General features: G+C 73.5%; 50 protein-coding genes (1 of these 50 cut by a window edge). 18 read left to right on the forward strand and 32 right to left on the reverse strand.

The genetic code is table 11. The features are described from left to right. The first annotated feature begins 76 nt into the window (after positions 1-76). A complete protein-coding gene (locus tag ACFVGS_RS08940) occupies positions 77-964 on the forward strand; it encodes a glucose 1-dehydrogenase (RefSeq protein WP_385691783.1) in 888 nt (295 codons plus the stop codon). An 83-nt stretch (positions 965-1047) separates the two neighbouring features. On the opposite strand, the gene ACFVGS_RS08945 is transcribed toward ACFVGS_RS08940, so the two are convergent. The 10 genes from ACFVGS_RS08945 to ACFVGS_RS08990 form a co-directional block, all read right to left on the reverse strand. Further along, positions 1048-1542 (reverse strand): gas vesicle protein K, encoded by a 495-nt coding sequence (locus tag ACFVGS_RS08945; protein WP_385691786.1) that lies wholly within the window; start codon positions 1540-1542, stop codon positions 1048-1050. After that, entirely contained in the window at positions 1526-1807 is a 282-nt protein-coding gene (locus ACFVGS_RS08950) for a gas vesicle protein (RefSeq protein ID WP_384408161.1), read from the reverse strand. Before ACFVGS_RS08950 ends, ACFVGS_RS08945 begins: the two co-directional genes overlap by 17 nt. Next, entirely contained in the window at positions 1804-2610 is an 807-nt protein-coding gene (locus ACFVGS_RS08955; protein WP_385691790.1) for a GvpL/GvpF family gas vesicle protein, read from the reverse strand. Before ACFVGS_RS08955 ends, ACFVGS_RS08950 begins: the two co-directional genes overlap by 4 nt. 3 nt (positions 2611-2613) lie before the next feature. Next, complete coding sequence (locus ACFVGS_RS08960) at positions 2614-3171, reverse strand: gas vesicle protein (RefSeq protein ID WP_385691793.1); 558 nt, start codon at positions 3169-3171, stop codon at positions 2614-2616. 33 nt (positions 3172-3204) lie between these two features. Further along, positions 3205-4401, reverse strand: a complete 1197-nt coding sequence (locus tag ACFVGS_RS08965) for an SRPBCC family protein (RefSeq protein ID WP_384408167.1) — start codon at positions 4399-4401, stop codon at positions 3205-3207. Between the two features lie 58 nt (positions 4402-4459). Beyond that, positions 4460-5062: a hypothetical protein gene (locus ACFVGS_RS08970; protein WP_384408169.1), complete on the reverse strand. Its 603-nt coding sequence runs from the start codon at positions 5060-5062 to the stop codon at positions 4460-4462. 68 nt (positions 5063-5130) lie between these two features. Continuing rightward, entirely contained in the window at positions 5131-5394 is a 264-nt protein-coding gene (locus tag ACFVGS_RS08975) for a gas vesicle protein GvpG (RefSeq protein ID WP_384408171.1), read from the reverse strand. 29 nt (positions 5395-5423) lie between these two features. After that, complete coding sequence (locus ACFVGS_RS08980; RefSeq protein WP_384408173.1) at positions 5424-6137, reverse strand: GvpL/GvpF family gas vesicle protein; 714 nt, start codon at positions 6135-6137, stop codon at positions 5424-5426. Beyond that, complete coding sequence (gene gvpJ, locus ACFVGS_RS08985) at positions 6137-6595, reverse strand: gas vesicle protein GvpJ (RefSeq protein WP_385691798.1); 459 nt, start codon at positions 6593-6595, stop codon at positions 6137-6139. The genes ACFVGS_RS08980 and gvpJ overlap by 1 nt, the downstream gene beginning before the upstream one ends. Positions 6596-6631: 36 nt before the next feature. Next, on the reverse strand, positions 6632-6874 hold the full coding sequence (locus ACFVGS_RS08990) for a gas vesicle protein (RefSeq protein ID WP_384408449.1): 243 nt from the start codon (positions 6872-6874) through the stop codon (positions 6632-6634). A gap of 431 nt (positions 6875-7305) precedes the next feature. Between ACFVGS_RS08990 and ACFVGS_RS08995 the strand changes: the two genes are divergently transcribed. The 4 genes from ACFVGS_RS08995 (at position 7306) to ACFVGS_RS09010 (ending at position 9163) form a co-directional block, all read left to right on the forward strand. Beyond that, positions 7306-7569 (forward strand): GlsB/YeaQ/YmgE family stress response membrane protein, encoded by a 264-nt coding sequence (locus ACFVGS_RS08995; protein ID WP_384408177.1) that lies wholly within the window; start codon positions 7306-7308, stop codon positions 7567-7569. An 80-nt stretch (positions 7570-7649) separates the two neighbouring features. Next, positions 7650-7862 carry a CsbD family protein gene (locus tag ACFVGS_RS09000; RefSeq protein ID WP_384408179.1) on the forward strand — a complete coding sequence of 71 codons (213 nt, stop codon included), beginning with the start codon at positions 7650-7652 and terminating at the stop codon, positions 7860-7862. A gap of 149 nt (positions 7863-8011) precedes the next feature. After that, on the forward strand, positions 8012-8341 hold the full coding sequence (locus ACFVGS_RS09005; RefSeq protein ID WP_384408181.1) for a plasmid stabilization protein: 330 nt from the start codon (positions 8012-8014) through the stop codon (positions 8339-8341). Positions 8342-8458: 117 nt separating this feature from the next. After that, positions 8459-9163, forward strand: a complete 705-nt coding sequence (locus ACFVGS_RS09010; RefSeq protein WP_384408183.1) for a sugar transferase — start codon at positions 8459-8461, stop codon at positions 9161-9163. An 81-nt stretch (positions 9164-9244) separates the two neighbouring features. On the opposite strand, the gene ACFVGS_RS09015 is transcribed toward ACFVGS_RS09010, so the two are convergent. From ACFVGS_RS09015 to ACFVGS_RS09025, 3 genes are all read right to left on the reverse strand, one after another. Then, positions 9245-10462 (reverse strand): hypothetical protein, encoded by a 1218-nt coding sequence (locus ACFVGS_RS09015; RefSeq protein ID WP_385691802.1) that lies wholly within the window; start codon positions 10460-10462, stop codon positions 9245-9247. Continuing rightward, positions 10459-11598 carry a non-hydrolyzing UDP-N-acetylglucosamine 2-epimerase gene (wecB, locus tag ACFVGS_RS09020; protein ID WP_385691805.1) on the reverse strand — a complete coding sequence of 380 codons (1140 nt, stop codon included), beginning with the start codon at positions 11596-11598 and terminating at the stop codon, positions 10459-10461. Before wecB ends, ACFVGS_RS09015 begins: the two co-directional genes overlap by 4 nt. 132 nt (positions 11599-11730) lie before the next feature. After that, positions 11731-14352 (reverse strand): AAA family ATPase, encoded by a 2622-nt coding sequence (locus ACFVGS_RS09025; protein ID WP_384408189.1) that lies wholly within the window; start codon positions 14350-14352, stop codon positions 11731-11733. Between the two features lie 219 nt (positions 14353-14571). On the opposite strand from ACFVGS_RS09025, the gene ACFVGS_RS09030 reads away from it, so the two are divergent. The 11 genes from ACFVGS_RS09030 to ACFVGS_RS09080 all read left to right on the forward strand — a co-directional run bounded on the left by ACFVGS_RS09030 (position 14572) and on the right by ACFVGS_RS09080 (position 29372). After that, positions 14572-15672, forward strand: coding sequence for a glycosyltransferase (locus ACFVGS_RS09030; RefSeq protein ID WP_384408191.1), 1101 nt, complete (start codon positions 14572-14574; stop codon positions 15670-15672). Between the two features lie 131 nt (positions 15673-15803). After that, positions 15804-16541 carry a hypothetical protein gene (locus ACFVGS_RS09035; RefSeq protein WP_384408193.1) on the forward strand — a complete coding sequence of 246 codons (738 nt, stop codon included), beginning with the start codon at positions 15804-15806 and terminating at the stop codon, positions 16539-16541. A 64-nt stretch (positions 16542-16605) separates the two neighbouring features. Continuing rightward, entirely contained in the window at positions 16606-17382 is a 777-nt protein-coding gene (locus ACFVGS_RS09040) for a WecB/TagA/CpsF family glycosyltransferase (protein WP_384408195.1), read from the forward strand. Next, complete coding sequence (locus tag ACFVGS_RS09045; RefSeq protein WP_384408197.1) at positions 17379-18836, forward strand: oligosaccharide flippase family protein; 1458 nt, start codon at positions 17379-17381, stop codon at positions 18834-18836. The genes ACFVGS_RS09040 and ACFVGS_RS09045 overlap by 4 nt, the downstream gene beginning before the upstream one ends. Continuing rightward, complete coding sequence (locus ACFVGS_RS09050) at positions 18833-20332, forward strand: O-antigen ligase family protein (RefSeq protein ID WP_385691808.1); 1500 nt, start codon at positions 18833-18835, stop codon at positions 20330-20332. The genes ACFVGS_RS09045 and ACFVGS_RS09050 overlap by 4 nt, the downstream gene beginning before the upstream one ends. A 15-nt stretch (positions 20333-20347) precedes the next feature. Continuing rightward, positions 20348-21439 (forward strand): glycoside hydrolase family 113, encoded by a 1092-nt coding sequence (locus ACFVGS_RS09055; protein ID WP_384408201.1) that lies wholly within the window; start codon positions 20348-20350, stop codon positions 21437-21439. Between the two features lie 37 nt (positions 21440-21476). After that, positions 21477-22481, forward strand: coding sequence for a glycosyltransferase family 2 protein (locus ACFVGS_RS09060; RefSeq protein ID WP_384408203.1), 1005 nt, complete (start codon positions 21477-21479; stop codon positions 22479-22481). 274 nt (positions 22482-22755) lie between these two features. Beyond that, a complete protein-coding gene (locus ACFVGS_RS09065) occupies positions 22756-24399 on the forward strand; it encodes a hypothetical protein (protein ID WP_385691811.1) in 1644 nt (547 codons plus the stop codon). Positions 24400-24404: 5 nt separating this feature from the next. Further along, complete coding sequence (locus ACFVGS_RS09070) at positions 24405-26174, forward strand: FHA domain-containing protein (RefSeq protein WP_385691814.1); 1770 nt, start codon at positions 24405-24407, stop codon at positions 26172-26174. Between the two features lie 5 nt (positions 26175-26179). Further along, on the forward strand, positions 26180-27814 hold the full coding sequence (locus ACFVGS_RS09075) for a serine/threonine-protein kinase (protein ID WP_385691817.1): 1635 nt from the start codon (positions 26180-26182) through the stop codon (positions 27812-27814). A 43-nt stretch (positions 27815-27857) separates the two neighbouring features. Then, entirely contained in the window at positions 27858-29372 is a 1515-nt protein-coding gene (locus ACFVGS_RS09080; protein ID WP_385691820.1) for a hypothetical protein, read from the forward strand. A 26-nt stretch (positions 29373-29398) separates the two neighbouring features. On the opposite strand, the gene recQ is transcribed toward ACFVGS_RS09080, so the two are convergent. From recQ to ACFVGS_RS09115, 7 genes are all read right to left on the reverse strand, one after another. After that, positions 29399-31492: a DNA helicase RecQ gene (gene recQ / locus ACFVGS_RS09085; RefSeq protein ID WP_385691822.1), complete on the reverse strand. Its 2094-nt coding sequence runs from the start codon at positions 31490-31492 to the stop codon at positions 29399-29401. 65 nt (positions 31493-31557) lie between these two features. Continuing rightward, positions 31558-32211 carry a hypothetical protein gene (locus tag ACFVGS_RS09090; RefSeq protein ID WP_384408216.1) on the reverse strand — a complete coding sequence of 218 codons (654 nt, stop codon included), beginning with the start codon at positions 32209-32211 and terminating at the stop codon, positions 31558-31560. Next, a complete protein-coding gene (locus tag ACFVGS_RS09095) occupies positions 32208-33536 on the reverse strand; it encodes a lysine N(6)-hydroxylase/L-ornithine N(5)-oxygenase family protein (RefSeq protein ID WP_385691825.1) in 1329 nt (442 codons plus the stop codon). Before ACFVGS_RS09095 ends, ACFVGS_RS09090 begins: the two co-directional genes overlap by 4 nt. Continuing rightward, positions 33533-34135, reverse strand: a complete 603-nt coding sequence (locus tag ACFVGS_RS09100) for a GNAT family N-acetyltransferase (RefSeq protein ID WP_384408220.1) — start codon at positions 34133-34135, stop codon at positions 33533-33535. The genes ACFVGS_RS09095 and ACFVGS_RS09100 overlap by 4 nt, the downstream gene beginning before the upstream one ends. Beyond that, positions 34132-35916, reverse strand: a complete 1785-nt coding sequence (locus ACFVGS_RS09105) for an IucA/IucC family protein (RefSeq protein WP_385691828.1) — start codon at positions 35914-35916, stop codon at positions 34132-34134. The genes ACFVGS_RS09100 and ACFVGS_RS09105 overlap by 4 nt, the downstream gene beginning before the upstream one ends. Further along, positions 35913-37451 (reverse strand): pyridoxal phosphate-dependent decarboxylase family protein, encoded by a 1539-nt coding sequence (locus tag ACFVGS_RS09110; RefSeq protein ID WP_385691830.1) that lies wholly within the window; start codon positions 37449-37451, stop codon positions 35913-35915. The genes ACFVGS_RS09105 and ACFVGS_RS09110 overlap by 4 nt, the downstream gene beginning before the upstream one ends. A 12-nt stretch (positions 37452-37463) precedes the next feature. After that, positions 37464-39284, reverse strand: coding sequence for an IucA/IucC family protein (locus ACFVGS_RS09115; RefSeq protein WP_384408226.1), 1821 nt, complete (start codon positions 39282-39284; stop codon positions 37464-37466). A gap of 232 nt (positions 39285-39516) precedes the next feature. On the opposite strand from ACFVGS_RS09115, the gene ACFVGS_RS09120 reads away from it, so the two are divergent. Then, positions 39517-40989: an MFS transporter gene (locus ACFVGS_RS09120; protein ID WP_384408228.1), complete on the forward strand. Its 1473-nt coding sequence runs from the start codon at positions 39517-39519 to the stop codon at positions 40987-40989. 46 nt (positions 40990-41035) lie between these two features. Here the strand turns inward: ACFVGS_RS09120 and ACFVGS_RS09125 are convergent, their stop codons facing one another. The 3 genes from ACFVGS_RS09125 to ACFVGS_RS09135 form a co-directional block, all read right to left on the reverse strand. Beyond that, entirely contained in the window at positions 41036-43117 is a 2082-nt protein-coding gene (locus ACFVGS_RS09125) for an iron ABC transporter permease (RefSeq protein ID WP_384408230.1), read from the reverse strand. Beyond that, positions 43117-44112, reverse strand: a complete 996-nt coding sequence (locus ACFVGS_RS09130) for an ABC transporter substrate-binding protein (RefSeq protein WP_384408232.1) — start codon at positions 44110-44112, stop codon at positions 43117-43119. The genes ACFVGS_RS09125 and ACFVGS_RS09130 overlap by 1 nt, the downstream gene beginning before the upstream one ends. A 143-nt stretch (positions 44113-44255) precedes the next feature. Next, complete coding sequence (locus ACFVGS_RS09135) at positions 44256-45059, reverse strand: ABC transporter ATP-binding protein (RefSeq protein ID WP_384408234.1); 804 nt, start codon at positions 45057-45059, stop codon at positions 44256-44258. A gap of 371 nt (positions 45060-45430) precedes the next feature. Between ACFVGS_RS09135 and ACFVGS_RS09140 the strand changes: the two genes are divergently transcribed. Next, the gene (locus ACFVGS_RS09140; RefSeq protein ID WP_385691835.1) at positions 45431-47881 is read left to right on the forward strand and encodes a polysaccharide lyase 8 family protein; all 2451 of its coding nucleotides are present in this window, start codon (positions 45431-45433) and stop codon (positions 47879-47881) included. Positions 47882-48078: 197 nt separating this feature from the next. On the opposite strand, the gene ACFVGS_RS09145 is transcribed toward ACFVGS_RS09140, so the two are convergent. The 9 genes from ACFVGS_RS09145 to ACFVGS_RS09185 all read right to left on the reverse strand — a co-directional run. Continuing rightward, positions 48079-48990 carry a hypothetical protein gene (locus tag ACFVGS_RS09145; RefSeq protein ID WP_385691838.1) on the reverse strand — a complete coding sequence of 304 codons (912 nt, stop codon included), beginning with the start codon at positions 48988-48990 and terminating at the stop codon, positions 48079-48081. An 85-nt stretch (positions 48991-49075) separates the two neighbouring features. Next, a complete protein-coding gene (locus tag ACFVGS_RS09150) occupies positions 49076-49873 on the reverse strand; it encodes an ABC transporter permease (RefSeq protein ID WP_384408451.1) in 798 nt (265 codons plus the stop codon). A 128-nt stretch (positions 49874-50001) separates the two neighbouring features. Next, the gene (locus tag ACFVGS_RS09155; protein WP_385691841.1) at positions 50002-51135 is read right to left on the reverse strand and encodes an ATP-binding cassette domain-containing protein; all 1134 of its coding nucleotides are present in this window, start codon (positions 51133-51135) and stop codon (positions 50002-50004) included. A gap of 81 nt (positions 51136-51216) precedes the next feature. Next, positions 51217-51372 (reverse strand): VenA family class IV lanthipeptide, encoded by a 156-nt coding sequence (locus tag ACFVGS_RS09160; protein WP_384408242.1) that lies wholly within the window; start codon positions 51370-51372, stop codon positions 51217-51219. Between the two features lie 59 nt (positions 51373-51431). After that, on the reverse strand, positions 51432-54269 hold the full coding sequence (lanL, locus tag ACFVGS_RS09165) for a class IV lanthionine synthetase LanL (RefSeq protein WP_385691844.1): 2838 nt from the start codon (positions 54267-54269) through the stop codon (positions 51432-51434). 262 nt (positions 54270-54531) lie between these two features. Beyond that, complete coding sequence (locus ACFVGS_RS09170; protein ID WP_385691847.1) at positions 54532-55161, reverse strand: LysE family translocator; 630 nt, start codon at positions 55159-55161, stop codon at positions 54532-54534. Next, positions 55155-55925 carry a thioesterase II family protein gene (locus tag ACFVGS_RS09175; protein ID WP_385691850.1) on the reverse strand — a complete coding sequence of 257 codons (771 nt, stop codon included), beginning with the start codon at positions 55923-55925 and terminating at the stop codon, positions 55155-55157. The genes ACFVGS_RS09170 and ACFVGS_RS09175 overlap by 7 nt, the downstream gene beginning before the upstream one ends. A gap of 7 nt (positions 55926-55932) precedes the next feature. After that, positions 55933-56247: an acyl carrier protein gene (locus ACFVGS_RS09180; RefSeq protein WP_385691852.1), complete on the reverse strand. Its 315-nt coding sequence runs from the start codon at positions 56245-56247 to the stop codon at positions 55933-55935. Further along, a protein-coding gene (locus ACFVGS_RS09185) for an amino acid adenylation domain-containing protein (protein ID WP_385691855.1) crosses the window boundary here: on the reverse strand, positions 56247-56542 show its final stretch. Its footprint extends 4111 nt past the window's final position; 296 of the gene's 4407 nt are visible here — the last part of the coding sequence; its start codon lies off the right edge, out of view; the stop codon is at positions 56247-56249. The genes ACFVGS_RS09180 and ACFVGS_RS09185 overlap by 1 nt, the downstream gene beginning before the upstream one ends.

The following is a 56542-nucleotide window of genomic DNA, read 5'->3' on the forward strand; positions in this document are numbered from 1 at the left end:
CCGTGGTCCGGGGGCCCCCCCGGCCCGCCGGACCACTTCCGACCGATGGCAGAGCGCAGAGAGGTGGCGAGCCGGCATGGCGGAACAGCGGCAAGGACGCGACCCGGTGACGGCCCATCCCCGACCGGACTTCCCCGCGCAGCACCAGGAACATCCCGGATGGACCCCTCCGATGGACCCGGCCCCGGACCACGGCGAGACGACCTACGAGGGGCACCGCTTCCTGGAGGGCCGGGTCGCGCTGGTGACGGGCGGAGACTCCGGCATCGGCAGGGCCGTGGCGCTCGCGTACGCCCGCGAGGGCGCGGACGTCGTGTTCACCCACCTTCCGGAAGAGGAAGAGGAGGCGCGCGAGACGTCGCGCCTCGTCACGGAGGCCGGACGCAGGGCGGTGGCCGTGCCGTGCGACATCCGGGACGAGACGCAGTGCGAGGCGCTCGTCGACCGCACCGTGCGGGAGTTCGGCCGGATCGACGTCCTCGTGAACAACGCGGCCTACCAGATGGCTCAGCCCGACGGCATCGCCGCCATCGAGACGGAGCAGTTCGACCGGGTGATGAAGACCAATCTGTACGGCATGTTCTGGCTGACGAAGCGGGCGCTTCCGCACATCCCGAAGGGCGGCAGCATCATCAACACGACCTCGGTGCAGGCGTACAAGCCGAGCCCGCCGCTTCTCGACTACGCCATGACCAAGGCGGCCATCGTGAACTTCACCCAGGGGCTGGCGCAGATGCTCGCCCCGGAGGGCATCCGCGTCAACGCGGTGGCGCCGGGCCCGGTCTGGACCCCGCTCATTCCCGCGACCATGCCCGAGACGGCGGAGTTCGGGAAGCAGTCCCCCCTCGGCCGCCCGGCACAGCCGGCCGAGATGGCGCCCGTCTACGTCTTCCTCGCCGGCGACCAGGCCGGTTACGTCACCGGCGAAGTCGTCAACGCCACCGGCGGCACACCTCTGCCGTGAGCGGGGACGTGACGCCGGGAGCGGGGACGTGACACGTCCGGGAGCGGGGACGTGAGCGGGGACGTGAGCGGGGACGTGACGCGTCAGGGCGGCAGGAGGGTGCCGAGGGGGCCGAGATCGAGGTTCAGGTCCTCGAGCGTGAGGCCGTAGCTGTCGCAGAGTTCGATCATCCGGTCATGGAGGAGCATGAGGGTCAGGCCGAGCCTCTCCTCCTGCTCCTCGGTCAGGTCGCCCTGGTCCACGCGGTGCAGCGCCTGACGCTCCATCAACTGCCGGAGCAGCTCCACGATGGTCAGGACGAGCGTGACCAGGTCCCGCTCCACCGTGTCGGGATCACTGTGGAGGCGGCGGGCCGCGTGCCCGGCCGCCGCCCCGCTGTCCACCGCCGACAGGTCGTCCGTGCGCGCCGGCAGCAGGGAGAAGGCGCGTTGCGCGGCCGCGGCGACCTCGCGACGGCGGTCGGCCGCGGCCGGGCCGGTACGGTCGGCGGAACCGGCCGTTCGGTCAGAGGCGCCGGCACGGTCGGCGGAACCGGCCGTTCGGTCAGAGGCGCCGGCACGGTCAGAGGGGCCCGTCATGGCGCGGTCCCTCCGGTTCTCGCACGGCGGCCTCCTCCTGCGACGGAATTTCCCGCACGCCCGGCAGGATCGACGTCAGGGCCCACTGGTCGTCTCCCTGTGCCGCGACGATGACGGCGCGGAGGGAGACCTTCACCAGGTCGACGTCCGCGATCGACAGGATCAGGTCGCCGGTCAGCACCACTCCCCCGCTCAGCAGCCGGTCCAGCAGGTCGATGAGTGCCACCTGGCGGTCCGCGAGCCTGTCGTCGTCGCGTGCCGTCACGGCCGGCGCACCTCTTCCGGCGCCTCCGGGCCCGGGAGCACCGCGAACGAGTACGGGGCCCACGGCCCGGTGATCTCGACCCGGATGCCGTTCAGGTCCCGCGCCGAGCGCAGGACGAGCTCACGGAACTCGTCGGAACGCGTGCGCGGCACCAGGTAGGAGTCGTTGGCCACGTTCTCCCCCGTTCCGACGGCGAGCCGGCCCTGCTGGGGCCGGTGGCGCGCCCGTTCCACGGCCACCTCGCGCACCTCGGCCTCGATCCTGCGGACCGCCTCGGCCGCGGCGGTCCAGGCGGCTCCCCTGTCCTCGCGCTGCTGTCTGCGGCGACGCAGATAGGCCCGGCCCGGGTCGGGGACGTCCTCCTGCGCGTCGGCCGGCGGGGCGGACGCCCGCGGGGCTTCGGCATACACCTTGACCCCCCATTCCACGTGCTCGGCGAACCGGTCCAGCATGCGCTCGAAGGTCTTCTCCCCGCGGCGCAGGACGTCGCGCACCCGCTCGTCGTCCAGGTAGACCGTCGCCAGCCGCAAGGGAAGAACGGCGGTGCGGGACGCGAGAACGTCCACGACGCCGTTGTGCGCCCGTGCCACGCGCTCGAGCCAGTCGAGGTCCTCCAGGTGGACCTTGAGCGCGGCTTCGGAGAAGTCGCTCTCCGGTACGGAACCGACGACGGCCGCCGTACCTCCCACGCGGACGATCCTCACCGGACCCGGCCCCACGCCTTCGACGCCCTCCTGCACCGCCTCTTCCAGGGCAGCCGTCGGGCGCACGACGGCATACGCGTAGCTCAGCTCTCCGTCCATGAGTCAGTCCCGCCGCTCCTCGTCCTCGGTCTCGTCCTCGGCCTCGGTCTCGTCCTCGTCCTCGGCCCGGGTGTCCGAGTCGCGGCGGGACCGGGCCTTCCTGCCCTCCGGCTCCCGTCGTCTGCTCCGGCGCTCGGGAGCGGCCCGTGGCTCGTCCGCCTCGGCCGCTCCTTCGGGCGTACGGCGCCGGCGGCTCCGCGTTCCTTCCGGCAGCTCCGACCGGGATGCGGGGCGGGCGCGGAGTGCCTTGACCTCGGCGCGCAGGCGCTCGTTCTCGGCCTCCAGCTCCCTGTCCTTGCCGGCTCGTGAGGACAGTGCGGGATCGTGCTCCCACCAGTCGATCCCGATCTCCCTGGCCTTGTCGACCGAGGCGACGAGGAGCCGGAGCCTGATGGTCAGCAGCTCGATGTCGAGCAGGTTGATCCGGATGTCCCCGACGATGACGATGCCCTTGTCGAGCACACGCTCCAGGATGTCGGCGAGGTTCGCGCTCTGCTGCTGCTGACCGTAAGGAGACAGCGAGCGCGCGGCCGAGTTGCCTGCGGAGTCCGATGCGTCCACGACGGATTCGACCTCGCTCTCGCTCCCTGGGCGTCAGCTCTTGCGGCCTCGACGGCTGCGGGGGCGTTCGTCCGCTTCTTCGGCCCTGGTCTCGCCGGCGTCCTCGTCCTCTTCCTCGCCTTCGTCCTCGTCGTCGTACTCGTCCTCGTACGCGTCCTCCGGGCCCTCCTCGTCCTGCTCCTCGTCCTCGTACTCCTCCTCCGGAGCCTCGTCCTCCGGGGCCTCGTCGTCCTCCTCGTCCTGCCCCTGCTCCTCGTACTCGTCCTCGTACTCGTCCTCATCCGATCCGTCGCCGCCGCCCTCGGCTTCGGCCTCGTCCGCGTCGCCCTGCTCAGGAGCCTCGTCCCGTGCTTCGCCGTCCTCGTCCTCGTCCTCGTCGGGGCCGGCGACGACCTTGCCGTCCTGGATCTTGCCGCGCCAGCCGCCCGTCGCCTCGCCCTTCATCATGACGAACGTGCGGAAAGCCTTGAGATCGAGCCGAGCACGCCGGCCCTGCGCCCGGACGAGGGCGCCCGCCTTCTCGACGATGCCCTTGGGGAAGTACTCCATGACCAGCAGGACCTTGGTCAGGTTCTCGCCGAGCGGGTGGAAGGTGACCACGCCCCTCGTGGTGCCCTTCGCCCCCTCCGAGGTCCAGGCGATCCGCTCGTCAGGGATCTGTTCGGTGATGGTTCCCTTCCACGCCCGGGTCGACTTGGCGACCTTCACCTGCCACTGGGTCGTGGTGTCGTCCTGCTGCTCGACGGACACGACGCCCTTGGCGAAGGTGCCGAACTCCTGGAACTGGGTCCACTGGTCGTACGCCTCGCGCACCGGGACGCCGATGTCGATGTCCTCGATGACGGTCATGCTCTTGTGCCCGGCCGACGACGCGGCGGAGTGGGGCTCGTGCGTCTTGGCGCCCTTCACCTTCTCGGCGAGCGCGTCCTTGGTGTGGGCGGCGGTGTCCTTGACCTGGGAGACCTTGTCCCGCGCGTGAGAGGTCGTGTCGGCGACGCGCGCGGCCGCCGACGTGAGGGCGGCCTTGCCCGGCGCGTGCTCGGCCAGTTTCCTGCCGCCCTTGCCCGCCCCGCGGGCCAGGGCGCGCGGGCCGATGCGGGCCTCGCCCAGCTTGCCGGCCGCGTCGCCTATGCGATGGCCCATGCCGGTCAGCACCTTTTCGAGGCGCGCCTCGAGGTAGGTCTCGAACTCTTCTGCCAGCCGGTTCGCGCCGGGATTGCGATCCAGCATCTTCTGCGCCCCGGAGGATCCCGCGGAGCCTTTCGTCCCCCGCTCCGAAGCCCTGGCGTCAGGCATCGTCCCGCCTCCTGGTAGTCCTCGACCGGGTGCCCTTCGACGTGCCGGACGACTTCTGGGACGACGTCTTCGACGACCCTCCGGTCGTGGCTGCCGAGGAGGTACGGCGAGAGGTCGTCGTACGTCGCGGACGCGGCTCGGGTTCCTCGTCCTCGCCGGACGGCTCGCCCTCGTCCCTGCCCTCGTCCCCGGCTTCCTGCTCGGTGGTGTCCTCGTCCGTCCGCTCGTCGTGCTCGGCGGTGTCGTCGGGGTGCTCGTCCTCGTAGGCCTCGTCGTCCCGCCGGCTTTCCGGTTCCTCCTCGTGCTCCCCTTCGCGGAGCCCCTCGGTTCGCCTGTGCAGGGCGTCGGCCAGGTGCCCGGCCTTGGCGTTGAGCACGGTGGTGGCCGCCGACTTCCCCGCGCTCACGAGTTCGCCGCGGACCTGCTGGTTCACGTTGCTGAGGAGGGGCGACTGCGCGAGGGTCCTGCCCAGCTGTCCGGGCTTGATGCGCGATCCTGCCAGCGCCATGGCCAGCCCGAACGCGAGTTTGGCCTTCTTCGTCCGTCCCAGGACATATCCGCCGACCAGGGCGGTGCCGATCTTGGCGTTGTTCATGACGGTGCTTTCTCCTCACCCGCCCGGGCTCCTGGCGCGGTCCTGGAGGGAGGCACGGCCCAGCCGCTCTACGTACCGAGGGACCCGGCGCTTCGGAGCTGGTAGGCCCTGATCTCCTCCAGTCGTCGCAGGAGCCCTTCTTCCTGTTCGTTGAACTCCTCGTCGGTCACGTGACCCGCCTCCCGCGCTCGTTCGAGTTCGGCGAGCTGCTCCTGAACGGGGCCGGGGTCGTAGTACTCCTGCTCAGCGGCCTGCACGACCTTGCCCAGGACCCATCCGATCCCTCGGAACGGAGCGGCGGGCAGTATGAGGATCTCGGTCACCAATCCCACGGCGCCTCCCTGTGCGTACGCGGCGACGGTCAGGCGAAGCTGTACGGCGGCAGCGGCCCGCGGATCCGGATGTCGACACCCTCGGGCTGCTCCTTGATCACCTCTTCGCCGGCGTTCGTGAATTCCTCGGCCCGTTCCTGGTCGACCAGGAACGAGGCGCTCACGAAGTACTGCTGGGACGGCTCGGACAAGCGCTCGGCGCGGGCGAGCGGCCTCAGCGCCGCGAGCACCGTTTCGGCGAGTGCCGCCTGCCTGGCGGTCATCTCGTCGCTCAGGAGCTTGCCCAGTTCGAGCCGGTCCTCGTACGTTCCGCCACCGTCACGCGTCGCCTCGTTCAACTCACGAACCTGTGCGGAGTCCTCGAGGATCCGCCGCATGGCGGCTTCCTCCTCTTCGATCCCCTTCACGTTGAACTCCACGCGGCCGTCGAGTTCTTCGAGGCGCTGGGTGAACTGCGCGGCGCCGTCTTCCAGTACGGCGCGCACGGCGTCGTCGTTCTCGGCGACGAAGCCGAAGCCCAGGGGCAGCGTGACGCCATCGTTCCACAGCCGGGTCTGGACGTCGTGATGCGCCTCGACGTCCTGGCGCTTCACACCGATCTCTTCCGGAGCCTCGCTCACGACGGCGCACAGGTCCCCCTGGCCGATCGTGCGCAGGGCCGCGTCTTCGCCGCCCACGCCCGTGAGGCCGTCGAGGCGGAGCGGGTGCGAGGACTTGGTGATCGCGTAGACATAGAGAGCCATCACTGTTCGCCGTCCTCCGAAGAACGCCGCGCACGGCGCTCGTGACCGCGGTCGTCGGCGCGTTTCCCGTCGTGACGGGGCTGCTTCTCTCGCTCTTCGTCGCGATTACCGGTGAGGGAATCCGTGAAGGCCTCGACGGCCCCGGTGAGTGCGCCCTTCGCCTTGCCCTTGGCGCCGCCCTCGGTCGTCTTCTCCATGACGTCCGTCAGCTGGGCCGGGGCGTTGCGGCCGCTCTCCAGATCGAGCCGGTTGCACGCCTCGGCGAAGCGGAGATAGGTGTCCACGCTGGCCACGACGACGCGGGCGTCGACCTTCGCGATCTCGATTCCGACGAGGGACACGCGGACGAATGCGTCGATCACCAGGCCGCGGTCGAGCACCAACTCGACCACGTCGTAAAGATTTCCCGTGCCTCCACCCTGTCCGGGCATCCCGCCGCCCTGTTGCACGACAGACACGTCGACCTCCTCACGGTCGAAGGGGCGGGTTGACGCTCAGCTCTCCTCCTTGTCGATCCGAGAGCGCGGGTAGCGTTTTCCGCGCTCGTATCCGAGCAACTGCCCGTCCGGGCCCAGCGCAACCTCATAAGTCGCCATGATGCTCGTCGTCTCCGGAATACGCTCGAGCTCCACGACCTCGATCTCCGCCGCCCAGCCCTGATCGGTCGGCTTCAGAGCGGACACGGACTCGGGGGTCCGGCCCAGGAGTTCCGTGAGCTGCTCGACGGCGTACCGCAGGGCCTTCGCGGCCGGTACGCGCTCCTGCGCTTCGGCGTCATCGGCGGCTTCGGGCTCGGTGTCGGACTCGCTCTCGGGCTCGGCCTCGCCCTCGTATTCGTCCTCGTCCTCGTATTCGTCCTCGTCCTCGTTTTCGGACTCGACCTCGTTTTCGGCCTCGTCCTCGGCCTCGTCCCGGCGCTCGGGCTCGGCTTCGTCGCGATCGTGTTTCCTGCGCTTGCCGACGTCACTCGTGACGGTTCACCACCAAAGTTGGCATTCCCGTTCTTGCCACGATTCGCATTCCACCTTATCCGCGATATTTGGCGTACGCCACGAAGGCGTAACGACCGACCGACCCTGCCAGCACTTACCGGCATGGATACGAACATTCCGGGAAGTTGCACGGTGAACGAGACGAGCACACGAAAGAACAGAGGGAAGGCGCGTCCATGGAAGTCTCCGGAATCATCAGCGCTCTCGTCATCGGCACCATCATCGGTCTGCTCGGCCGACTCGTCCTGCCCGGTCGGCAGCACATACCGATCTGGCTGATGATCCTCATCGGCATCGCGGCCGCGCTGGGCGGTTCCGCCATTGCCCATGCGGCCGACCTCGACGACACCAGCGGAGTCGACTGGATCGAATGGCTCATCCAGATCGGCCTTGCCGCGGTCGGGGTCGCCCTGGTGGACAGGGCCCGCGCAAGAAGGTGATTGCGTCGCCCGGGCGCGGGTAGCCGCCGTGCAGCCTCTCGAGGGCGCCAGGAAGGAATTCGGCTGAGGAGCTGATCTGCGTGGCTCAGGGCAAGAAGATTCGTGGCAAGGCCCAGGAAACGATGGGCAAGGCGAAGGAGAAGGCCGGAGAGGCCACGGGCAAGGAGGATCTGCGCCTCAAGGGCGCCGGCGACCAGATGGAGGGAAAGGCCAAGAAGGCCGCCGGGGAGACCGGAAGGACCGCGAAGGGGACGATGGACGAGGCCAAGGGCAAGACGCGCCGTCGCACGTGACGGTCGCGTCATCGTGGGGGACCGACCCGGACGGCAGTGAGCGCGTCCGGGTCGCCCGTGTGACGGCCCCGCCGTTTCCGGCGCGGCCGAGAGGGCACTGGCGGGCCAAGGGGGCGTAGCCGTACACGACGACGAACCAGGGAGCTGTCATGCCTCGCGGATCGAGCTCCAAGCGGGAGCGGCAGTACGAGCACATCAAGGAAAGCGCGGAGCAGCGCGGCGAAAGCACCAAGCGCGCCAAGGAGATCGCGGCCCGCACGGTGAACAAGGAGCGCGCCAGGTCCGGTGAGGCCGGCAGCTCGAGCAAGAGCTCCACGCAGGGCAAATCCGCCTCGCAGCGCGGCGGCGAGCGGTCCGGCAAGGGCGGCTCGGACGACCGGACGTACGACGAGCTGTACGCCGAGGCGAAGCGCCGCGACATCCACGGGCGGTCGTCCATGAACAAGGCCGAGCTGAAGCGTTCACTGAGCGGCAGCTGACGGCGTGGCGGCGCTCCCCGTAAGGGTGGCGTCGCCGGGCGTATCTGGGTACGCCCCCGCGAAAAGTGGGGTTCGACTGCCGATGAGCCCGCCCCGGCGTCATCGCAGACTGCTGGCATGCGCCGCGAAACGGCCCCGACCGGCAGCACGTACACGGGTACCGCGGACACGGATACCGATGTCCCGGCACGGATCGAGGGCGGTCTGCTCGCGGCGAGCAGGCGTCAACTGCTCGAGAAGCGGCTTCTCGACCTCGCTCTCGGCCTGCTGGCGCTGGTCCTGCTGTCGCCGGTCTTCCTGGTGGCAGCGTGCCTGATCAAGCTGACCTCCCCGGGGCCGGTGCTCTATCCGCAGGAGCGGATCGGGCGCGACGGGGAGCCCTTCCTCATGTTCAAGCTGCGTTCGATGCGCCTGGGCGCGGAGAGCCAGCGGTCGGCCTATCTGCACCTGAACGAATCCACCGGCCCCCTCTTCAAGATCCGCCGGGATCCGCGGGTCACTCCGGTGGGACGGGTTCTCCGCCGTTGGAGCATCGACGAGCTGCCACAGCTGCTGAACGTCATCCACGGCGAGATGAGTCTCGTCGGCCCGCGTCCCCCGCTTCCGGAGGAGTGCGAGCACTACGGTCCGCGGGAGCGGCAGCGGCTGCTGGTGAAGCCCGGCATCACCTGCGTCTGGCAGGTCAGCGGCCGCTCCGACATCCCCTTCGCCGAACAGGTGCGGATGGACCTGGACTACATCGCCACGTGGGACCTCCGGTCGGACATCAGGCTCCTGGCCCGGACGGTGCCCGCGGTGCTCGGCCGCCGAGGCGCCTACTGAGACTGCCTACTCAGCTGAGACTGCCTACTCAACCTCAACGCCTGCCGGGAAGTCCCAGCAGGCGTTGAGTCGCACCACCGCTCACACCAGCAGCTCCGAGACGGCCTCGGTCAGGCCGCCCTGACCGGCGAGCAGGGCCTGATGGGCGAACATCGCGCACCAGGTGTTGACGGCCTCCTGGTCGCGGGAGAAGCGGACCCCTCCGTCCGCTCGCACGAAGCCGAGCAGCGCCCGCGTCAGGTCGCCCAGGCGTCCGGCCCAGCCGTCGCCCTGCAGGCGGCCACGGCCGCGCAGGACGCGGCCGATGCGCAAGGCCTGGGCGAGGACGTCGGAACGTACGAGGCCGCCGCCGGTCGTCTCCGTGAGGGTGCCGTCGGCCGCCTGCAGCCGCATGAGCCGCGCGTACAGCCTCTCGACCGCCTCCAGCGCCTCGTCGTTCGCCGAGGGCGCCCCGATGAGGAGGCCTTCGATCCCATAGAGGAGCGGGTGCACCTCGCGGCACGGCCACGTCTCCCCCAGCACGGCCTCCCAGTGCGCGCAGGTCCGTCGGCAGACCCGTGCGAGGGGTGCCCCGAGCACGCCGTCGGGTATCCGGAGCAGGGCAGCGGCCGCTTTCAGGTGGTGCGGACCCGGCCGGGTCGACCAGCGGTCGGGAAGGGGCGCGCGGGCCACCGCGTCATGGGACCGCAGGACGGCGGATCCCGACGTCATGCCGTCGATGGCGGTGCACAGCCCGGCGGCCGGCTCCTTCCAGGCTTCGTACCCGGTGACCTGCCCGAAGGTCGCCGCTCCCCGCGCCGCCATCGCCAGGTCGAACGTGAACACGCCGGCGTTCCGCCAGTCGGAGGGAGCGCCGGACACGTACAGCCGGGTCGGCGGAACACCCCGCTCCGCCAGGCTGCGGCTGATCCAGTCCAACGCCTGCCGGCCGTGCGCGCGTGCCTCCGCGGCGCGGTCCGGGGAACTCGCCGCTCCCGAGGCCAGCCAGGCCATCGAGGTCAGGTAGTAGCCGGTGATCTCGAGGTAGACGAACTCGGGTCGGCCTTCCGGGTCCAGCCGGCCGGCGACCGCTCCGCGCTGCGCGCCCTCCTCGATCTGGGCACCGCCGGACAGCAGCCACCGCTCGATCCGCCGGGCGGCCTCGGCGGTCTCGCCGGACAGGCCGGCACCGGCAGCCGCGGCACCGGTGATCCCGGTGCCGCCGGTCCCGGTGCCGCCGGTCCCGGTGCCGACGGTCCCGGTGCCGACGGTCCCGGTGCGGGTGATCCTGGTCCCGGTGACCGGGGACGCCGGCCTCATCGCCGGAACTCCGTCGTCGTCCCCTGTGCGATCTCCTCGCCGAGGATCTTCACGATCCGCTCGCCGGCCAGGCCGTCCCCGTAGGGCTCGTGGCGCGTGGCCATGCGCGCGTGGCGGACGGGGTCGTCGAGCAGGGCGGCCACCGCCGCGACGATGCTGTCCTGATCGGTGCCGACGAGATCGGAGGTGCCGACCCTGAGGGGCTCCTCGCGGGCCGTGCGGCGGTTGACCACGAGCAGGGGTTTGCCCAGGACGGGTGCTTCCTCCTGGATGCCGCCCGAATCCGTCACGATCAGGTACGAGTCGGCGAGCATGTGCATGAACGGGACGTAGCTGCACGGTGCCAGCACCTCGACGTTCCGGGGGCGGGCTCCGTCCAGGATCTGCTCCAGCATCCGGGCCACCGGCGGGGACGGGTGCCGCACCAGCTGGAACCGGACGTCGGGGTAGAGGCCCGCCAGCTCCCGGACGGCGCCGAATATGGCGCTGATGCCGTCGGGGATGCTCTCGCGCCGGTGGGTCGTGATCACGACACGGCGTTGCCCGTCGGGGGGCGCGGGCGCGTGGCGCGGCTGCGAGAGCGCCCAGTAGAGCGCGTCGATACCGGTGTTCCCGGTGAGGAACACCCGGTCCGGTGCCACTCCCTCGCGGACGAGGTTGGCCCCGGCCATCTCGCTGGGGGCGAAGTGCAGATCCGCGATCGCGCCGAGGATCCGCCGGTGGCCCTCCTCGGGCCAGGGGGCACTGTTGTCGTAGGTCCGCAGTCCGGCTTCGACGTGAGCCACCCGCGTCGACGAGTGGAAGGCCGCCACGCCGGCGGCCATCGTGGTCGTGGTGTCACCCTGGACCAGGACGACGTCCGGGCGTCGCTCCTCGCAGATGTCGCCGGCCCAGCGGGCCACTTTCCACGCGACCTCGGCGGGACGCTGGTTCCTGCGCATCACGTCCAGCTGGTGGTCGACGCTCATCCCGAAGGTCGTGAGCGCGTCGGACAACAGCTCTGCGTGCTGGCCGCTGGAACACACGATCGTCTCGAAGGTCGAATCCAGGTCGCGCAGTGCCCGGATGGGCGAGTACATCTTGATGACCTCGGGCCGTGTGCCAAGGAACGCGGCCACGCGAATGCGTCGGGCCATGGGGCCACCTCCTCCGTCCGGTGCGCCGCGATTGCAGCCAGTCTGCTGGGGCGCACGGGGAGGTTCATCGGCAGTCGGACCCGATTTTGCGCGGGGCGATGCCCAGATACCGCGGGTGGCCGTGACGGCACCTCAGGTGCCGGAGCGCCACGACGGAGCGTCGTCCAGGGGGACGGCGGCCTCCTGGCGGGTGTGGACGCCGAGCTTGGCGAGCACGGCGGCCACGTGGTGGGCGGCGGTCTTGGGGGTGATGTACAGCCGGGTGGCGATCTCCCGGTTGGTGAGCCCCTGGCAGAGCAGGCGCTGCACCTCCCGCTCGCGCTTGGTCAGGCCGTACGGATTGGCCCATGTCGAGGCGCGCCTGCCGTGCGGGGTGCGCCGCACCCCGGCCGCCCGCAGGCGCTCCCAGGTCCGGTCCGCGGCGGGCCGGGCCCCCAGGGAGCGGAAGGTCTCCAGGGCCCGCCGCATCGCGGGCACGTCGCCGCCGAGGCCGGCCAGCGCCGCGTCGTACGGGCAGCCGAGCTTGTCCCACACCCCCACCGCCTCGGCCCAGTGCCCGGCCAGTTCCAGGGCGTACGGCTCGGCCGCCCGGGTCTGCGAGGGCATGCCGCCGGCCAGCCGGGACCAGCGCAGCAGTCCCCCGACGAGCCAGGGGTCGGTGTCGAGGGTGACGTCCTTGAGAGCGTGTTCCGCCTCCGCCGCGGCGAGGGCGTCGTCCCCTTCGAGCCAGGCCGCTTCGGCGCGGGCCGCCCACACCGGGCCCGCCAGGAAGAGACCGGCCTCCGCTCCGTACGAGAGTGCCTCGTCCAGCAGCGGCCACACGCCCGGTTCGCCTCGGCGGGCCCTGACCAGGGCCGACGTCACCAGGGGCAGCAGTCGGTGCAGCGGCTGGGGGTTGCGGGCGAGCACGTCGTCGGCCTGCTTCTCGGCCCGGGCCCACTGGCCGCGGTGCAGCATGCCGAGGCCGGCCGCTCCGAGGGCCGGCACCAGGAACACCGGGCGTTCGTGTTCTCTGCAGTACGCGCAGGTGCGGACGGTCAGCCGGTCGAGGCGCGGCAGGTCGTGGTGGAGCGCCGCGGTCCAGCAGGCCACCGCTCCGAGCAGGCAGGCGTCGTCCGCGAGGCCGTCCTCGGCCATGGCCGCGTGCCAGGCGTCCTCGAACTGCGGCCAGTCCTGCCCGTGGCAGGTGACGTCGAGCAGGGCCGCGTGGACCCGCGCATGGGTCTGCAGCGCGGGTTCGCCCGGTCCTTGTCCGGCGGCCTTGCGGGTGTAGTCGGCCGTCGTCACCGGGTCGTAGCCGAGGCAGGCCAGCTGGGCGAGGGCGGCGTAGGCCCAGGCGAGCCGCCGGGGCGAGCCGTCGCCCTCCAGCAGGCGCACGGCGTCCAGGCCCGTCCGCCAGGCGTCCGGCGTGCGGACCGCGAGCCAGTGCAGGCGGGAGAGCCGTCGCAGGTCCTCCGCCTCGCCCTGCCGGTCGCCCTGCTCGCGGCGCAGCCGCGCCGCTTCCTCCCGGGCCTCGATCGCCTCCGGAAGCTTTCCCGTCACGTAGCTCTCGTGCGCCTGGGCCTCGAGGAGTCCGACGCGCTGCGCGAGCGGTGTGGCAGCCGGGTTGCGCACGGCGCTCCCGTACAGCGCGGCGGCCTCGCGGTGCGCGCCGAGGGCTGCGGCGTAGGAAGCCGCCCTCGGGGCGTACTCGGCGAGGGCCGCCTCGTCGCCGGCCTGCTCCGCGTGGAAGGCGAGCTGGGCGAGGTCTCCCGGGTCGACCGGGCCGGACCGCATGGCCGACAGGACCCGGCCGTGCAGCCGTGCGCGCCGGTAGCCCGGAAGCGACTCCCAGACCGCGAGGCGCGCCAGCTCGTTGCGGAAGCACAGCACCGGGCCGTCCGTGCACAGCACACCCGATGCCAGGCAGTCGGCGAGACCGGCCGCCGCGTCCGGCGACACGGCGGCGATCAGCGGTTCGGTGGCGCGCGGGCCGATGACCGCCACCGTCTCCGCGGTTTCCCGGGCCCGGTCGGGGAGCCGGGCGATGCGGCCCATCACCGCTTCGCGCACGGTGGTGGGGACGCCGTGGCTGCGGGCCGCCAGGACTTCGGTGACGTAGAACGGGTTGCCGTGGGTGTTGCCGAACAGCTCGTGGGCGTCGACGGGATGCCCGGCGGCGGCGGTCAGCTCGGCGACGGCCCGGCGGCTCAGCGGCCCCAGGGTGCACCGGTGCACGGCCGGGGAGGAGGCGAGGTCGCCGAGTACCACCGCGAGGGGGTGGGCGGGGCCGATCTCGTCGTCGCGATAGGTGGCCAGCAGCAGGAGGGGGATCCGGTCGATCCGCCGGGCGAGGAAGCGCACCAGGTCCAGGGTGGCCTGGTCGGCCCAGTTCAGGTCCTCGATCACCAGCAGCGTCGGCTGCCCTCCCGCCTGGCGTCCCAGGGCGGAGAGCACCCTGCCGAAGATGCCGCTCGGGTCGGTCCGGCGTCGGAGGCCCGCTTCCAGGGCCTGGGTGACCGGCGGGCCGAGCAGCGGGGCGACGTCCATCAAGGGGGCCAGCGGGCTGGGGGCGGAGAGCGGGTCGCAGGCCCCGAGCAGCACCCGGGCCTGGCCCGCGTCGGCCTTCTCCTCAGCGAAGTGCCGTACGACCGCCGTCTTGCCGATGCCTGCCTCACCGCGCAGCAACACCAGCCGGCCGTGGCCCTTTTCGGCCTGTTCCAGACAGTCCGCGAGATCCTGCAGTACGGCGCCGCGTTCGAGAAGGTCGGTCACGGCTGTCCCCAGCGTGCGTGCGTCCCGTATCCGTGCACCTTTCAGTCTAAGGATCTTCGGGCCGGCCCGCCTGCACGCCCGCCCCGTCCCGGCGCCGCCAGGGCAGCGCCACGCCGCCGTGTGACGGGCTCGTCGCATGCTGTATCTGGGTACCCCGGTGCGCAAAATCGGGTCGGAGTGCCGATGAAGCCGCCCGCGGCACCGCCGGAGACTACTGGCATGCGCCCGGAAACCGACCGGATCACCTCCGTGGGCCCCGAGATCCACCTGTTCGAGCCCTCGGGGTACGCAGGGGTCTTCCAGCACGCGTGCCGCCTCGGCGAGCTCCTCGCCCGCTCCGGCCGGCACGTCGTGCTCCACACCGGGCACGAGCACGAAGAGGTGAGCGTCAAGGGCGTCGACCTGTGCCCGTGCTCCTGGTGGCCGCGTGACCGTCCGGGCGGCCTCCGGCGCTCCGCCGCCATCGCCCGCCGCTTCGTCAGCCGTACCCTGCCGCACCTGCACAGCACGGTGCCGCGGGGCGCGGTCCTCCATGTGGAGGGGATCGCCGCGGCCGGGGCGCTCACCCTGCTCACGCTGGGCGTCGCGCGGCTCAGGCACCGGCTGGTGGTCTACTCGCCGCACGACACGTTCTCGCGGCGGGGCCGGGTGGACGGCTGGCTGCTCCGGCTCGCCCTCCGTGTCCCGCACACGCTCGTCGTCTACTCCCAGGCGGACGTCGAGGTGCTGCGCCGCCGCGGTCTCGAGGCGCACTGTTCTCCGCTCGTCCAGCTCGTGCCCGAGGCCTCGGAGGAGGAGCAGCTCGCGTGGCGCAGCGCGTGGCGGGCCGGTGCGGACGTGTCCGTCATCCTCTTCGCGGGGTGCATCCGGCCCGAGAAGCGGCTCGACGTGCTCATCGAGAGCGCTCGCCACTGGCCCGCGGACCGGCGCCTGGCCGTCGTCGGCGAGGACCGGGGCGGGTGGGCGCACTGCGCGGAACTGGCGGAGGCGTACGGCGTCGACGTGGCCGCACGGGTCGAGTTCCTCGAACTCGAGGAGTTCGCGGCGGCGATCTCGGCGGCGGACCTCGTGGTCCTGCCCTATGACAAGGCCAGCCAGAGCGGCGTGCTCGCGGTGGCCCGTCAGCTGGGCACCCCGACCGCCGCGGCGAACGTGGGTGGCCTGCGGGAACTCGCCTCACAGACGTTCGAGGCGGGCGATCCGCACGATCTCAACCGGGCCATCGACGAGCAACTGGCCGACGGCGAGTCCCCCGACCCGGCGTTCGACGAGAACCGGGCCGTCGAAGTGCACCTTCTCGCGTACAGGCGGCAGGCATGACGACGAATCCGTCCCGACGCGACCTCCGGACCTCCACAACGGTGGACGGCACACCGCCCCCGGCGCGGCCCCCGAGGGAGCCCGTCCTGGGCTCCGTCCCCCTCCATGACCTCCTGCGCTGGTGGCCCCTGGTGGTGCTGACCACTCTCGCCGCCCTCGTCGCGAGTGCGGTGGTGGCGTGGGGGCCACGGGACCCCTCCTACCGTGCGACCACGAGGATGCCCGTGACGCCGCTCTCGCAGTCCGACGAGACGTTCATCGGTACCAGCCTCATCCGTGATGCCGGCGACGCCCAGCGGACCTCGTCGACGGTGGCGCGCCTGCTGGACTCCCAGCGTGTGGCGGCCGCGACCGCCCGGTCCCTCGGTGCCCCCTGGACTCCCGCGTCCGTCCGCGCCGCCGTCGACGTCAAGACGGTCGACGAGACGAACATGATCGAGGTCACCGCCCGGGCGGACGAGCCGGGGCAGGCCGTCCGCGTGGCGGAGACGTTCGCGCAGACCGCGCTGAAGGACCGGTGGCAGACGGTCTCGGCGGAGCTGGACCGCCGCATCGCCTTCGCGCAGAAGAACACCGACGCCGACCCGAACGCCGGGGAGGAGTCCCGCAGGCTGCAGCTCCTCACCTTCGTCCGCCAGTCCGGCGTGGACCCGACCCTGAGCATCGACTCGACCGGCCCGGCGGTGCGCGTCGACGAGGTGCCCGCGGCCGTGATCATGGTCATGGCCGGAGCCGGTGGGATGTTCCTCGGCGTCCTCGCGGCCTACGGGATCGAGCGGCACCGGCGCCGCCCGCGGGACGAGGACGTCGCCGCGCCCGCCCGCGAGCTTCCCGTGCACCCTTCGGAAACCCTGAGCCGCAAGCCCTGAGGAGCTGAGTCCGATGCCGCTCCCTGCTCCCGGATCGCCCCTTTCCCGTCCGACCCCCCGTCTCATGGGCATGCCGATCGACGCGGTGACGCTGGACGAGGCCGTCGACCGGGTGTTCGACAGCCTGGCGGAGGGCCGGGGCGGGACGGTGCTGACGCCGAACATCGACATCCTGCGGCAGTACCGGCGGTCGCCGGAGCTGCGGCGGATGTTCGAGCAGAGCGAGCTCGTCGTCACGGACGGAATGCCGTTGGTGGTGGCCCTGCGCATCCAGCGGACCCCCGTGCCCGGGCAGATCACGGGCACGGACATGCTGCGGGCGCTGGCCGCGGGAGCAGGAGCGCGGGGACGCTCGGTCATGCTCGCGGGAGGCCGGCCCGGTGAGGCGGAGCGGGCCGCGGACCGGCTCCGGCAGGTGAGCCCGGGGCTGCGCGCCGAAACCTATCCGTGCTTCGTACGGCCCGAGACCATGGCCGCGGAGCTGGCGGCCCTCTCCCGCAGGCTGGTCGCCGCCGCCCCGGACATCGTCTTCATCGGTCTGCCCTTCGCGAGTCAGACGGCGGTCATGTCCGATCTGCGCCCCGCGCTGCCCGGCACCTGGTTCGTGGGGGTGGGTTCGAGCTTCGACTTCGTCAACGGCGACCGCTCACGGCCCCCGGAGCTCGTCCGGCGGCTCTGCCTCGAGTGGGCCTGGCGGCTGACGAGCCAGCCCTGGCTCTGGCGCCGCTACCTCGTCCAGGGGCTCCCGACCACCGCCCGGCTGGCCGTCGACGCCCTCCGTCTGCGGTGGCGGCGCGACGCGTCGCCGACGACCTCGGCCGGCCGCCCGGCACTGCCATGAACGTCGGCACCGAGGCGGTCTCCGTGTCCCGCGCGCCGACCGGGCGCAGCCTGATCGCCTCGGCCTCGTGGATGACCGGAAGCCATCTGCTCGCCCAGGCCTTCGCCTACGGATCGCTGATCTTCCTCGCCCGCCAGCTGCCGCCCTCCGGCTTCGGCACCGTCGCGGTCGGAACGGCCGTCGTCTACATCGCGACGCTGCTGGTGGACCACGGCACGTACGGCGCGATCATGGTGCACCCGCACCTCACCCGGGCCTACCTCGTACGCGCCTTCTGGCGCTGCTTCCTCGTCGGCGCGGCGCTCGCCGCGGTGATGGCGGCGTCCGCGGGGCCCCTGGTGGGCACCTTCGCGAACGGCGGAGACGCGCCCGCCGTGGCCCTGCTCGCCGTCTGCCTGCCGCTGCACGCGATCTCCCTGATCCCCACGGCCCTGCTGCACAAGTCGATGCAGTTCCGGCGGCTCGCCGGAGCGACGGCGGCCGGCAACGTCGTGTCGGCGGTGGTGGCCGTGGTCGCCGTCCTGGCCGGAGCGGGCATCTGGTCGCTGGTCGCGCGGCAGGTGGCGCTGTTCGGCCTGCTGGCCGTCCTCACGACCGCGCTGTGCCTGCCGGGGCTCCGCCGCCGGAAGGCGCTCCCGCCCGCCTCCCCCGCCCAGACGCGCGAGCGCACCGGCGACCGGTGGTTCTTCCTGTTCGGCGTCACCCTGATGCTGGCCGCCAACATCGACTACCTGGTCGTCGGGCTGTCGAGCGACGCGAGTCTCGTCGGCCTCTACGCGCTGGCCTTCACGATCGCCATGGCGCCCTCGACGCAGTTCTCGGAACAGGTCGGCAAGGTGCTCTTCGCCGCCGCCGCGTCCAGCCCCGAGACCAGCGGGCAGCGGACGGTGCAGTCGGTCCGCCTGATGTCCGCGCTCCTGCTGCCGCTGCTGCCGGTCGGCATCCTGCTCGCACCGGTGGTCCTTCCGGCCGTCCTCGGGCCCGAGTGGACCGGCATGGTGGCCGCCTTCCAGGTGCTCTGGGTGGCCGGCATCGGCTACGCCATCGACAACTGCATCGGCGAGGCGCTCTCGGGTACGGGACAGATCGCCTTCCGCGCGAAGGTCATGGCCGCCCGGTGCGTCGCCACCGCGACCGCCCTGTGGGTCCTCGTGTCGGTCGACGGGATCCGCGGCGCCGCGCTGGCGCACCTCGCGGTCTTCGTGCCGTACGCGGCGCTGTACGCCACCGTCGGGGCGCGGCTCGCCGGAACCTCGGGCCGCGAGCTCTGGCACGCGCTGCGCCCGGTCGTGACCGCGGTGGTGTGGCAGCTCATGGTGACCGCCGCCCTGCTGCTGTGCCTGCGCGCCTCGGGCGCGTCGGACGACGTCGCGGTCTGCGTCGGGGCCTCCGCCGGGCTGGCGGTGTCGGGATGGCTGCTGTTCCGGCGCCTCGGCAGGAGGCGGTCGCCGTGACCTGGGCCGTGGCCGGACGGAACCGGCCGCACCGGCCGGCGCCGTTCGCGTCCCGGCCGGACCGTCGCACGCTGCGCACGGCGTGTGCCGCCGTGCTGGCCGCGCTCGTGTTCGGGGCGCTGCTGCCCGGTGACCCGCTCACGGCCGTCGGCGCCGTCGTGGTGATCCCGCTGGCGCTCGGGGCTCCGGTGGCCGCCCTGTCCGTGCTGATCGCCGTCACGGTGCTGGTGCCCTTCGAGGTGCAGGACCAGTTCTCCCTCGTCGGCGGATCCGGCCGGCCGGGGCTGCTGCTCGTCGACGTCCTCATGCTCCTCGGCATGTGCCGGGTCGCCTGGCTCGTCCTGTCGCGGAGGCTTGAGCTCGACAAGCCGCTCGTCGTCGCCGCGGTCGTCACACTGGTGCTCGCCGTGGCGCTGGCCTGGGGGATCGCCCGCGGAGCCGACGTGAGCGAGGCGGGCCACGAGACCCGCCGGGTGATGCTCGGGGTGGGTGCGTTCGTGCTGGCGTGGCCCGTGGTCCGGGACAAGGCGGCCCGTCGGCGTCTGGAGGGGGCGCTGATCGCCCTCGGCCTGGCCCTGGGCCTGTGGGGGCTCGTCCAGTGGGGGTTCTCCATCGACTACACGAGCTCGGCCGACGTCGGCATCCGCCGGGGTGTGGACCTCACCTCGGCGGGCCGCGGTTCGCTGCAGGGCGGGCTGTACGCGTATCCGGTCGCCGTGACGCTGGCCTGGGCCGCGCTGGTGTCCGGGCGCCTGCGGTCGGTCCCGGTCCGGTGGCTGCTGGCGGCGGTGGTGTGCCTGAACGCGGTCTGTCTCTGGCTGACGTACGAGCGGACCTTCTGGGTGGCGACGGCGGTGTCCTGCGCCTCGGTGGTGGTCATGTCGGGTGCCCAGGCACGGCGGAACGCGGCGAAGTGGGTACCGGTCGGCGCCGTGTCCCTGCTCGTGGGCCTCGCCGTGCTCGCCCCCGGCGAGATCCGTACGGCCCTGGAACGCGTGCTCTCCGTCAACCGGCTCGAGATCGACGAGTCCTACTCGTACCGGGTGATCGAGTCGCAGGTCGTCCTGGAGGAGATCGGGGGCCGGCCGCTGACGGGCTCGGGCTTCGGCGCCACGGTCACCTGGGGCAAGGAGGACACGTTCGCTCCCCTGACCACGCCGTTCATCCACAACGGTTACCTGTGGCTGGCGTGGAAGATCGGGGTGCCGGCGGCGGTCTTCCTGGTGGCCGTGATCGTGGCGGCGGTCCTGCGGCGCGGCGCGCCGGGAGAGGACCCGCGACTCCACGTCCTCCGGGTCGGCAGCCGGGCGTCCCTGCTCTCCCTGCTCCTCACCACCATGACCTTTCCTGCCTTCAACACCCTCGGCGTCACCGCCGTGACGGGGCTGCTGGTCGCCGTCTGCTTCTGCGGCCGTGACGACGTCTCGGCGGGACCGCCGCCGGTGCCGCGCGGCGGTGTGCCGGAGCAGACCGGCCCGCGGGCGGGCCCGGGTTGAGGAGGCGATGCGCTCGTGCCGGTCACCGGCCGTTCCCGTGGCGCGGGCCTCCGTCCGCTCGGTGCTCCGACGCGCCGCGCACGGTGGCTGGCCGGTGTCGTGCTGGGCGTCCTGCTCCTCACCGCCGTGCCGTCCGGATCGTCCACCGGCTCCCTGACCGGCCCGGCGCAGGAGCAGCAGCACGGTTTCGCCCTGCCGACGTACTCGGGGGACGGCTACGACGACGCGGGGGCACTCGACGACCGTCTCCGCCACCTGTCCGACGTCGGCGCGGGATGGGTCCAGATCACTCCCACGTGGTTCCAGGCCGACGCCGGCGCCCACGAGATCACCCGGGCGCCCGCCGGCGCGGTGTGGCAGACGCCGGACGACGCCGGTGTGCGGAAGGTGATCGCCCTGGCCCACGCGCACGGCCTGAAGGTCCTGCTCAAACCGCATGTCGACCTGCCGGACGCCGAGAGCCGGGGCAACATCCGGCCACGCGACCACGCCGCGTGGTTCGCCTCCTACACCGCCTTCATCACCCACTACGCCCGCCTGGCCGCCGGGACCGGCGTGGAGCAGTTCGCCGTGGGGACCGAACTGGAAGGGGTGTCCGGTGACAGGGCGGAGTGGCTGGCCGTCATCCGGGCCGTGCGCGCCGACTATCCGGGGCTCCTGGTGTACGCCGCCAACTACGACGAGTACCCCCGGGTGGCCTTCTGGGACGCCGTGGACCTGATCGGCGTGGACGCCTACTGGCCCCTGAGCGCGCGGCCCACCCACGACGTGCGGGCGCTGGAACGCGCGTGGCAGCCGATCCGGGAGGAGCTGGCGGCGTTCGCGGCCGGACGCGACCGCCGGATCCTGTTCACCGAAGCCGGCTACGTGAGCCAGCGCGGGTCCACCACCGCCCCGTACTCCTGGACCGTCAGCACGACGCCGGACCAGGCGGAGCAGGCGGCCGGCTACGAGGCGCTGCTCGCGGGCTTCCGGGACGAGCCCTGGTGGGCCGGTGTGTTCTGGTGGGTCTGGGACGTCATGCCGCACGGCAGCCCGGACGACGCCCTCGACTACACGCCGCGGGGGAAGGCCGCCGAGGAGGTGGTACGCCGATGGTGGACGTGACCGGCGACCTGGGCGACACGAGGGGAAGGCGGACGTGATGGCGGACACGCGGGCAACGCAACGGAACGCCGAGCTGGACGTCGTCATCGCGACGCGTGACCGCCCGCCCGGCAAGCTGGCGGCCTGTCTCGACGCGCTCGGGCAGCAGACCTTCGGGCGCTTCGGCGTGATCCTGGTCGACGACGGCGGCCGGGACCCGGTGGCGCGCCGCGTCCGGTCCTCCCACCCCGGCCTCCCCGTCCGGGTCGTCCGCAACGAGGAGTCGATCGGCCCCGGCGCGAGCCGCAACCGGGGAGTGGCCCTCTCCGGCGCGCCGTACGTCCTGTTCATCGACGACGACTGCATCTCCCGTCCCGAGCTGGTCGCCCGGCACCACGCCGCACTGGACCGCGCCGCCGGACCCACGGTGTCCCTCGGCCCTATCCTGGCCCCGCCAGGGCGGCGCATGCCGCCCTGGACGCACTGGGACGCGGACCGGCTGGGACGGGAGTACGACCGGCTGGGCCGCGGCGAGAGCACTCCGGCGTGGACCCATTGCTACACGGGCAACCTCGGGGTCCGCCGCGCCGACTTCCGTGCCGTCGGCGGCTTCGACGAGCGTCTGGCCCGGCAGGAGGACGTCGAACTCGGATTCCGGCTCTCCCGGCTCGGCTGCCGCTTCGTGTTCGACCCGGCCGCCGTCGTCTGGCACGACAGCGACCGCAGCCTTCGGACCTGGACCCGTATCCCCGCCCTCAGCGCACGCTTCGACGTGCTCATCGACCAGTTCGTCCCCGACGCACGACGACTGCCGTCGATACGCGAGGACCTGCTGCGGCGTCACTGGCTGCTGCGCCTCGCCCGCCGGGTCTGCGGGCCGCCGGCGGCCCGCCGGTGCGCCGTCGCGGGCGCGATCGGAGCAGGCTGCCTCCTCCACGCCCTGCACGCCGACCGCCCGTCACTGGCGGCTTTCAGCCTGGTCTGGGACCTCGAGTACACCCACGCGCTGGCGGAGGCGACGGCCGCGTCTCCGGGCACGTCCCCGACACTGCAGTTGCGGTGATCATCGGAGGGCCGGCGTGCTCCGGGGCGAAGCGTGAGCGGACGGAGCGTCCCCTGGCTGGGTCCCGGTTCCCGCGGTGCCCCTCGGGGCTTGCGCGAGTCGGGCATCAGCCCCTATAAGGTTCCTGCAGGCATCGGTTGGGATGGCCGGAATGGCACCCATGCCGCCGACCAGGGGGACCCTCCACTTCCCGCCGGGATCAGCTACGTGTGAACGCGGACCGACGGAGAACGTGAGGCAGCCCATGCCCGAGAACGACCCCTATCGCGATGCCATGACCCGACTCGCGGTCGACCCGGCCTTCGCGGCCCAACTCGACGGCGACACGGACGAGGTGGCACGAAGACTCGGCCTGACCTCCGAGCAGGTCACCGAACTGCGCCGACTCCGCGTGGAGTCCGGTACGGCCGACGGTCCCGCCACCCTCGACGCGCGCCTGTCCAAGTCGTCGCTCTTCTTCGGCAACGCGGCGCACGCCCTCGCCGGCATCGACATGCACCTCGACCACGTCGCACCGGACGCCGCGGCGGTGGACGCCACGACGCCGCACGTGGACGCCGCCGACACGGGCGACGCGCGCGAGCTTTCCGCCACGCTGGACGCGGCGGCCGCGGACGTCGGCAGCCTGATCGGCGACGCGCTCGGCGCGCAGGGCCTGGGCGACGGCGGCTCCCTCCTGGACGACCTCGGCGGCGCCGACGGCTTCGGCGGCGCGGGCGGGTTCGGCGGCGCGGGCGGGTTCGGCGGCGCTGGGGAGTTCGGGGAGTTCGGCGACTTCGGCTCTTTCGGCGACCACGGGCCCGGCGGGCCGGGTGCCGACGGGCCGGGTGGCTTCGGCGGTGAGGGACATGGTCCCGGGGGGTTCGGCGAGGGTCCGGGTGACGGGTTCGGCGGTGGCTTCGGCGGCGAGGGCCACGGTCCCGGCGGGTTCGGCGGTGGCTTCGGCGAGGGCCCCGGGGACGGCTTCGGCGGCGGGTTCGGCGAGGGCCCGGGGGACGGGTTCGGCGGTGGATTCGGCGGCGAGGGCCACGGCCCCGGCGGGTTCGGTGACGGCCACGGCGGCGGTGGGTTCGGGGACGGGCCCGGCGGTCTGGGCGGTGACGGTCCCGGCGGGTTCGGCGGTCACGGTGGCGACGGTTCCGGCGGCTTCGGCGGCATCGGCGGCGGGCCGGGCGGGTTCGGCGGCGCGGGTGAAGGCGGGTTCGGCGGCCACGGTGGTGGCTTCGACGGCGGTCCTGGTGACGGTTTCGGCGGTGCCGGTGGCTTCGGGCACGGCGGCGTCTACGAACGCGGCGAAGGCGGCGACTCCGGCGGCGGCCAGGGCGGCGGCAACTCCGGCGGCGGGGACTCCGGCGGCAACAGCGGCGGCGGCGACTCCGGTGGCGGCAACAGCGGCGGCAGCCAGGAGAACGAGCGGCGGCCGGGCCACGGCGGCAGCGGCGGCGGCCAGGGCGGCGACAACGGCGGCCAGGGCGGCGGCAATTCCGGCGGTGGCGGCCAGGGCGGCGGCGGTGGCGACACCGGCGGCAGCGGCGGTACCGGCGGTGGCCAGGGCGGTGGCGACACCGGCGGCGGTGGCGGCAACGGCGGCAGCGGTGGTGACGGAGGCGGAGGTGACTCCGGCGGAGGCGGCGGCACGCCCGGCAACAACAGCGAGGACAACGGCCGCGGCCGCCCCGGCACGCCCGGCGGCGGCGAGGGCGGCGGCGACACCGGGGGCGGCGACGACGGCGAGAACGGTGGCCGCGGCGGCGGCCGCGCCGGCACGCCCGCGCCCGACTCCGGCGGCACGGGTAGTGGCGTGTTCCGCCCCGGCGGCCTCGGCGGCATCGACCGCATCGGCACCCAGCTGGACACCGGCCACCGCACGCCCGGCGGCCTCGACGGCGGAGCGTTCCGCGGCCCCGGAGCGGTCTGATCCGCATGCTGTGCCACGCCTGTCGCGTCCACGTGCGGCGCGACTTCCCGTACTGCCTGCGCTGCGGCACGCTCCGCCGCGGCGCGGCCCCGACCTCGTTCGCCGCGCCCCGGCTGCGCGGCCTCGACGACCCCGGGCTGCTCGTGACGCTGACCGGTCAGGTCACCACACTGGGCCGTGACGAGGGCAACGACGTCGTCCTGCCGGACGGCAGTGTGTCGCGCCGCCATGCCCGGGTCGTCCGTGACGGCTCGGGCTTCAGGATCGAGGACCTCGACTCGTTCAACGGCACCTCGGTCGCCGGCGTGAACCTCCACGGCGGCTCGGCGCGGCTCGCCGACGGGGCCGAACTGTCCGTCGGCGACGTCCGCATGGTGTTCGAGCAGCCGCGCGACGCGCGGATCGGCTCCCGGACGATGGTGGTCGGCACCGAGCTCACGGAGCTGCCGACCGCCGTGCCCGGGCAGGAGGCGCCGGAGGCCGCCGGTCCGCTCACCGCGCGGCCCCGCCGCCGCAGCGGGTGGGCGCTGAAGCAGGTGCCGGCGGACGGCCCACGGGAACCGCACTGGGTGCTGAGCAACACGCGTACCGGCGTGTACCTCCGGCTCGACGAGCGCGAGGTGTTCCTGTGGAACGCCCTCGACGGCGAGAACACCGTGCGGGACCTGCTGTTCGCGTACGCCGACCGGTTCGGCGAGCTGGCGCTGCCGCGGATCGAGGCAGCGCTCGCGACGTTCGCGCGGGCGGAACTGCTGCGCGGGCTGCCGGGCCAGGAGGACGAGCGGGAGGGCACGCGCTGGCGCCGGTTCTGGCGGGCCGTGTACCGGGCGCTGCTGAAGACGGAGGTGTCCGTCCGGGGCCTCGACCGTGCGGTGAGCCGCCTCTACGGCCGTTTCGGCTGGCGGTTCTTCACGCGTACCGGCGTGGCGCTGGTGTGGCTGTCGGTGGTCGGCGGTCTGGTGGCCTTCTTCGGCGCCGCGCGGGGCCGGCAGCACCTGCTGGACTTCGGCGGGGCCGGGGTCTGGGGTCCGGTGGCGCTGGCCGCCGGCTACATATCGGCCCTGGTGGTGCACGAGCTGGCGCACGCGCTGGCGGTGAAGTCGTACGGGCGCACGGTACGGCGCGGCGGCTTCATGCTCATGATGGGAATGCCGTTCGCGTTCGTGGACACGAGCGACATGTGGTTCGGCACCCGCTGGTCGCGGGTCGTGGTGGCGCTGTCGGGGCCGGTGTCGACGGCCGCCCTGGCGGGCTGGTGCGCGGTGGGCGCGGCCTGCCTGCCGGTCGGCCCCGTCTCGGCCGTGCTGTTCCACCTGGCCTTCGGTCTCTATCTGAACACCTTGTACAACTTCAATCCGCTGATGCCGCTGGACGGTTATCAGGCGCTCACGGACGCGCTGCGCGTGCCGCGGCTGCGCGAGGAGGCAAGCGCGTACTTCCGCAAGGGGCTGTGGCGTGATCTGCGGGCGGGCCGCCGGCCCGGGGCGCGGCAGGCCGGGATGGCCGCGTACGGCCTCGCGGTGATCGTCGGGACGTACGGCTTCCTGCTCCTGGCGCTGCTGGCCTGGCACTCGCGGCTGGGTGAGTGGCTGAAGGGGCGGGTGGACCCGCCGTGGGACACGGTGATCGTGGCGGTGGTCGTCGCGCTGGTGGCGTTCCCGGTGTGGGCGGCGCCGGTCCGGTGGCTGGTTCGAGTGGTGAAGCGGCGTCGCGCGGCGGCGGGCACGAGCCCGGCGCGTCCGACGGACGGCGTGGCCGTGGAGGGGGCGGCATGAACGGGATGACGGATGTGACAGGCGGGGACGGCGGCTGGTCCGTACCCGGTTACGCGGCGGTGAAGCCGCTCGGCCGGGGCGCCGGGGGCCGGGTCGTCCTCGCGCGGCACGAGGCGACGGGGGTGCCCGTGGCCATCAAGTACCTGAGCGAACGGCTCCACGGAGACCGGGACTTCCTGGCCCGGTTCCGCGCCGAGGCACGGCTGCTCGGCGACCTGCGGCACCCGTGCGTGGTGCGGCTGTACGAGTACGTGGAGGCCCGGTCGGGCGCGGCGATCGTGATGGAGGCGGTGGACGGGGTCACCCTGCGCGAGATGCTGCGCGCGCACGGGGCGACGGGGCCGGAGGCGGCCCTGGTGCTGCTCAAGGGCTCCCTGCTCGGCCTGGGCGCGGCGCATGCGGCCGGGGTGGTCCACCGCGACTACAAGCCGGAGAACGTGCTGGTCCGCGCGGACGGTTCGAGCGCGCTCGCCGACTTCGGCATCGCCGTGCGCGCCGGCCGCGAGGCGGAGGCCGCGGGCACGCCGGCGTACATGGCGCCCGAGCAGTGGGAGGGCGAGCCGGCGGGTCCGGCGAGCGACGTGTACGCGGCGGCGGCCGTGTTCTACGAGTGCCTGACCGGCCGGCGCCCGTTCCAGGCCGACGAGCTGATCGCGCTGCGGCTCCAGCATCTGCGGGCGCCCGTCGCGGTGGAGGACGTGCCCGAGCCGGTACGGGACCTGCTGCGCAAGGGGCTGGCGAAGGAGGCGGCGGACCGGCCCGGCATCGAGGCCTTCCTCGCCGACCTCGAACGCGCCGCCCTCGCCGGCTACGGCGCCGGCTGGGAGGAGCGCGGGCGGCGCGGGCTCGCCCGGCTGGCCGCCCTGCTGGCCCTGTTGTTCCCGTTCGCGGTGACGGGCGCGGTGTACGAGGTGACCCCGGCGCTGACCGTGCTCGGCCGTCTGAAGCGTCCCCTGTGGCAGGCGGCCGTGGGCGTGGCCGTGCTGGCCGTGGCTGCGGGCGGCCTCACGGTGGCGAGGGCGGGCTCGGACGACACGACGACCACGGTGGCCACGTCCGTGCCGTCGGGCAGGCCCGTCGAGTCCGGCTCCCCGTCCGCGTCCTCGTCGTCCGGCTCGCCCTCGGCCTCGCCGTCGGCGAGCACGACCTCGCCGACGCCGAGCGGTTCGCCGTCCGGCAGCGCCTCGGCCGGCCCGTCGCCGAGCGGCACCACACCGGCCCCCGCCACCGGCGGCACGCCGACCGCGGCCACCACCGCCCCGGGCGGTGGTCCCGGGCCCGCGCCGACGACGCGTCCGGCCCCGACGACCACCACCCCGGCTCCGCCGACGGCCGGCACGGTCACGATCTCGATCGGCTCCCTGCGCCGCGCGCCGGGGTACCGGCTGATCGCCGACGTGACCATCACGACCACCGGTACGGGGCCGGTCACCGTCACCGCGGACTTCTACCGCAACACGCCCGCCAATTCCTACGGTTCCCAGTCCCGCCGGCTGTCGGGCAGCACCCAGTACTCCGTGACCTTCGAGGGCGACTTCTCCGGCAACCCGTGCCGGGGCACCTGGAACGTCACGGTGCGGAGCAGCCCGCAGTCCGCGAACGGATCGCAGACGGCCTCGGCGGACGCGCCGCCGTGCTGAGTGACCTGAGTGAACCGAGTGACCACAGAGAGAACGGAACACGATGACGACACCCGCGACACCCGCCACGGTCGCCGGGCGCGCCCTGTCGGACTGGTCGCGTGACGGGCGGTTCGGCACCTGGCACGCCCTGGTGCCGGGCGACACCGGCGAACCGCCGCACGGCGCGCTGCGCATCGACCGCGCGCTGCTCGCTCCGCAGGGTGCGCGGCAGCGGCTCGCGGCCACGGTGGTCGCGGTGGCGAAACTGCGGCTTCCGGGTCTGCCGGCCACGGTCGACCTGGTGGCGGAGGCCGGGGACGTGTGGCTGCTCGTCTCGCGCCCTCCGATACGTACGGTGGCCGACCTGCTGGAGGAGGGGGCGCCCGGACTGGACGAGGGCAGCGCGGCGAGCGTCCTCAACGAGACCGCCCAGACCCTGCTCGCCCTGCACGCGGCCGGTCTTGCCCACGGTGCGCTCGCGCCCGACCGGGTCGTCCTCGCCCCGGACGGCACCGCCCTGCTCGCGGAGGCCGCCCTCGCCACGGCACTGTCCGCCGACGTTCCGACGGCCGCCGCCCGGCAGGACGACGTCACGGCATGGGCCGCACTCGCCCGTACCCTCACCACCGCCTGGGCGACGCCGGGCTCGCCCGCGGCGGAACTGTTCGCCCGCTGCGCGGCCGCGGCCGACTCCGGCGACCTCACCACGGCCCGCACGACCCTCACCTCCGGCCGCACGGTCCTTCCCCAGGACTTCCTCCGTCGAACCGCCCTGCGTACGGCGGCCGCCGCCACGCCGGCGAAGCCGAACCGCGGCGGCCCGGCGGACGGCGCGGCGGACGGTCAGGCGAGCGGCCCGGCGGTCGGCGCGGCGGAGGGCGCGGCTGAGGCCGCGGCGGGCGGCACCGGGGAAACCGTTCTCGGGCGGCGTGGTCGGGGCTCGGGCCCCGCCTCCGTCACCGGTGACCAGGTCACCGTGCTCGGCAAGCGGAACCGGAGTGCCGCCGCACCCACCACCACTCCCGCCGCATCTGCCGGAGGCAGCGGCGGCGGTGACGACGATGACGACAGTGACGACGAGATCCTGCTGCGTTTCGGGCCGGGAGTCCCCCTCAGCGAGGAGGAGGCCCTGCGGGCCCTGTGGGCCGCCCCGACGGCCGCCCCCGTACGGAAGCGGCGTCGGCGCACCGGGCTGCTCGGCACCGTGGCGGCGCTCGCGGCGGTCGCCGTGGTCCTGTGGCTGCTGCTGCGGCCGACGGCCGGCCCCATGGTGACCGCGGCCGATGTCACGGCGCCCACGCAGGAGTTGGGCTGCGGCCAGACCGCCGAGGTGACCGGCGTCGTGCACACCGACGGCCGCGGCGGGCCCATCACCTACCGCTGGCTGCGCAGCGACGGCCGGCAGTCCGAGGAGCTGACGCGCACGGCCCGCCGCGGGGAGCGCGAGGTGACGGTGCACCTGCAGTGGACGGTCCGCGGCCCCGGCCTCTTCCGCGGCACCGCCCGCCTCCAGGTCCTGCGCCCGGCGGACTCCCCCGTCGAGGCCGAGGGCACCTTCCGCTACTCCTGCGCCTGACGCGGACGAGCTTCCGGCCCGCCCTGCTACTCCCAGTCGTCCCAGGGCGGTTCGGTCTCGTCGAAGTCGAACGGCGGCTCCTCGTCCTGCGGCGCCCGCCGCGCCGGCACCGCGGCCGCCGGGGCCGCCGAGGCCGGTGACACGGGCGCGGCGGCCGAGGCGGGGCGCGAGCCGGAGCCCGCGCCGGCCGCCGCGCCGGATCCGGACGAGGGGCCGGAGTCGGGCGAGGGGCCGGAGTCGGGCGAGGGGCCGGAGTCGCCGGCCGCGTACTCCGCCAGGGCGTCCAGGACGCCCTCGCCGTACTTGGCCAGCTTGGCCTCGCCGACACCGCCGACGGTCCCCAGTTCCTCGACCGTGGTGGGGAGCCGGGTCGCGATCTCCCGCAGCGTCGCGTCGTGGAACACGACGTACGCCGGGACGCCCTGCTCGCGGGCGGTCGCGGCGCGCCAGGCGCGCAGGGCCTCGAACACCGGCACCGCGGCCGCCGGCAGGTCGACCGGCACCCGCGCGCCCTTCCCGGAGCGCGACGCGGACCCGGACTCCTTGCGGGAGGGGCGGGCCGGTGCCGTCTCCTTGCGCATCGGGACCTGGCGGCGGCCGCCGAGGACCTCGCCGCTGCCGTCCGTCAGGACGAGCGTCCCGTAGTCGCCCTCCACGGCGAGCAGCCCCAGTGCGAGCAGCCGGCGCACCACGCCCCGCCACTCCGCCGTGGAGAGGTCGGCCCCGACGCCGAACACCGAGAGCTGGTCGTGGTCGAACTGGATGACCTTGGCCGTCTTCTTGCCCTGGAGGATGTCGATGATCTGTCCGGCGCCGAACTTCTGGCGCCGTTCCCTGGCCAGCCGCCACACCGTGGACAGCAGTTTCTGTGCCGCGACCGTCCCGTCCCAGGACTCGACCGGTGTCAGGCACGTGTCGCAGTTGCCGCACGGCTCGGCGGACTGGCCGAAGTAGGCGAGGAGACGGACGCGCCGGCAGTCGACCGTCTCGCACAGGGCGAGCATCGCGTCCAGGTGGGCGGCCAGCGAGCGGCGGTGCGTCTCGTCGCCCTCGGAGCCGTCGATGAGCTTGCGCTGCTGGACCACGTCCTGCAGGCCGTAGGCGAGCCAGGCCGTGGCCGGTTCGCCGTCGCGCCCGGCGCGGCCGGTCTCCTGGTAGTACCCCTCGACCGACTTCGGCAGGTCCAGGTGGGCCACGAAGCGCACGTCCGGCTTGTCGATGCCCATGCCGAAGGCGATCGTGGCGACCACCACGACCCCGTCCTCGCGCAGGAAGCGCGCCTGGTTCGCCGCGCGGGCCGTGGCGTCCATGCCGGCGTGGTAGGGCACGGCGTCGATGCCCTGCTCCACCAGGAAGGCGGCGGTCTTCTCCACCGACGACCGCGACAGGCAGTAGACGACTCCGGCGTCCCCGTCGTGCTCGGTCCGGATCAGTTCGAGGAGCTGTTTCAGCGGGTTGTTCTTCGGGACGATGCGGTACTGGATGTTCGGCCGGTCGAAGCTGGCGACGAAGTGCCGGGCGTCCGTCAGGCCGAGCCGCCCGGCGATCTCGGCGTGGGTGGCCTCGGTGGCCGTCGCGGTCAGCGCGATCCGCGGCACCTTGGGCCAGCGCTCGTGCAGCATGGACAGCGCCAGGTAGTCCGGCCGGAAGTCGTGGCCCCACTGGGCGACGCAGTGCGCCTCGTCGATCGCGAAGAGCGACACCCGGCCCCGGTCGAGCAGCCGCTGCGTGCCCTCGGTGCGCAGCCGCTCGGGCGCCAGGTAGAGCAGGTCCAGCTCGTCGGCGAGGAAGGCCTGCTCGACCGCCTGGCGCTCGTACGGGTCCTGGGTCGAGTTGAGGAAGCCGGCCCGCACCCCCAGCGCGGTGAGCGCGTCCACCTGGTCCTGCATGAGCGCGATGAGCGGCGAGATCACGATTCCGGTGCCTTCTCTGACGAGCGCCGGGATCTGGTAGCACAGCGACTTGCCGCCGCCGGTGGGCATGAGCACGAGGGCGTCGCCGCCTGCGACGACCTGCTCGATGATCTCCTGCTGCTCGCCGCGGAAGGAGCCGTAACCGAAGACTCGGTGCAGTACCTCCAAGGCGTCCGAGGTGTCCGGGGAAGCGTCGGTGAGGGCCATTCGAAAAGCCTAGCCGCCCCCGCCGACACCCTTCGCCCACCGGCCCGAACCTGTGGATAACTCGGCTATCGGGCGGGATCCGCGTCGGCCTCCATCTGGGGTTCCACCCGGATCAGCCGGTACCTCCCTTCCCACCGCTGCGCCCGCCGGCGCCGTGCGGTCCGCTTCCTCAGCCGGGCCCGGGCGCCCTCCTTGCGCGCCGCGTCCATCCAGTCCGCGAAGGCCGGGTCGCGTCTGCGCCGCGCGTACACGGTGGCGGTGGCGATCCCCACGCGGGCCGAGGCTCCCGTCACGGTGTCGCCCTCGCTCAGGGACTGCAGGAACAGCCGGGTCCGGGCGGGCGTCATCCGGGAGCGCGGCGCCCCGGCGGAGGCGTCGGACAGGGCGCGGACGGCGTCGAGCGCGGCGCGGAACAGGGCGTCCTCGCTCCGCCAGAGGCTGAGGGAGCTCTCGGGCACGTCCACCGCCCGCGCCGAGGCCGCGAGCGTCATGCCGAGGGCGACGCACCGCAGGACCTCGGCCCGCTGCCGTGCGGCCTCCGCCTCGCGGGAGTAGGGGTCGCGCCCGGTGAGGGCGACCGCCAGGGCGCTGTCCGTGGCGGCCGCCGCCTCCAGGGCCCGGGGCGCGAGTCCGTACCGGGCGGCCGCCTCCTCGGGGTCGTGTCCTGCCCGCAGGCATTCGACGACCTGGTCGCGCAGTCGCGAAGGCAGCCGGGTCATCGGCCGTGCGACGTGGTCTGCCCGGGCGCTGCGAAGCGGGTGAAGGCGCTTCTCTCCGGCAGGCGGTAGGTCTCCCTCCCGGTGACGGCGTTCAGGATGGTGGCGTTGCGTACGGCGCCGATGTCGAGGTTCGGGGTCGAGACACCGTAGGCGTGGAGCTCGGCGTTGGCCACGAAGATCCTTCCGGTCACGCCGTCGGCGAGCTCGACGGAGTGGTCGGCGCGGACCACCGGCCGTCCCTTGGCGTCGCGGCGGATCAGCTTCTCTACCGGGGTCAGGAAGGCCGGCGGACGCGCGCGGTAGCCGGTCGCCGCGACCACGAGGTCGGTGACGTGGTCGAAGGCCTGGCCGGTGTCGAGGTGACGGCAGCCGAGCACGGTCCGTCCGGCGGGGTCGACGGCGGCGCTCTCGACGGCGATGCCGAAGCGGAGCTCGACGTCGGCGAGGCCGGTGTCGAGCTGGCGGCGGTAGAGCAGTTCGTGGATCTCCTCGAGGGTGTCCGTGGAGATGCCCTTGTAGAACTGCCACTGTTCCCCGACCAGCCGGTCCCGTACGTGCTCGGGGAGCGAGTGGAAGTACCGCATGTACGCGGGGGTCGTCAGCTCCAGGTTCATCTTGGTGTAGTCGAGCGGCGCCCAGGAGCCGGTGCGGGTGAGCCAGCTGACCGCGGGACCGCCGTCGAGGTTGCGCGTCAGCAGGTCGACGGCGACCTCGGCGCCCGACTGGCCCGATCCGACCACGGTGACCCGTTCCGCCCGTGCCACGTCGCCGGAGCGGTAGAGGTAGTCGGCGGTGTGGAGGACCCGTTCGCCGGGCAGCGCGGCGAGCGCGTCGGGGAGGTGCGGCGCGGTGCCGATGCCGATGACGAGGTGGCGCGCGCGTATCCGGACGGCGGTGCCGTCACCGCGTACCACGCGGACGGTGAACCGCTCCTCGTCGGCGTTCCAGTCGACTTCCTCGACCCGGTGCGAGAAGTGCACGGACGGCAGCCTGTCGGCGGCCCAGCGCAGGTAGTCCTCGTACTCCCGGCGCGAGGGGAAGAAGTTCTCCCGCACGGTGAAGGCGTACAGCCGGTCCTTGTCGTGCAGGTAGGCGAGGAAGGACAGGGGGTGCCAGGGGGCGACCAGGGTGACGAGGTCGGCGAGGAAGTTCACCTGCATCGACGCGTCGCCGAACATCATGCCGCGGTGCCAGGTGAACTCGGGGCGCTCCTCCAGGACGACCAGGTCGAGGTCGTCCACGGTGGAGGCGAGGGCGGCGAGTCCCAGGTTGAAGGGTCCGCAGCCGACGGCGACCACGTCGTGTTCGGTGGTGCTGTCGCTCATCGGGGCAGGTCCTCCTCCGTGCGCGGGTGGATCATCAGGGCGGCGGTCTTGTCCGGGAACTCGACCGTGCCGGACGGCCGGAAGCCGGCGGCCTCGAAGGCGCGCAGCGAGGGCGCGTTGTTCACGTCGGGTTCGGCGACCACGCGGACGCAGGCCGGGTCGGCGGCGAGCAGTCCCTCGGCGAGGGCGCGCAGCAGGGTCCGGCCGAGGCCCATCCCGGTCCGTGCCCGCTCGCCGATGGCGATGTGGACGCCGAGGTCGTGCGGCAGCTGCGGGTAGTGTCCGGCGAGCCGGTCGCGTAAGACCCGGTAGACCTCGAGGTACGCCACGGGCCGGCCGTCGAGGTCGACGATCAGGGGCAGGATCGCGTCGCCGGCGAGGTGGCCGGCGATCTCCTCGTGCCAGCGCTCGCGCGGCCACGCCTGGTGCCAGAAGGCGTCGATGTGCGGGGACTGCATCCAGCCGTGCACGAGGTCCAGGTCGGCGCCCTCGGCCCGGGCGACGCGTGCGACCCAGCGGCCGGGGAGGACGGGGAGCGGCGGGCCGGGGATCGCGGCGTCGTCGGCCGTCTGCTCCACCGTGGGGTCCACCGTGGTCATGAGGCTGCCTCCTGCAGGGGGTTGGGCGCGTCGAGGTAGACGGACTGGGCGTCGAGGGGGGCGAGGACTTCGTCGATGCCGTGCAGCCGGGTGAGCAGGTTCCCCTTGCAGGGCAGGGTGTCGGCGGTGAGCCAGCGGCGGGCGAGCCGGTCGCCGTCGGGGCCTGCGGCGGCCAGGGCGGGCAGCGCCGCCCGCAGCCGGCCGGCGAGGACGGCGAGCAGGTCGCGCTCGTCGGCCAGGCCGTCGACGGCGAGGCAGCCGACGACGGAGAGGGCCTGGTTGCGCAGCAGGTAGTACGAGAGCCGGTCGTCGACCAGGGCGTCGTCGACGACGGCGAGGGTGGAGGTGTCGGCTCCGGTCCGCTTGAGCACGCCGGGGAGGTGGGACGTGGCGAGGTAGTAGCCCTGGTTGTCGCGGAAGGTGCTGCCGGTGACCCGGCCCCGCTCGTCGAGGCGGACGAGGGTGTTCTGCTGGTGGGCCTCCAGGCCGATGCCGGTGGCGGCGTACAGGTGCAGCATGGGGACGAGGACGTGGTCGGTGTAGTCGGCCGTCCACTGTTCGGCCGCGTCGGGGCCGAGGCCGGCGACCAGGTCGCCGAGCGCGCTGCGGCCGAGGCCGGGGCGCGGGGCGACGAGGCCCACCAGGCAGCGCAGGGAGTCGATGTCGCGGGGCACTTCGCGTACGGCGACGTCGAGGCCGGTGACGTCCGGGCCTTCCGGGCGGTCCGGTTCGTCGACGGCGATCCAGGCGGGGTCGCGGGTGATGGCGAAGCCGGGGTGGGCGGCGAAGGTGTCGGCCGCGTGTCCGGCGTCGAGGAGGCGGTTGATCTCCAGGCCGCGGCGCAGTTCGGTACGGGTGGACTCGCGGCGGGAGTTGGTGAGCCGCAGTCCGAGGGAGAGCTTGAGCATCACGTCGGTGTCGGGCCGATAGACCGTGCGGACGCTGGACGTCGGCCACCAGGCGGGGCCGAGTTCGCCCAGCGGGGTGAGGGCGCCGGAGGCGACGAGGGCCTTGATCCGGGGGCGGTGCAGCAGGTCCCTGGCCTGCCAGGGGTGGGCGGGGACGAGGATCCGGCCGTCGTCGCGTCGCCGTCCGGCGAGGTCGGCGAGGAGGGCGACGGTGTCGCGGCCGGCGAGGGAGGGCGCGCCGTCGACGGCGTCGTGGGAGACGACCGAGGGGTCGGCGGCGAACCAGTGCAGCCGGAAGGAGCCGCGGAGTTCCGGTGAGAAGGCGGCGGCCTCGTGGTCGGAGATGCCGTCGCGGCTCTTGGGCGCGGGGTGGTTGAGGTGGCCGAGCAGCAGGGCCTGTTCGGCGTCGAGGAAGCCGTCCACGCCGGGCGGCGGTTCGGGGCGGGTGCGGCGGTCGGCGATGAACGTGGCGACCCGGCGTACGGATTCGGCGGTGCGCTCCACCAGGTCGGCGACCTCGCCGGCGGGGACTCCGCCGGGGCGGCTGCCGCCGCGTGCGGCGGCTTCGGTGGAGAGCAGGGCGACGGCGGTGACCGGGTCGGCGCTCTCGCCGAGCGGGCCGCCGGGGCCCTCCAGGCGGGTGGGGCCGAAGCGGTGCCAGCCGGTGGGCGAGCGGTGGGTGACCTCGGTGACGAGGGTGAGTCCCGCGGTGGGGAGTTCGACCCGGAGCGGGCCGGGGGTGACGGGCGTGCCGGTCTCGCGCAGCCAGCAGCGGAGCAGCGCCTCGATGTGGGCGTGTTCGGAGGCGCCTCGGGCGTCCCTTTCGTGCAGGGGGTCGGCCTGGGTGGTTGCCGCCGTGGTGGTGGTGCTCATGCGGCGTTCTCCTTGGTGAGTCGTTCGCAGGTGCGGCCGGCGTCGAGGACGGCGTCCACGAGTCCGTCGATGTCGTCGGTGGTGGCGGTGGGGTTGAGCAGGGTGAACTTCAGGCACACCTGGCGCGGTGCGCCGGGTTCCGCGGCGTTGACCTCGGTGCGGCCGATGAGGGCGGTGCCGGTTTCCAGGAGGTGCCGGCGCAGTGCGGCGTTGACCTCGTCGGCGGCGGCCGGGTCGGCGCAGCGGTAGCGGAAGACGACGGTGGTGAGTTCGGCCGGTGAGACGAGTTCGAGGCCGGGTTCGGCGAGGATGCGGCGTTCGGCGTGCCGGGCGAGGTCGTGGCAGGTGTCCATCAGCCGGCCCATGCCGGTGCGGCCGTAGGTGAGGAGGGTGGCGGCGGCCTTCACGGCGTCCGGGCGGCGGGTGGTCTGGAGGCTGCGGCCGAGCAGTCCGTCGTAGCCGGCCTCGGTGTCGTCGGTGGGGTTGAGGTAGGCCACCTCGCGGTCGAGCGCGGTGAACGCGGTCGTGTCGGAGACGAGCAGCACGCTGGCGGCGGCGGGCTGCCAGCCGGTCTTGTGCAGGTCGAGGGTGATCGAGTCGGCCAGTTCCAGGCCCGCGAGGCGGCCGGCGAGGCGCTGCGAGAACAGGGCGCCGAAGCCGTAGGCGGCGTCGACGTGCATCCACATGCCGTGTTCCGCGGCGATCTCGGCGATCTGCGGGAGCGGGTCGACGGAGCCGAAGTCCGTGGTGCCGGCGGTGGCGACGACGGCGACGGGCGTCCGGTCGGGGCCGAGCGCGTCGAGGGCGGCGAGCAGGGCGTCGGGCCGCATGCGGCGCCGGTCGTCGACCGGCAGGGCGTGGACGGCGGCTTCGCCGAGGCCGAGGGCGGCACAGGCACGGTGGGTGGAGAAGTGGGCGAGTTCGGAGCAGAACACCACTGGGCCGGGCAGCGCCGCGACGCCGTGCTGGCGGGCGTCGACGCCGCGGCGGTGGGCGGCGGCGTCGCGGGCGAGCAGCAGGCCCATGAGGTTGGACAGGGAGCCGCCGGGGGTGAGGACGCCGTCGGCGCGCTCGCCGAGGCCGGCGAGCCGGGTGAGGACGCCGATGAGCCAGCGTTCGACGGCGATGGCCGAGGGGCCGGAGTCGTAGGTGTCGAGCGAGGCGTTGCCGGCGTTCGCGAGGACGTCGGCGGCGACGGCGACCGTCAGCGGGGGCGGCTGGAGGTGGGCGGCGGCGCGGGGGTGGGAGAGGTCGATGCCGTGCTCGACGAGGACGGTGGCGAGGAGGCCGAGGGCGGCTTCGGCGCCGAGGCCTTCGGTGGGCAGCTCGGCCGGGCCGAGTGCGCGCGAGGCGGCGGCGAGCACCTCGGCGGGGGTGCCGGCCGGGAGGGGGCCGTCGGGGCGCCGGGCGTTCGAGGCGGCGTCGACGGCGCCGGTCAGCGCGGTGAGGACGTCGGCGAGTCCGGTGCGGGAGCCGGCGAGCGGCGACGGGGTGAGGCCGGACCGTGGGGATCGGGTGCGGGTCAGGGGCGTCACGGCGGGTGCTCCTCAGCCTTCGGCGAGCGGGTTGGGGTGCGTACCGTTCGGGAACAGGGCGTGGCGCAGGGCCCGGTCGCCGTAGCGGGTGACGACGATGCGGTCGCGGTTCAGGCCGTACCGGGGGATCTCCGGGGTCAGCAGGTCGTACTCGGCGAACCGCCCGGCGAGTTCGGGGAAGCGCTTGCGGAACTGCTGCTGGAAGTCGAGGATCGTCTGTCGCACGAGCCGCCAGAAGGTCTGCTCCGGCACGCCGAGCTGTTCGGCGCAGAGCGGCGCGAGGTAGCGGAAGTGGCCGACGAAGACCTGGTCGACGACGTGCTGCTTGATGATCGACGGGTGCTTGCGGGGCAGGACGTGGTCGTGTCCGTCCGGCTCGGGGCCGCGTTCGGGTACGTCGGTGAAGGAGACGCACACGTCGTCGACGAAGTCCTTGAGGTAGAGGCGGACCGGTATGTCGTGGGCGTCGTAGCCGATGAGGGTGTTCTGGCCGTGCGGGTTGAAGGTGACGCCGTAGCGGTAGAGCACGTGCATGACCGGCACGAGGAGCGTGTCGAAGAGGCGGCGCAGCCAGTCCTGCGGGTCGAGTCCCGAGGCGCGGACGAGTTCGGCGACGAAGGCGTCGCCCGCGCTGTCGACGTGCAGGAGCGAGGCGAAGGTGCGGACGTGCTCGTCCGGGTCCTTGCGCGCGGAGACCGATTCGCGCCAGATGCAGCCGAGGGCCTCCAGGTGCTGGTACGGCGCCTGGTCGAGGGTGGAGAGGTAGGGGTGGCGGACGGTCACGGAGGCGACCTCGCCGAGGAACACGGTGCGGCGCTCGTCGGTGAGGAAGGGGTCGCGCTCGACGAGGCCGCGCAGCCACTGGGTGACGACGGGGGCGCCCATGGTGCAGTGCGGCGGGATGCCGCGCCAGACCAGGGTGTTGAGGATCTTCAGCGGGAGTTTGACGTCGTACCGGTCGGGCGAGGTGACGTTGGCCATGGTGCGGATGGACTGACCGGGCAGGTACGCGTCGGGGCTGTCGCCGAGCGGGATGATGCGGCGCTGGGCGACGTCGGCGGCGTGCAGGGTCTGGACGGCGTGGTCCCACTGCCAGGGGTGCACGGGCATCCACACGTAGCTCTGGGGATCGACGCCGGCCTGTTCCAGGACCGCGGTGAAGCGGCCGCGGGTGTCCTCGTCGAGTTCCGCTGACAGGATGCCGGTTTCGGACAGTTCGGAGGTGCCGCGGAATTCGGCGAGGCCGCGGTGGACGGCGACCCAGAGGAGCTTCAGCGACTGGGCCGACTCGGGGGCGTACTGCCGTACGTCGGTGGCGGAGAAGCCGATCCGGCCCTTGTTGGCGACGAGGAGGTTGTGGCCGGTCATGCGGCACTCCAGCTCCGAGTGGCCGAGGGCGCGCAGTTCGGCGACCGACTCGCCGCCGTGCGTGAGGCGGGCGGCGTCGACGGCGAGGGTGGCCGAGAGCTCGGTGAAGTACGTGGCGACGGTGGACGGGTCGCTGTCGATCGTGGAGGCCGCCTCCATCAGGAACTGCAGGGCGTCCCAGGCGGGTTGGGCGATCGAGTTGCCGAGCATGCTGGTGGCGGTGCGGGTGATCGAGTCGGGGTCGACGCGCAGCCAGCCGAAGGCGCCGGGCGCGGCGCGGAAGGCGTAGGTCGTGCCGCTGTCGAGGTCGATCCGGTAGCCGCCGTCCTCGGTACCCGTCGCCTTGAGCATGTCTTCGAAGCACCACTCGCCCAGGGCCTTGGCGAGCAGGCGACGGTTGGCCTCCCGCCAGGCCGCGGGATCCACGTCGGGCAGGACGGGCACGGGATGGTCGGTCGGGGTCATCAGGCGGCTCCGGATTCTGTCTGGATTCGGTTCGCTCGAACGCCTGGACGCCCAAGCGGGCGTTACATTAGGTTAGGCTTACCTAATGAGCAAGGTCAACTTTCAGACAGAGAAGGCCAGTTACCGACCGTCGTAGCCCGACCGGCGCGCGGACGGCCCGCTCTCGAACCGCATACGGAGGTGTTCAGCGGTGCCCTCCCGACGGCACAGCCCCCGATGGACGTTCGCGCTCGTGAGCGCCGGCGGCGTCATGATGACGCTGGACGTGACCGTCGTGAACGTCGCGCTCTCGGACATCGCCCGCGATCTGGAATCCGGTCTCGGCCGGGTGCAGTGGACCGTCTCCGCGTACTCGCTGACCTTCGGGGCGCTGCTGCTCACCGCGGGCGCCCTCTCCGACCGGATCGGCAGACGAACCGTCTTCGTGGCCGGAATGGGACTGTTCACTCTCGCGTCGGCCGCGTGCGGACTCGCCCCCGACGCCGGCACCCTCATCGCCGCCCGGGCCGCCCAGGGACTCGGCGGAGCCATGGTGTTCGCGCCGACCCTCGCGCTCCTGGCCGCCGCGTACGAGGGTGCCCGACGCCAGGCGGCGATCGCCTCGTACGCCCTCGTGGCCTCCGCCGCCGGCGCGCTCGGACCCATCGTCGGCGGCGTGTTCGTCGAGGCACTGGGCTGGCGCTGGATCTTCCTGGTCAACGTCCCCATCGGCGTCCTCGTCGTGTCCGGCACGCTGACCCGCATGGCCGAATCCGCCGCGCCCGGGGACACCGGGCGACGGGTCGACGTGCCGGGCGCGGTCCTCGCCGTCGGCTTCCTCCTCGCGCTGCACTATCCGCTGGTCACCGGCCCCGAGGCCGGCTGGACGGCACCGGAGGTGCTGGCCTCCGCGGCCGCCTGCGTGGTGTTCGCCGTGGCCCTGGTCGCCGGTCAGCGGCGCGGCGGCGGACTGATCGACATCACGCTGCTGCGGATCCGGGCCCTCTCGGGTGCCGCGCTGCTCGGCTTCCTCGCCCGGCTGTCCAGCCTGGGCATGCTCGCCTTCCTCACCCTGTGGCTGCAGAGCACCCACGCGTACACGCCGCTCCAAGCCGGCCTGCTCCTGCTGCCCCTGACGGGCAGTCTGCTGGTCGCGGGCATGTTCGTGAACCGGCTGCAGCAGGCGTACGCGCCCGACGTCCTGGTGGCCGCGGGCTTCGCCGCGCAGGGCCTCGGGCTCCTTTCGCTGGCCGCGGCCGGGGCGGGCGCGGGCCATCCGGCCCTGGTCACCGGTCTGGTGCTGCTCGGCGTCGGAGGAGCCGTCATCTTCCCGCCACTGATGGGCGTGGCGGTCGGCACGGTGCCCGCCGAGCGGGCCGGCATGGCGTCCGGTCTCACGAACGCCTGCTATCCGCTCGGCACCGCGACCGGCGTGGCCGTCTTCGGCGCCGTGTTCTCCGTCCGCCTGGACAGCGGCCTCGGCACCGGCCCCGCGGGCGCCGCGCCGATGCGGGAGGCGGTGGAGACCGGGCGGTTCGACCTCCTCGCCCCGGCCCTCCGCCCGCTGGCCCGCTCGGCCTTCTCCGGCGCCTTCACGGGCGTGTGCCTGACCGCCGCCCTCGTCTGCCTCCTGGGCGTGGTCGCCGCCCGCCTGCTCAGGCCCGCGCCGGCCCCCGCGGGCGCCCACACGGAACGCCCGCGGAGCCGGGCACCCCAGCCCTCCTGACGTACGGGCCCGCCGGGTGCACCGCCGCCGGCGGGCGTCCCGTGCGTCAGACGTCGCGGCTCCTGCGCAGGAGCCAGACGAGGTACGGGGTGCCGACCAGCGCCGTGACGATGCCCACCGGGATCTCCGTCGGCGCGAGCAGCCAGCGGCCCAGGGCGTCCGACGAGACGACCAGGACGGCGCCGAGGACGGCGGCCATGGGCACCATGCGGGCGGTGCCGTTGCCGACGATCCGCCGCGCCAGGTGGGGCGCGACGAGGCCGACGAAGCCCACGGCGCCGACGGCGGCCGCCGTTCCCGCGGCGAGGACCGCGCCCGCGCCGAGGACGAGCAGCCGCGCCCGACCGAGGTCGAGCCCGAGGGCCCGCGGCAGCTCCTCGCCCAGGGAGAGGAGGTTCACCGGGCGGGCGGCGACCACAAGGAGAACGGCCACGAGGGCGGGCAGCGCCAGCCAGCCCAGGGCCGAGAAGTCCCGGCCGTACGTGCTGCCGGCGAGCCAGCCGAGGGCGGCCGAGATGTTCATCTGCGCGCCCACCACCATGATGTTGACCAGCGCCATGGAGGTGGCGGCCGCGCCGATGCCGACGAGCACCACCCGGGTCGGGTCGATCCCGGACCGGCCGCCACCGCGGGTGCCGCGGGCCACGAGGAGCACCAGGAGCAGCATCAGCACACCGCCGACGCCGGCCGCGGCGGGCAGGGCGACGAGCGGCGCCGACGGGACGAGCAGGATGATCGTGATCGCGCCGAGGGACGCCCCGCCGGTCACGCCGACGAGTCCCGGTTCGGCCAGCGGGTTGCGGACGACGGCCTGCACGGCCGCCCCGGCGACGGCCAGGCACGCGCCGGCGAGGGCGGCGACCAGGATGCGCGGCAGCCGGAACGAGACGACGGCCTCGGTGATCTGCTCGGCGGAGCCGGTCAGCGCGGCCCCCAGCTGGCTCCAGCTGACGGGCACGTCACCGACGCGCAGCGACACGGCCATCGCGACGGCCAGGGCGACGAGGCCGCCGCCGAGCGCGACGGCGTATCCGGGCGCGCGGCGCCGGTCGGAGACCACCACGGCGGCGCCGGTGTCGGCGTCGCCGGTGCTCACCCGCCGGGCCAGGGCCATGAAGACCGGTCCGCCGATGAGCGCCGTGACCACGCCGACCGGGATCTCGGCGGGCTGGGTCGCGGACGGCGTCACGATCAGCTGGGCCGCGGCGTCGGCGCCCAGGACGAGCGCGGAGGCGAGCAGGGCCGCCATCGGGACGAGCAGGGCGTGCCGTCGCATGCCCAACTGCCGTACGATCACGGGCCCGATGAGCCCCACGAAGCCGATCGGGCCGGCGAGCGAGACGGCCGAGGCGGACAGCAGGACGGCGAGCAGGAAGGCGGCGGGGCGGATCCGCTCGACCCGTACGCCCATCGCCTGCGCGGTCTCGTCGCCGAGCGCGAGCAGGTCCAGCGGGCGGGCCAGGAACGGGGCGGCCAGCGCGCCGACGAGGACGACGGCGCCCAGGGTGAGCGGCCGTTCCAGGCCGGACTGGAGCAGGGTTCCGTTGCCCCAGAAGAACAGCCCGCGGGTGGCCTGCACGTCGAGCATCTGCAGGAACTCGGCGGCCGAGGTGGCCGCCAGGGCGACGGTCGCCCCGGCGAGCAGCACCCGTCCCGGCGTCAGCACTCCCCCGCTGGTGAGCAGATAGACGAGGCCGACCGCGAGCAGTCCACCGAGGAACGCCGCGCCGCCGGCGGGCACCGGGCCGAGGCTCACGCCGGTGAAGGCCACGAGGACCACGGCGAAGTACGCTCCGGCGTTCACGCCGAGCGTGTCGGGCGCCGCCAGCGGGTTGCGGGTGGCGCCCTGGACGAGCACGCCGGAGATGCCGAGCGCGACGCCGACGACGAGGCCGGTCAGGGTGCGCGGCAGGCGGCTGCCGACCAGGACGTCCTCGGTACGGGCGTCGCCGTGTCCGAGCAGCAGGTCCAGGATGTCGCCGATGCCGACGCCGGACACGCCCAGGCCGAGGTGGACCACCACGACCGCGGCGAGGACGAGGGACAGGGCGCCGCCCACGAGCAGGGCTCGTGGGCGGCGGCCGGTGCTTCCGGCCGGGGCGGCGGCCGTCAGTCCTTCCGAGACCATCAGACCTTCAGGGCCTTGCCGGTCTCGTCCAGGATGTGCTGCGCGGACAGCGGCCCGCCGAAGAGCCAGGTGCCCGGGTCGAGCGGCAGCGCCTTGTCGTTCTTGACGAAGGGCAGCCCCTTCCACACCGCGTTGCCGGCGAGGTCGCCGGTGAACGGGTTGTCGTTGTCGGCGGCGACGTACAGGAAGGTCGCGTCCTTCTCGACCTGCGTCAGACCCTCGACGCCGACGGTGGTCATGCCCCACGCGTCGGACTGGCCCTTCCAGCCGTTCTTCAGCCCGGCGAGGTTGAGCACCTGCGGGGCGATGGCGTCGTCGGTGAGCATCCGGATCGAGGCGGCGCCGTTGGCGGTGAAGCCCTGGGCCAGTGCGTACTTGAGGCCGCCCTTGCCCGCCTTGTCCAGCCTGCCCTTGAGGTCGGCGGCCTTGGCGTCGATCTGCGCGGTCACCTCGGCGGCCTTGCTCTCCTTGCCGACCGCCTTCGCCAGCTCGGTGAAGTTCTTCTTCATCGTGGCGAGCTGGGGCTTGGTGGTGTACGTGAAGGACAGCACGGGCGCGATGGCCTGGAGCTGCTTCAGGTTGGCCTTGGAGCGGTCGTTGTCGATGACGATGAGGTCCGGCTGGAGCGCCTTGATCTTCTCCAGGCTGGGCTCGTTGCGGCTGCCGACGTCGGTGACCTGGGCCGGCAGGGCAGCGCCCTTGGCGGTGATCCAGGTGCCGTAGCCCTTGTTGTCGGCGTTGCCGACGGGCGGCAGGCCGACGGCGACGAGCTCCTCGGCGTACGTCCACTCCAGGGTGACGACCTTCACGGCGGGCTTGTCCAGCGAGACCCTGCCCTGCGCGGTGTCGACGGTGATCTTGGCGCCGGTGGTCGTGTCGCCGGTCTTCTTCCCGTCGTTCGCCTCGCCGACGGTGCCGCCCCCGCAGCCGGCGGCGGTCAGCACGAGGGCCACGGTGGCACCGCCCGTGGCGAGGGCGCGCAGCATTTTCTGCATGGTGAATCTCTCCTTGTGTACGGGCTGTACGGGCAGTGCGGGCAGTGCGGACACCGCTGTCGGCGGGGCGCGGGAAAGTACGTCGCGGGTTCGGGACGTGGTGAGGACGTGGCGAGGACGCGGTCGCGACGGGCCGGGTCGGTTCAGGACGCGGCGGAGGCCTCGGACCGCTGGGGAAAGCACGCGAGGTATCCGGTCGCGGGGTCGCGGACGACGTTGACGCGCAGCCCGAAGGCGCGCTGGATGACGTCGGGGTTGAGCACCTCGTCGGGGGTTCCTGAGGCGGCGACGCCGCCGTCGGCCACCACGACGACCTCGTCCGCGTAGGCGGCGGCCTGCATCAGGTCGTGCAGCACGACGCCACAGGCGATGTCGTGTTCGCGGGCGAGCCGGCGGACGACGTCGAGGACGTCGAACTGGTGCCGCATGTCGAGGTAGGTGGTGGGCTCGTCCAGGAGGAGGACGCCGGCCCGCTGGGCCAGCACCATGGCGAGCCAGGCGCGTTGGCGTTCGCCGCCGGACAGTTCGTCGAGCCGGCGGTCGACCAGGGGCCGTGCGTCGGTGACGTCGAGGGCCCAGTCGATCGCCTCGGTGTCCTCGGCGGTGTGCCGGGCGAGGGCGCCGCGGTGGGCGTAGCGGCCGTGGCGTACCAGCTCACGGACCGTGACCCCGGCGGGTGCCTGCGAGGTCTGGGGAAGGAAGGCCAGGCGCTGGGAGAGCGCGCGGCGGCCGAGCGAGCGGAGCGGCTCGCCGTCGATGCGGATCTCGCCGCCGATCGGCGGGAGCAGTCCGGCCACGGTGCGCAACAGGGTGGACTTGCCGCAGCCGTTGGGGCCGACCAGGACGGTGATCTCACCGACCCGTAAGGACAGGTCCACCTGCTTCAGTACCGTCCGGCCGCCATGACCGACGTCCAGATCGTTCGCCATGAGGCGGACGTCACCCATGGACACCACTTTCCCTCCCGCCGTCGAACCGACCGCGCCACCATACAACTTAGGTAAGGCACGCCTTAGGTGTCAGGCATCCTCCGGTGCGGCTTGTGACCATGTCGAGATCTCCCGCACCACCGTGCGCCCCTTCGCGCACGGGCAACCCCCTTGTCCGCAGGGCCACATGAGGATAGAGAGCGCCCTTCTCCGGCCAGGGAGGCGAGGCGGCGGGAGGTGCCGGACGCACGCCTCTTGACGGAGCGTTTCCGGCCATGGGAGAAAGCGCTTGCCGTCCCGGTTGTCGTCCGGCAGGTCACCGGCCGCCACCCATGCGACGGCCCTTCACCGCCCGTGCGTCATCTCCCTCGCCCCCGAGAGGCAGTCACATGCATCCGGTGCCCTTCCCCGCCGACCCTGGCCGTCCGTCCCGCCGCGGGCTGCTGCGAGCCGCCGTCGCCGCGGCGGCGCTCGCGTCCGTCCCCGTCGCCGCCACGGCGGGCCCCGCGGCCGCCGCGGAGGCCGCCGACGCGTACGGCGCCCTGCGCCTGGCGTGGCGGGATCTGATCCTCGGAACCGGTTTCTCCCCGACCGCCGAACCCTTCGCGAGCAAGCTCGCCACCCTGGGCTCCACCGCCGCGAACCTGCGCTCCACCATGTCCCGGGCGGCCGGCTCCCTCTGGCCCGACCTGCCTTACGCCGACCCGGAGCCCGACACGGACGCCGAGTCGTACACCTACTCCGGCAACCTCAACAGCAGTTTCCACCGGCTGCGCACCATGGCCGAGGCGTACAGCCAGCCCGGCACCGGGCTGACCGGGAACGACGCGCTGCGCGACGAGATCCTCGCGGGCGTCGACCACCTCCACGACCAGGCGTACAACGCGGGGCAGACCCGGTACGGCAACTGGTACAGCTGGCAGATAGGCGCTCCGCAGGCGCTGCTCGACATCGACGTGCTGCTGTACGAGCACCTCGGGGCCGCCCGCATCGCCGACCACTGCGCCGCTGTGGACCACTTCGTGCCCGACAGCGCCGTCGCCTCCTACAGCGGCACCTCCACCGGCGCCAACCGCGTCGACCTGTGCCGCGTCCTCGCGCTGCGCGGAGCGGTGGGCGGGGCCGCGCCGAAGCTCGCCCTCGCCCGTGACGCCCTCTCCCCCGTCTTCCCCTACGTCACGACGGGCGACGGGCTCTACCGGGACGGCAGCTTCGTCCAGCACCTCTACGTCCCCTACGCGGGGTCGTACGGCTCCGTCATGCTCGGCGGACTGTCCTTGCTGTTCGCCCTGTTGAAGGGCACGGCCTGGGAAGTGACCGACCCCGGCCGCCAGGTCGTGCTGGACTCCGTGGAGAAGGCGTACGCGCCGTTCCTCTTCAACGGCCTCGCCATGGAGCTGGTGTCGGGGCGCGCGATCAGCCGCGGCGTGCAGAAGAGCGACCCGGCCGGCCTCCGCCAGGACGACCACCTGCGCGGACACGGGATCATCGCCTGCATCGCGCTCCTCGGCGTGAGCGCGTCTCCCGCCGAGAAGAGCCGCTGGGACCAGATGATCAAGGGCTGGATCGCCCGGGACTACTACCGTCCGGTGCTCGCCGGCCCCGCCCTCGGCGTCGCGCAGCTGGCCCGGCTCAAGGCCGTCGACGACACCGTCCCGACGGGCTCGGCGGAGCCGACGGGCCACCGCCTCTTCCCCTCGATGGACCGGGCGGTGCACCGCAGGCCCGGCTGGGCGGCCGCCGTGGCGATGGCGTCCCAGCGGATCACGTACTACGAGAACGGCAACGGCGAGAACCTCCGGGCCTGGCACAGCAGCTCCGGAATGCTGTACTGGTGGGGTGGCACGTTCGCCAACGGGCAGTACACCGACGACTTCTGGCCCACCGTCGACCCCTACCGGCTGCCCGGCACCACCGCGTCCCGCAAGCCCCTCGCGGACGGCGAGGGCGGCACCTGGGGCGCGGCGCGCCCGGACGTGCGCTGGGTCGGCGGTGCGACCGACGGCACCTACGCGGCCGTCGGCCAGTACCTCAAGGGCCTCTCCTCGACGCTGCTGGCGAAGAAGTCCTGGTTCTTCCTCGACGACGCGGTGGTCTGCCTGGGCGCCGGCATCCACGGCCGGGACGGCACGGGCGTCGAGTCCGTCGTGGAGAACCGCAACCTGGGCCCGTCCGGCACGCACGCCTTCACCGTCGACGGCGCCGCCCAGTCCACCGCCCTCGGGTGGAGCGCCACGCTGACCGGGGCGCGCTGGGCCCATCTGGCCGGCCACGCCGGATACGTCTTCCCCGGCGGCGCCACCGTCAGGGCCCTGCGCGAGGCCCGCACCGGGGCCTGGTCCGACATCAACCGCTCGGCCGTCACCGATCCGGTCACGCGCCGCTACCTCGCCCTGTGGTTCGACCACGGTACGGACCCGACGTGGGCGACCTACGCCTACGTGCTCATGCCGGGCGCCACGGCCCAGCAGACCGCGGCCCGCGCCGCCGACACCTCCTGGCTCGGGGTCCTGGCCAACACCAACGAACAGCAGGGCGTCCAGGTCCCCTCGCTCGGCGTCACCGCGGTCAACTTCTGGCTCCCCGCCACCGTGGGCCCGCTGACCGCCTCCCAGCCGGCGAGCGTCCTGATCCGCGAGACCGGCGCCACCGCCACCGTCTGCGTCTCGGGCCCCCTGCGCACGGGCGACGCCATCGACCTCACCTGGAACCGCCCCGTCGCCTCGGTGACCGCCAAGGACCCCTCAGTCGAAGTCCTCTCGACGGGCACCGCCCTGAGGCTGCGCGTCACGCCGGGCACCCTGGGCGCGGTGCACAAGGCGACGGTGTCGCTGGGCTGAGCCGGCCGGGGGCGGCTCCTGGCTCGCCCGTCCGGCGCGCGAGCTCGGCCCGTCGCAGCCGGCGCCAGCGGGGTCCCGGGTGCTCGCCCGTGGGCAGGGCGAGCACGTCCGTTTCCCCCGACGCGGCGAAGGGCCAGCGTGCGGTCGCCGCGGAGGCGGATGCCTCGGTCATCCGGCCAGGTTCTCACGCGCCCGGATCAGTACAGCGGCGACTGGGGCAGGGAGTGGTCCGGCCAGAAGGGGTCGTGCGGGGGCTGGGGCGGGTTGGCGCGGGCTTCCGCCGCGGCGTTCGCCAGGCGGCTCGGCCATTCCGCCGCCCACATCAGGGCGACCGTTCCCACGAGGGGCCAGAAGCCGTCGACGTGGAGCAGACCGGTGAGCCACACGACGAGCCAGAGTGCCAGCACGTTGAGCGACACGAGGACCAGTGACGCCACTCCGGGTACGGGCAGTGTCAGGGTGAACCGGAAGCGCAGGTCGAAGAGGGCGGCGACGACGGCGAGCGTCAGCCATCGCGGGTCCGCCGCCTGCACGCCGTCCAGCCACACCTCCGCGAGCGCCAGACCCGCCCCGGCCAGGAGCAGGCCGCTCAGGGAACGCAGCGCGCCGCGGCGGCGGCGCTTCACCGGCACGGCGAGCACGAGCTGCAGCACCGTCTCCACGGCGGCGACCACGAGCCCGGCGGTGACGACGGCCTTGAGCCCGCCGTCGAGCCGGACGTCCAGGCCCAGCGCGGCACCCAGCTCCGTCCCGGCCCACAGCCCCGCCGGCCCCACCACGAGCAGGACGACGGCCGCGAGCGCCATGCCGAGGCCGACGTAGACGAAATGTCTGCGCAGCGGCGCGAAGAACTCCCAGTCGGAGCCGCCCCAGTCGGGCTCCTCCGCCATGCGCCGCTGATTCCTCGTCACGGCCCGCCCGAGCAGTCGCGTCAGGGGCAGGGGGACGAGCATGACGAAGGCGATGAACACCGTGGCGAGAACGCCCACGGACCCCAGGCGCTCGCCCGCGGTGCCACCGATCCGTAACCGGCCCACGACCTCGGAGGCCACCCACACCCCGCCGGCCGCGCACACCAACCTTCCGATGATCCGCGCCGTTGTCTTCATGAAGCCAGAATCCCGCCGGGAACGCCACGACGGAACCCCAACGGCACGGAGTCGCCGTGACACCGTCTCCGCGCCAGGTGCCGATTCACTGCGGGCGGTTGAAGCGGCGGGCGGCCCACAGGAGGGCGGCCGTGCCGACGGCCGCCAGGAGGCCGGCTTCGAGCAGCAGGGGAGGCTGCCGGCCGGCCCACTCGACGCCGCCGGTGGCGGCCTGGTCCGGTACGCGCAGGGCGATGCAGCGGCGCAGCAGGTCGACCGCGTGGGCGAGGGGATTGGCGTCGGCGACGGCGCGGACCCAGCCCGGCAGCGTCGTCAGGGGGAAGAAGCCGCCGGACAGGAACAGCAGCGGCATCATCACCAGGCCGAGCAGCGTGTGGAAGGTCTCCGCCCGGCGGAGGCCGACGGCCAGGGCGAGGGCCAGCGCGGTGACGGTGAAGGAGGCGAGGACCATGCCGGCGAGGAGCAGGAGCAGGAGCAGCGGGTCGTAGGGAAGACCGACGTAGCCGGCCAGGGCGAGGAGCACCGCGCCCTGGGCGGTGGCGACCAGGGTGCCGCCGGCGCAGCTGCCGAGGAGCAGGGTGGCGCGGTGGACCGGGGCCATCAGGAGTTCTCGCAGGTAGCCGCTCTGCCGGTCAGTGATCAGCCGGACGCCCACCATGACGGCCGGGGTCTGCACGGTCATCATCAGCATGCCGGGGAAGAGGTAGCCCTGGTAGCCGACGCCCAGCCGGGAGCTGGGAATGAGCGCGGCCAGGCCGCCGCCGAGGACGAGCAGGTAGAGCACGGGGTGGAGCAGCATCAGCGCGGTGTGGGTGCGCTGGCCCGCCAGGCGCAGCAGGTCGCGGTGGACGAGGGCTCGCACCGCCCGCAGTTCCCGCCGCAGACGGTCGGTCCCTACGCCGTCGCCGACGCCCTTCGAGGCCCGGGCGGTCTCCGAGGCGCGAGAGGTCTCGGAGGCGTCGCCCGGTGGTGCGCCGCCGGTGCCGCCCGAGGCCTCCGGTGTGAGCGTGGTCATGGGCCGCCTCCGGTGTCCGCCGTGGCCGGGGACGCGGCGGAGCGGGCGTCGAGGCTGCGGCCGGTGTGGTGGAAGAAGACGTCGTCGAGCGTGGGCGGCGTGGCGGAGGCGGCGTGCACGGCGATGCCGTGGCCTTCCAGTGCCGCGCACAGGCGGGGGATCCAGGCGCTGCCGCCGCGCACCCGCAGCCAGAGGCCGCCCGCGTCCACGGTGACGGCGCGGTCGGGCGCGACCCCGCGCACGACCTCCCGTGCCGCCGCGTCGTCACTCGTGCGCAGCGCCACCCGGTCGTCGCCGATCGCGGTCTTCAGCGCGGCGGGCGTTCCCAGGGCCGCGAGCCGGCCGTGGTCGATGATGGCGATGCGGTCGCAGTTCTCCGCCTCCTCCAGGTAGTGGGTGGTGACGAAGAGGGTGGTGCCGTGCCGGTCGCGCAGTGCGCGCAGGTGGTCCCAGACCTGGGCGCGGGCATGGGGGTCGAGTCCGGTGGTCGGCTCGTCCAGGAACAGCACGCGCGGGGCGTGCAGGAGTTGGCGGGCGATCTCCAGCCGGCGCCGCATGCCGCCGGACAGGGTGCGTACGGGCGCACGCCGCCGGTCGGTCAGCCGGGCCGTCTCCAGCACCTCGGCGGCGCGTGCGCGGGCGTCGCGGCGGCGCATCCCGTAGAGGCGCGCGTGGACGTGGAGGTTCTGTTCGACCGTCAGGTCGGTGTCCGTGGCGCTGTGCTGGAAGAGGATGCCGACCTGTCGCCGTACCTGGTGGGGCTGGGTGAGCACGTCGGCGCCGGCCACCGTGGCGTGACCGGACGTGGGGCGGGCGAGGGCGCACAGCAGGGCGATGGTGGTGGACTTCCCGGCGCCGTTCGGGCCGAGGAAGGCGAAGGTCTCGCCCTGGGAGACGTCCAGGTCGAGGCCGCGTACGGCGTGGGTGACGGTGCCCTGCGGCCCCGGGTAGCTCTTGACCAGGCCGCGCGTGCTGACGGCGGAGGCGGGGTCGGGCCGGTGGTGCGGGGCGGGCGGGCCGGCGGGCGCGGCTGTCGTGACGGCTGCTCGGGCGGTTTCGGCGGTGCCGGCGGGCGCGGCTGTCGTGACGGTTGCTCGGGCGGTGTCGTCGGCACCGGCGGGTGGCTGCATGTGGTCCGTTCCTGTCTGGCTCCGTGCGTCATCCCGGCCGGCGGCTGTCCCGGGCAGCTGCCGGCCGGGGCGACTGTCGGCCTAGGCGCAGCTGACGCCGATACAGACGGTGTTGAGGAGGGTCAGCAGTCCGACGCACTCGCACGTCGCGGCGAACGGCGCCCCGTCGGCGCCGACGGGTTCGGTCTCCGGCAGGGCGTGGAGCCGGGCCAGCAGTTCGAGGTCCTGGTTTTCCATGGGTGACTCCCTTTTCCGTGTTCCTTTTCTTCGGGGACGGCGGCAGAACTTCCTGCCGCTCAGACCGGCTGCTGGACCATCCAGTGCCGGGGACCGGCGTGGCGGACGCGCAGGAGGAAGGCGAGGATTCCGGCGGAACCGTCGCTCCAGCTGGTCGAGACGTCGCCGTACTCGTTGGGGAAGACCATGTGGCCGTTGCGAAGGGCGCCTTCGGCGAGGATGAGGCGGGCCAGATCCTCGGCCATGGCGTGGTAGACGGGATCACCTGTGGCCTCGGCCATGTCGAGGAGGAAGTCGCCGTTTCCCGCGAGCCCGTGGCACTGGGTGAGCGGGGCACGGGCGGCGCGTTCCGCGACCGCGTGGGCGCTGCGGCGGGCGAGCTCCCCGAACCTCTCGTCTCCGGTCGCCTGCCACAGGCGGACGAGGAAGGTGCCGATGCCCGCCGCGCCGTGGCACCAGTACGCGGCCGTCGGCACGTCCGTGGCCTTGGCGGGCCACTGGGCCGCGTCACCCGTGCGCACGGCGTTGGCCACCAGGAGCTCGCCGGCCGCGACGGCCAGGTCCAGGTGCTCCTGGCGGTGCGAGACGGCCGCGGCGGCGAGCAGGAAGCAGCCGATTCCGGCCGTTCCGTGGGCGAAGCCCAGGTAGCGCTTGCCGGCCTCTCCCGACGCGGCTTCCGCGGGAACCTCCCAGCCCGCTCCGGACGGCTCCCGCCGGACGGCGGCGGCCAGCCGGTCGGCCGCGTCGACGGCCAGTGCGGCGAAGCGCGGGTCGCCGGTGCGGTGCCAGAGGTGGACGGCGGCGAGTCCGCTGCCCGCGGTGCCGTGGGTGATGTCGTGGCCGGGCGTGGACCGCTGCGGGGCCAGCGCCAGCTCCACCGCGTGGTCGGTGAGCCGGCGGTCGTCGACGGCGCGCGCGGCCTCGTACAGGGCCCACGCCGTTCCGCGACCGCCGAAGTGCAGGCCGGGGCGCGTGGAGCGGGTGTCGGTGCGGCGGGCGATCCAGTGGCCCGCGGTCGAGATCGCTCCGGGCAGGCGCGGGTCGCCGGTGAGTGCGTGGTACCGGGTCAGTACGGCGAGGACGCCGGCCGCACCCTGCTGCACGGTGCAGGGGTCGGTCTCTCCGGCCGTGGTGGACACGGGCCACAGCCGGCGGTCGTCCGCCGGGGTCATGGAGTCGACGAGGTGGCCGACGATCGCGGCCACGGGGTCGTGGTCGGGACGACGGTCGGGCCCTGCCGGCCGGGCAGCGGCGGCGCGGCGGTGGCCCGGCGGCGCCGGATCCCCCGCTCCGGGGGGCTCGGGAGCGCGGACCTCGTCACGGGGCAGGGCCTCGCGGGCCAGGGCCTCGCCTGCTGCCAGTGCGTCGCCCGCTGCCAGGGTCTCGCGCGTCATCGCCTCGCGTGGCAGCCCCTTGCTTGTCAGTGCCTCACGTGCCGGTGCCTCGCCCGCTGCCAGTGCCTCGCGTGCCTTCGGCGGGTCCCAGCGCTCGGCGGGCTCGTCCTTCATCAGTCCCAGGACCATGTCCACGAGGGCGTCAGGCAGCCCCAGCGGGCCGGTGCAGGCGGCCAGCCAGGCGGCGAGGCGCTGCTCCGGGGTCCTGGTGGCGGGCTCCTCGGGCAGCAGGTGGGGCACCTTGCCGGCCAGGACGAAGCAGAGGGTGGCTCCGAGGCTGTAGTAGTCGGCCGTCGGGCTGACCGGTGCGTCGGCCAGGCGTTCGGGAGCGCTGAATCCGGGGGTCCCCACGCGGGTGGGCAGGGCGCGCTCGTCCTGCCGGACGGCGAGTTCCAGGTCGATGAGGCGGAGTTCGCCGTCCGGGCGGACCATGACGTTGGCGGGCGTGAAGTCCCGCAGGACGCAGCCGTGGGCGTGCGCCGCCGCGACCAGCTCCACCAGGCGGGCGGCCTGGGCCCGTGCGTCGGCGCGGTAGCGTTCGCCTCCCACGTCCCGGAAGTGCTCGGCGACCCAGGTGCGCAGGGTGACGCCCGGCACCTCCTCCTGGGCCAGGAACAGGTGCCCGCCGTGCTCGAACACCGCGAGCGGTTCCGGAGCGAGCCCCGTGCCCCTGAGCCGTTCCAGCGTCCGGGCCTCCGCGCGCAGCCAGTCGCGTACGTCGCTGCCGGAGGCGTCGGCCTCGACGTGCGGCCGCGTCTCCTTGATCACCACGGGTGCGCCGGTCCGGAGGTCGGTGCCGCGGTAGACGCCGCCCTTGTTCGTGTGCCGGATCGCCTCCCGTACCGCGAAGCGGCCGCCGAGCACCACCGGCCCGCTCGTCGCGTCCGCCGTGCGGGGCGGGGCGGGCACCGTGGCGGGAAACGGGCAGACCGCCCAGGAGGGCGGGGAGTACCGGCCGGTGCGCCTGTCCTCCACGGGATTGCCGTCCGGGTCCTCGATGTACCAGACCAGCAGGCCGTCCTCCGCGAGGCGCCGCCGGCCGACGAAGGCGCCGTAGCGGTAGTGCACGAGGCTGTTCACGGCGTAGGGCTGGTCGGACAGGATCCTGGGGCCCGGGAGGCCCGCCGTGGCCTGGTGGAGGTCCTGGGCGAGCCGGGTCGCGGCGTCGTCGGAGCGCGGGTAGACGGTGATGAACTTGCCCGAGCTTCCGCGGGGCGTGGCACGGGAGTTGAGCGCGCTCACCTGCTCCAGCGAGCGGGCGAACTTGAACGCCGACTCCTCCCGCAGGAGCACGTCGAGGGCCTTCGCGAGGACCGTGGGCGCCGAGGCGGCCGTCGCCGAGAGGTGCAGCTTCCAGCCCTGCTCGCGCCGGGTCCCGGACCGGGGCGCGACACGGCACCACGTCTCGTCCGTGCCGGTCGTCCAGCGCGCGCCCGTACCCGTGGCGCGCAGCGCCTGGTGCAGCAGGTCTTCAAGCCCGGCCTCGGTGGCGTGGCTCGTCATGGGTGCCCCTCTCAACGGTGAGAACCGCCGGCAGGAACGTGCCCGGTGACATAAACCGACCAACGCGCACCCGGCCCCATTCACTTGAACCGGCGAGCGCACGGCGCTCTTCGCTTCCTGGGCGCCGCGCCGGGCGCACGGGAGACGGTTCCAGGCGCAGAAGAAGACGCCGGGCGCTCGTGGTGGCCGGCCGGGCCGCACGGGGATCCCCGCGGGGCGCCGCCGCGCACGCGCGGCACAGCGCACGCACGGCGGCGTCGGGTCAGGGCGACTGCAGGGCCAGCCGGACCGCGAAGCCGATCAGCAGGAGGCCGGTGACCTGCTCGATCCGGGCGCGGACCCGCGGGCGGCGCAGGACTCTGCCGAGGCGGTCGACGGTGATGACGTACAGGCTGAACCACAGCAGGTACAGCGCCGCGAACACCAGCGACAGGGCCATGGCCCTGGGGAAGACCTGGCCGTCGGGCGGCAGGAACTGCGGCAGGAAGGTCACGAAGAACAGCGCGACCTTCGGATTGAGCGCGTTGGAGAGGAAGCCGTACCGCACGTATCTGCCGCCGGCCCCTTCCTCCTCCGCCCCGTCGCCGCCGTCGGGCGGCCCGGACTGCTCGCGCAGCGTGCGGCGGGCGCCGCGCAGGGTCGCGATGCCCATCCAGACCAGGTACACGGCGCCCACGACCTTCAGGACGGTGAACGCCGTGGCGGAGGCGAGCAGCACCGCGGAGATGCCGAGGACGGCGGCGCCGACGTGCACGACCAGACCGAGGACGCCGCCCACCATGGTGAGCAGGCCGGCCCGCCGGCCGCCGGCCAGGGCGCTGCGGGTGATCAGCGCCTGGTCGGGTCCGGGGATCATGATGAGGACCAGGGACGCGGCGGCGAAGGTCAGCACGGCGCGTTCCTCTCCCCCGCGACCGCCGCCGTGAGGGCGCCGGAGAGTGCCCGCAGGACCGGGGCCGGCCGGTCCCGGAGGTAGAAGTGGCCGCCCGGGAAGCGGCGTACCGTCACCTCGGCGTCGGTCAGCTCGCGCCAGGCCTCCAGCTGCTCGGCGGTGACCCGGTCCTCCGTGCCTCCGAGCACGGTGACGGGGACGGACAGGGGCGCCTCGGGCCGGTGCGCGTAGGTCTCCAGGACCTGGTAGTCGGCGCGCAGGGCCCGGGCCGCGAGGGTCGCCAGGTCGTCGTCGGCCAGGACCTCGGGCGGGATGCCTCCGTGCAGCTCGGAGACGGCTTCGAGGAGCTCGCGGTCGCCCAGCAGGTGCAGCCGGGAGGCGGCGCGGGGCAGGTGCGGGGCGGGGTAGCCGGAGACGACGAGGTGGGCGGGCTGCGGTCGGCCGGCCGCCCGCAGCGCGCGGGTGAACTCGAACGCGACGAGCGAACCGAAGCTGTGTCCGAAGAACACGAAGGGTTCCGCGGCCGGCCGTACGCCGTCGAGGAGCGCGGCGACCAGCGCGTCCATCGACGTGATCACGGGTTCGCCGGTCCGCGAGCCGCGTCCGGGCAGCTGCACGGCGTGCGGTTCGCCGGCCCTGAGGTCGCGGGCCCAGCGCAGGTACTCGGCGGCGGAGCCGCCCCCGTGGGCGAAGCAGTAGAGCTTGGGGGCGGCCGGCCGCGGCGCCCCGCCGATGATCCAGCGGGGCGGCGTGGAGGTGCTCACGGGTCGCTCACACTCCCGCGGGCTGTGGTGCCGTCAGGTGCCGGGCGAGGGCGTCCGCCGTGAAGTGGTCGAACACGTCCCTGGGCCGTACGGGCAGGGCGAACTCGTCGCCGAGACCGGCGCACATGACGAGGGTGGTGGCCGAGTCGACGCCGAGCTCGTCGAGCGGCGTGGCGGGGTCGATGTCCTGCGGCGGTACGTCGAGGATCTCGGCGAGGAAGCCGAGGACCCACGCCACGATCTCGTCGGCGGAGGGCCTGCCTCCGGCGCGAGGTGGCGTGCCGCCGGTGCCGGTGTGCTGGGTCTGCTGGGTCTCGTTCATCACTTCTCCCCGGGCATGAGCTCGGACGGTCCGAGGAGCTGCTCGAGGTAGCCGTCGAGCGCCTCGACCGTCGTGTACTGGAGGACCGTGCCGACCGGCACGGAGACGTCGAACGCGGTCTGCAGATGGGCGACGAGCCGCGCGGCGAGCAGCGAGTCGCCGCCCGCGTCCAGGAAGTCGTCGTCCAGGTCGACCCGGCTGAGGCCCAGGACCTCGCGCCAGATCTCGACGAGCTTGCGCTGCCGGTCGGTGCGCGGCGGCCTGGCCGGCTTGCCGCGGCTCGCTCCGCGTGCCC

The organism is Streptomyces sp. NPDC127114 (assembly GCF_042677525.1).
Classification (GTDB): Bacteria; Actinomycetota; Actinomycetes; order Streptomycetales; family Streptomycetaceae; genus Streptomyces.

Excerpts from the sequence above, each read along its gene's own strand:
- ACFVGS_RS09030 (WP_384408191.1), top strand. The coding sequence starts at position 14,572 with ATGCGCCCGGAAACCGACCGGATCACCTCCGTGGGCCCCGAGATCCAC.
- ACFVGS_RS09135 (WP_384408234.1), bottom strand. The coding sequence starts at position 45,059 with ATGGGTGACGTCCGCCTCATGGCGAACGATCTGGACGTCGGTCATGGC.
- ACFVGS_RS09125 (WP_384408230.1), bottom strand. The coding sequence starts at position 43,117 with ATGGTCTCGGAAGGACTGACGGCCGCCGCCCCGGCCGGAAGCACCGGC.
- wecB (WP_385691805.1), bottom strand. The coding sequence starts at position 11,598 with ATGGCCCGACGCATTCGCGTGGCCGCGTTCCTTGGCACACGGCCCGAG.
- ACFVGS_RS08980 (WP_384408173.1), bottom strand. The coding sequence starts at position 6,137 with ATGGCTCTCTATGTCTACGCGATCACCAAGTCCTCGCACCCGCTCCGC.
- ACFVGS_RS09130 (WP_384408232.1), bottom strand. The coding sequence starts at position 44,112 with ATGCAGAAAATGCTGCGCGCCCTCGCCACGGGCGGTGCCACCGTGGCC.
- ACFVGS_RS09180 (WP_385691852.1), bottom strand. The coding sequence starts at position 56,247 with ATGAACGAGACCCAGCAGACCCAGCACACCGGCACCGGCGGCACGCCA.
- ACFVGS_RS09100 (WP_384408220.1), bottom strand. The coding sequence starts at position 34,135 with ATGACCACGGTGGACCCCACGGTGGAGCAGACGGCCGACGACGCCGCG.
- ACFVGS_RS09090 (WP_384408216.1), bottom strand. The coding sequence starts at position 32,211 with ATGACCCGGCTGCCTTCGCGACTGCGCGACCAGGTCGTCGAATGCCTG.
- ACFVGS_RS09015 (WP_385691802.1), bottom strand. The coding sequence starts at position 10,462 with ATGAGGCCGGCGTCCCCGGTCACCGGGACCAGGATCACCCGCACCGGG.
- ACFVGS_RS08955 (WP_385691790.1), bottom strand. The coding sequence starts at position 2,610 with ATGGACGGAGAGCTGAGCTACGCGTATGCCGTCGTGCGCCCGACGGCT.
- ACFVGS_RS09070 (WP_385691814.1), top strand. The coding sequence starts at position 24,405 with ATGCTGTGCCACGCCTGTCGCGTCCACGTGCGGCGCGACTTCCCGTAC.
- ACFVGS_RS09010 (WP_384408183.1), top strand. The coding sequence starts at position 8,459 with ATGCGCCGCGAAACGGCCCCGACCGGCAGCACGTACACGGGTACCGCG.
- ACFVGS_RS08995 (WP_384408177.1), top strand. The coding sequence starts at position 7,306 with ATGGAAGTCTCCGGAATCATCAGCGCTCTCGTCATCGGCACCATCATC.
- ACFVGS_RS09045 (WP_384408197.1), top strand. The coding sequence starts at position 17,379 with ATGAACGTCGGCACCGAGGCGGTCTCCGTGTCCCGCGCGCCGACCGGG.
- ACFVGS_RS09080 (WP_385691820.1), top strand. The coding sequence starts at position 27,858 with ATGACGACACCCGCGACACCCGCCACGGTCGCCGGGCGCGCCCTGTCG.
- ACFVGS_RS08965 (WP_384408167.1), bottom strand. The coding sequence starts at position 4,401 with ATGCTGGATCGCAATCCCGGCGCGAACCGGCTGGCAGAAGAGTTCGAG.
- ACFVGS_RS08970 (WP_384408169.1), bottom strand. The coding sequence starts at position 5,062 with ATGAACAACGCCAAGATCGGCACCGCCCTGGTCGGCGGATATGTCCTG.
- ACFVGS_RS09140 (WP_385691835.1), top strand. The coding sequence starts at position 45,431 with ATGCATCCGGTGCCCTTCCCCGCCGACCCTGGCCGTCCGTCCCGCCGC.
- ACFVGS_RS09095 (WP_385691825.1), bottom strand. The coding sequence starts at position 33,536 with ATGAGCGACAGCACCACCGAACACGACGTGGTCGCCGTCGGCTGCGGA.
- ACFVGS_RS09040 (WP_384408195.1), top strand. The coding sequence starts at position 16,606 with ATGGGCATGCCGATCGACGCGGTGACGCTGGACGAGGCCGTCGACCGG.
- lanL (WP_385691844.1), bottom strand. The coding sequence starts at position 54,269 with ATGACGAGCCACGCCACCGAGGCCGGGCTTGAAGACCTGCTGCACCAG.
- ACFVGS_RS09075 (WP_385691817.1), top strand. The coding sequence starts at position 26,180 with ATGACGGATGTGACAGGCGGGGACGGCGGCTGGTCCGTACCCGGTTAC.
- ACFVGS_RS09065 (WP_385691811.1), top strand. The coding sequence starts at position 22,756 with ATGACCCGACTCGCGGTCGACCCGGCCTTCGCGGCCCAACTCGACGGC.
- ACFVGS_RS09115 (WP_384408226.1), bottom strand. The coding sequence starts at position 39,284 with ATGACCCCGACCGACCATCCCGTGCCCGTCCTGCCCGACGTGGATCCC.
- ACFVGS_RS09105 (WP_385691828.1), bottom strand. The coding sequence starts at position 35,916 with ATGAGCACCACCACCACGGCGGCAACCACCCAGGCCGACCCCCTGCAC.
- recQ (WP_385691822.1), bottom strand. The coding sequence starts at position 31,492 with ATGGCCCTCACCGACGCTTCCCCGGACACCTCGGACGCCTTGGAGGTA.
- ACFVGS_RS08940 (WP_385691783.1), top strand. The coding sequence starts at position 77 with ATGGCGGAACAGCGGCAAGGACGCGACCCGGTGACGGCCCATCCCCGA.
- ACFVGS_RS09145 (WP_385691838.1), bottom strand. The coding sequence starts at position 48,990 with ATGAAGACAACGGCGCGGATCATCGGAAGGTTGGTGTGCGCGGCCGGC.
- ACFVGS_RS09060 (WP_384408203.1), top strand. The coding sequence starts at position 21,477 with ATGGCGGACACGCGGGCAACGCAACGGAACGCCGAGCTGGACGTCGTC.
- ACFVGS_RS08945 (WP_385691786.1), bottom strand. The coding sequence starts at position 1,542 with ATGACGGGCCCCTCTGACCGTGCCGGCGCCTCTGACCGAACGGCCGGT.
- ACFVGS_RS09160 (WP_384408242.1), bottom strand. The coding sequence starts at position 51,372 with ATGGAAAACCAGGACCTCGAACTGCTGGCCCGGCTCCACGCCCTGCCG.
- ACFVGS_RS09005 (WP_384408181.1), top strand. The coding sequence starts at position 8,012 with ATGCCTCGCGGATCGAGCTCCAAGCGGGAGCGGCAGTACGAGCACATC.
- ACFVGS_RS09155 (WP_385691841.1), bottom strand. The coding sequence starts at position 51,135 with ATGCAGCCACCCGCCGGTGCCGACGACACCGCCCGAGCAACCGTCACG.